Annotated in this window: 53 protein-coding genes (1 of these 53 running past the window's edge); 18 read left to right on the top strand and 35 right to left on the bottom strand. The window is 46.2% G+C overall.

The window, feature by feature from the left end; translation table 11 throughout:
• The 4 genes from IQ270_RS01715 to IQ270_RS01700 all read right to left on the bottom strand — a co-directional run.
• Positions 1-2,448: the 5' end (the start) of an ATP-binding sensor histidine kinase gene (locus tag IQ270_RS01715; RefSeq protein ID WP_193971349.1), read on the bottom strand. 3,018 nt of this gene lie to the left of the window's left edge; only the first 2,448 of its 5,466 coding nucleotides appear in the window; its start codon is at positions 2,446-2,448; its stop codon lies beyond the left edge, outside the window.
• A 367-nt stretch (positions 2,449-2,815) separates the two neighbouring features.
• A complete protein-coding gene (locus IQ270_RS01710) occupies positions 2,816-3,817 on the bottom strand; it encodes a hypothetical protein (protein WP_193971347.1) in 1,002 nt (333 codons plus the stop codon).
• Positions 3,818-4,127: 310 nt separating this feature from the next.
• Positions 4,128-5,633, bottom strand: coding sequence for a UDP-N-acetylmuramoyl-L-alanyl-D-glutamate--2,6-diaminopimelate ligase (locus tag IQ270_RS01705; RefSeq protein WP_193971345.1), 1,506 nt, complete (start codon positions 5,631-5,633; stop codon positions 4,128-4,130).
• Between the two features lie 169 nt (positions 5,634-5,802).
• On the bottom strand, positions 5,803-6,108 hold the full coding sequence (locus IQ270_RS01700; RefSeq protein ID WP_193971376.1) for a glutaredoxin family protein: 306 nt from the start codon (positions 6,106-6,108) through the stop codon (positions 5,803-5,805).
• A gap of 355 nt (positions 6,109-6,463) precedes the next feature.
• Here IQ270_RS01700 and IQ270_RS01695 point away from each other — a divergent pair, with 355 nt between their 5' ends.
• The 4 genes from IQ270_RS01695 to sbcD all read left to right on the top strand — a co-directional run bounded on the left by IQ270_RS01695 (position 6,464) and on the right by sbcD (position 10,423).
• The gene (locus IQ270_RS01695; RefSeq protein ID WP_193971344.1) at positions 6,464-7,738 is read left to right on the top strand and encodes an ATP-dependent DNA ligase; all 1,275 of its coding nucleotides are present in this window, start codon (positions 6,464-6,466) and stop codon (positions 7,736-7,738) included.
• A gap of 88 nt (positions 7,739-7,826) precedes the next feature.
• Positions 7,827-8,402 carry a Uma2 family endonuclease gene (locus IQ270_RS01690; protein WP_193971342.1) on the top strand — a complete coding sequence of 192 codons (576 nt, stop codon included), beginning with the start codon at positions 7,827-7,829 and terminating at the stop codon, positions 8,400-8,402.
• Positions 8,403-8,405: 3 nt separating this feature from the next.
• The gene (locus tag IQ270_RS01685; protein WP_193971340.1) at positions 8,406-9,050 is read left to right on the top strand and encodes an SMI1/KNR4 family protein; all 645 of its coding nucleotides are present in this window, start codon (positions 8,406-8,408) and stop codon (positions 9,048-9,050) included.
• A 119-nt stretch (positions 9,051-9,169) separates the two neighbouring features.
• Positions 9,170-10,423 carry an exonuclease subunit SbcD gene (sbcD, locus tag IQ270_RS01680; RefSeq protein ID WP_193971338.1) on the top strand — a complete coding sequence of 418 codons (1,254 nt, stop codon included), beginning with the start codon at positions 9,170-9,172 and terminating at the stop codon, positions 10,421-10,423.
• Positions 10,424-10,541: 118 nt separating this feature from the next.
• Here sbcD and fmt read toward each other — a convergent pair whose 3' ends face one another.
• The gene (fmt, locus tag IQ270_RS01675) at positions 10,542-11,552 is read right to left on the bottom strand and encodes a methionyl-tRNA formyltransferase (protein ID WP_193971336.1); all 1,011 of its coding nucleotides are present in this window, start codon (positions 11,550-11,552) and stop codon (positions 10,542-10,544) included.
• Between the two features lie 493 nt (positions 11,553-12,045).
• Here fmt and IQ270_RS01670 point away from each other — a divergent pair, with 493 nt between their 5' ends.
• Complete coding sequence (locus IQ270_RS01670) at positions 12,046-13,218, top strand: TRC40/GET3/ArsA family transport-energizing ATPase (protein WP_193971334.1); 1,173 nt, start codon at positions 12,046-12,048, stop codon at positions 13,216-13,218.
• Positions 13,219-13,326: 108 nt separating this feature from the next.
• Here IQ270_RS01670 and IQ270_RS01665 read toward each other — a convergent pair whose 3' ends face one another.
• The 8 genes from IQ270_RS01665 to IQ270_RS01630 all read right to left on the bottom strand — a co-directional run bounded on the left by IQ270_RS01665 (position 13,327) and on the right by IQ270_RS01630 (position 22,099).
• Positions 13,327-13,620, bottom strand: coding sequence for a hypothetical protein (locus IQ270_RS01665; protein ID WP_193971333.1), 294 nt, complete (start codon positions 13,618-13,620; stop codon positions 13,327-13,329).
• Between the two features lie 112 nt (positions 13,621-13,732).
• Positions 13,733-14,314, bottom strand: coding sequence for a transglutaminase family protein (locus tag IQ270_RS01660; protein WP_368670071.1), 582 nt, complete (start codon positions 14,312-14,314; stop codon positions 13,733-13,735).
• A gap of 161 nt (positions 14,315-14,475) precedes the next feature.
• Positions 14,476-14,769 carry a BrnA antitoxin family protein gene (locus IQ270_RS01655; protein ID WP_228055996.1) on the bottom strand — a complete coding sequence of 98 codons (294 nt, stop codon included), beginning with the start codon at positions 14,767-14,769 and terminating at the stop codon, positions 14,476-14,478.
• A gap of 56 nt (positions 14,770-14,825) precedes the next feature.
• A complete protein-coding gene (locus tag IQ270_RS01650) occupies positions 14,826-15,083 on the bottom strand; it encodes a BrnA antitoxin family protein (RefSeq protein ID WP_193971329.1) in 258 nt (85 codons plus the stop codon).
• A 2-nt stretch (positions 15,084-15,085) separates the two neighbouring features.
• Positions 15,086-15,352 (bottom strand): BrnT family toxin, encoded by a 267-nt coding sequence (locus IQ270_RS01645; protein WP_193971327.1) that lies wholly within the window; start codon positions 15,350-15,352, stop codon positions 15,086-15,088.
• A 90-nt stretch (positions 15,353-15,442) separates the two neighbouring features.
• Entirely contained in the window at positions 15,443-17,779 is a 2,337-nt protein-coding gene (locus IQ270_RS01640) for a DNA phosphorothioation-associated putative methyltransferase (protein ID WP_193971325.1), read from the bottom strand.
• 229 nt (positions 17,780-18,008) lie between these two features.
• A complete protein-coding gene (locus IQ270_RS01635) occupies positions 18,009-21,425 on the bottom strand; it encodes a response regulator (protein WP_193971322.1) in 3,417 nt (1,138 codons plus the stop codon).
• Positions 21,426-21,670: 245 nt separating this feature from the next.
• Complete coding sequence (locus IQ270_RS01630) at positions 21,671-22,099, bottom strand: response regulator (protein WP_193971320.1); 429 nt, start codon at positions 22,097-22,099, stop codon at positions 21,671-21,673.
• 371 nt (positions 22,100-22,470) lie between these two features.
• Here IQ270_RS01630 and purC point away from each other — a divergent pair, with 371 nt between their 5' ends.
• Both purC and IQ270_RS01620 read left to right on the top strand, forming a co-directional pair.
• Positions 22,471-23,199: a phosphoribosylaminoimidazolesuccinocarboxamide synthase gene (gene purC / locus IQ270_RS01625; RefSeq protein WP_193971317.1), complete on the top strand. Its 729-nt coding sequence runs from the start codon at positions 22,471-22,473 to the stop codon at positions 23,197-23,199.
• 165 nt (positions 23,200-23,364) lie between these two features.
• Positions 23,365-25,797, top strand: a complete 2,433-nt coding sequence (locus IQ270_RS01620) for a BamA/TamA family outer membrane protein (protein ID WP_193971315.1) — start codon at positions 23,365-23,367, stop codon at positions 25,795-25,797.
• Positions 25,798-25,988: 191 nt separating this feature from the next.
• Here IQ270_RS01620 and IQ270_RS01615 read toward each other — a convergent pair whose 3' ends face one another.
• The 8 genes from IQ270_RS01615 to IQ270_RS01580 all read right to left on the bottom strand — a co-directional run bounded on the left by IQ270_RS01615 (position 25,989) and on the right by IQ270_RS01580 (position 32,273).
• Positions 25,989-27,074 (bottom strand): RNA-directed DNA polymerase, encoded by a 1,086-nt coding sequence (locus IQ270_RS01615; RefSeq protein WP_193971313.1) that lies wholly within the window; start codon positions 27,072-27,074, stop codon positions 25,989-25,991.
• Between the two features lie 265 nt (positions 27,075-27,339).
• Positions 27,340-27,732: a diversity-generating retroelement protein Avd gene (gene avd, locus IQ270_RS01610; RefSeq protein WP_228055995.1), complete on the bottom strand. Its 393-nt coding sequence runs from the start codon at positions 27,730-27,732 to the stop codon at positions 27,340-27,342.
• 222 nt (positions 27,733-27,954) lie between these two features.
• Entirely contained in the window at positions 27,955-29,070 is a 1,116-nt protein-coding gene (locus IQ270_RS01605; protein WP_339384192.1) for an SUMF1/EgtB/PvdO family nonheme iron enzyme, read from the bottom strand.
• A gap of 6 nt (positions 29,071-29,076) precedes the next feature.
• Positions 29,077-29,493 carry a hypothetical protein gene (locus tag IQ270_RS01600; RefSeq protein WP_193971311.1) on the bottom strand — a complete coding sequence of 139 codons (417 nt, stop codon included), beginning with the start codon at positions 29,491-29,493 and terminating at the stop codon, positions 29,077-29,079.
• A 39-nt stretch (positions 29,494-29,532) separates the two neighbouring features.
• Positions 29,533-30,219 carry a hypothetical protein gene (locus tag IQ270_RS01595; protein WP_193971309.1) on the bottom strand — a complete coding sequence of 229 codons (687 nt, stop codon included), beginning with the start codon at positions 30,217-30,219 and terminating at the stop codon, positions 29,533-29,535.
• Complete coding sequence (locus tag IQ270_RS01590) at positions 30,152-30,427, bottom strand: hypothetical protein (RefSeq protein ID WP_193971307.1); 276 nt, start codon at positions 30,425-30,427, stop codon at positions 30,152-30,154. Before IQ270_RS01590 ends, IQ270_RS01595 begins: the two co-directional genes overlap by 68 nt.
• A 66-nt stretch (positions 30,428-30,493) precedes the next feature.
• A complete protein-coding gene (locus IQ270_RS01585) occupies positions 30,494-30,901 on the bottom strand; it encodes a hypothetical protein (RefSeq protein WP_193971305.1) in 408 nt (135 codons plus the stop codon).
• A 370-nt stretch (positions 30,902-31,271) separates the two neighbouring features.
• A complete protein-coding gene (locus IQ270_RS01580) occupies positions 31,272-32,273 on the bottom strand; it encodes a hypothetical protein (RefSeq protein WP_193971303.1) in 1,002 nt (333 codons plus the stop codon).
• Between the two features lie 29 nt (positions 32,274-32,302).
• Between IQ270_RS01580 and IQ270_RS01575 the strand changes: the two genes are divergently transcribed.
• Complete coding sequence (locus IQ270_RS01575; RefSeq protein WP_193971301.1) at positions 32,303-33,244, top strand: M23 family metallopeptidase; 942 nt, start codon at positions 32,303-32,305, stop codon at positions 33,242-33,244.
• A gap of 212 nt (positions 33,245-33,456) precedes the next feature.
• Positions 33,457-33,993: a late competence development ComFB family protein gene (locus IQ270_RS01570; protein WP_193971299.1), complete on the top strand. Its 537-nt coding sequence runs from the start codon at positions 33,457-33,459 to the stop codon at positions 33,991-33,993.
• 302 nt (positions 33,994-34,295) lie between these two features.
• Here IQ270_RS01570 and psb29 read toward each other — a convergent pair whose 3' ends face one another.
• Positions 34,296-35,009 (bottom strand): photosystem II biogenesis protein Psp29, encoded by a 714-nt coding sequence (gene psb29, locus IQ270_RS01565; RefSeq protein ID WP_193971368.1) that lies wholly within the window; start codon positions 35,007-35,009, stop codon positions 34,296-34,298.
• Between the two features lie 481 nt (positions 35,010-35,490).
• Between psb29 and IQ270_RS01560 the strand changes: the two genes are divergently transcribed.
• Positions 35,491-36,129, top strand: a complete 639-nt coding sequence (locus IQ270_RS01560; RefSeq protein ID WP_193971297.1) for a chromophore lyase CpcT/CpeT — start codon at positions 35,491-35,493, stop codon at positions 36,127-36,129.
• Positions 36,130-36,277: 148 nt separating this feature from the next.
• On the opposite strand, the gene IQ270_RS01555 is transcribed toward IQ270_RS01560, so the two are convergent.
• Both IQ270_RS01555 and hemF read right to left on the bottom strand, forming a co-directional pair.
• Positions 36,278-36,640: an STAS domain-containing protein gene (locus IQ270_RS01555; protein WP_106149243.1), complete on the bottom strand. Its 363-nt coding sequence runs from the start codon at positions 36,638-36,640 to the stop codon at positions 36,278-36,280.
• A gap of 60 nt (positions 36,641-36,700) precedes the next feature.
• Positions 36,701-37,744 carry an oxygen-dependent coproporphyrinogen oxidase gene (gene hemF, locus IQ270_RS01550; protein ID WP_193971295.1) on the bottom strand — a complete coding sequence of 348 codons (1,044 nt, stop codon included), beginning with the start codon at positions 37,742-37,744 and terminating at the stop codon, positions 36,701-36,703.
• A 190-nt stretch (positions 37,745-37,934) separates the two neighbouring features.
• Between hemF and IQ270_RS01545 the strand changes: the two genes are divergently transcribed.
• Positions 37,935-39,005, top strand: a complete 1,071-nt coding sequence (locus IQ270_RS01545; RefSeq protein ID WP_193971293.1) for an Mrp/NBP35 family ATP-binding protein — start codon at positions 37,935-37,937, stop codon at positions 39,003-39,005.
• On the opposite strand, the gene IQ270_RS31735 is transcribed toward IQ270_RS01545, so the two are convergent.
• Entirely contained in the window at positions 39,002-39,124 is a 123-nt protein-coding gene (locus IQ270_RS31735; RefSeq protein WP_255532346.1) for a hypothetical protein, read from the bottom strand. The two genes, IQ270_RS01545 and IQ270_RS31735, sit on opposite strands and share 4 nt — an antisense overlap.
• A gap of 76 nt (positions 39,125-39,200) precedes the next feature.
• On the opposite strand from IQ270_RS31735, the gene IQ270_RS01540 reads away from it, so the two are divergent.
• The 3 genes from IQ270_RS01540 to IQ270_RS01530 all read left to right on the top strand — a co-directional run bounded on the left by IQ270_RS01540 (position 39,201) and on the right by IQ270_RS01530 (position 40,984).
• Complete coding sequence (locus tag IQ270_RS01540) at positions 39,201-39,392, top strand: NAD(P)H dehydrogenase subunit NdhS (protein ID WP_193971290.1); 192 nt, start codon at positions 39,201-39,203, stop codon at positions 39,390-39,392.
• A gap of 335 nt (positions 39,393-39,727) precedes the next feature.
• Positions 39,728-40,396: an HAS-barrel domain-containing protein gene (locus tag IQ270_RS01535; protein ID WP_193971288.1), complete on the top strand. Its 669-nt coding sequence runs from the start codon at positions 39,728-39,730 to the stop codon at positions 40,394-40,396.
• A 285-nt stretch (positions 40,397-40,681) separates the two neighbouring features.
• Entirely contained in the window at positions 40,682-40,984 is a 303-nt protein-coding gene (locus tag IQ270_RS01530; RefSeq protein ID WP_193971286.1) for a Rieske (2Fe-2S) protein, read from the top strand.
• A 337-nt stretch (positions 40,985-41,321) separates the two neighbouring features.
• On the opposite strand, the gene IQ270_RS01525 is transcribed toward IQ270_RS01530, so the two are convergent.
• Both IQ270_RS01525 and xrtO read right to left on the bottom strand, forming a co-directional pair.
• Positions 41,322-44,267: a TIGR02921 family PEP-CTERM protein gene (locus IQ270_RS01525; protein WP_193971284.1), complete on the bottom strand. Its 2,946-nt coding sequence runs from the start codon at positions 44,265-44,267 to the stop codon at positions 41,322-41,324.
• Positions 44,242-45,810, bottom strand: coding sequence for an exosortase O (gene xrtO / locus IQ270_RS01520; RefSeq protein ID WP_193971282.1), 1,569 nt, complete (start codon positions 45,808-45,810; stop codon positions 44,242-44,244). Before xrtO ends, IQ270_RS01525 begins: the two co-directional genes overlap by 26 nt.
• Positions 45,811-45,933: 123 nt before the next feature.
• Here xrtO and smpB point away from each other — a divergent pair, with 123 nt between their 5' ends.
• The 3 genes from smpB (at position 45,934) to IQ270_RS31730 (ending at position 47,987) form a co-directional block, all read left to right on the top strand.
• The gene (gene smpB / locus IQ270_RS01515; protein WP_193971280.1) at positions 45,934-46,401 is read left to right on the top strand and encodes an SsrA-binding protein SmpB; all 468 of its coding nucleotides are present in this window, start codon (positions 45,934-45,936) and stop codon (positions 46,399-46,401) included.
• A gap of 633 nt (positions 46,402-47,034) precedes the next feature.
• Complete coding sequence (locus tag IQ270_RS01510) at positions 47,035-47,760, top strand: tetratricopeptide repeat protein (RefSeq protein WP_193971278.1); 726 nt, start codon at positions 47,035-47,037, stop codon at positions 47,758-47,760.
• Positions 47,757-47,987, top strand: coding sequence for an Osc7112_2153 family protein (locus IQ270_RS31730; protein ID WP_255532345.1), 231 nt, complete (start codon positions 47,757-47,759; stop codon positions 47,985-47,987). The genes IQ270_RS01510 and IQ270_RS31730 overlap by 4 nt, the downstream gene beginning before the upstream one ends.
• Before the next feature lie 388 nt (positions 47,988-48,375).
• Here the strand turns inward: IQ270_RS31730 and IQ270_RS01505 are convergent, their stop codons facing one another.
• From IQ270_RS01505 to IQ270_RS01475, 7 genes are all read right to left on the bottom strand, one after another.
• Positions 48,376-49,812, bottom strand: a complete 1,437-nt coding sequence (locus IQ270_RS01505) for an IctB family putative bicarbonate transporter (RefSeq protein ID WP_193971366.1) — start codon at positions 49,810-49,812, stop codon at positions 48,376-48,378.
• A gap of 155 nt (positions 49,813-49,967) precedes the next feature.
• A complete protein-coding gene (locus tag IQ270_RS01500) occupies positions 49,968-50,861 on the bottom strand; it encodes a sensor histidine kinase KdpD (protein ID WP_193971276.1) in 894 nt (297 codons plus the stop codon).
• Between the two features lie 366 nt (positions 50,862-51,227).
• Positions 51,228-52,667 (bottom strand): 1-acyl-sn-glycerol-3-phosphate acyltransferase, encoded by a 1,440-nt coding sequence (locus IQ270_RS01495; protein WP_193971274.1) that lies wholly within the window; start codon positions 52,665-52,667, stop codon positions 51,228-51,230.
• A 311-nt stretch (positions 52,668-52,978) separates the two neighbouring features.
• The gene (locus tag IQ270_RS01490) at positions 52,979-54,985 is read right to left on the bottom strand and encodes a ribonuclease R family protein (protein WP_193971272.1); all 2,007 of its coding nucleotides are present in this window, start codon (positions 54,983-54,985) and stop codon (positions 52,979-52,981) included.
• 300 nt (positions 54,986-55,285) lie between these two features.
• The gene (gene rpsR / locus IQ270_RS01485) at positions 55,286-55,501 is read right to left on the bottom strand and encodes a 30S ribosomal protein S18 (RefSeq protein WP_006631377.1); all 216 of its coding nucleotides are present in this window, start codon (positions 55,499-55,501) and stop codon (positions 55,286-55,288) included.
• 150 nt (positions 55,502-55,651) lie between these two features.
• Positions 55,652-55,840 (bottom strand): 50S ribosomal protein L33, encoded by a 189-nt coding sequence (rpmG, locus tag IQ270_RS01480; protein WP_015175916.1) that lies wholly within the window; start codon positions 55,838-55,840, stop codon positions 55,652-55,654.
• 38 nt (positions 55,841-55,878) lie between these two features.
• A complete protein-coding gene (locus tag IQ270_RS01475; RefSeq protein ID WP_193971270.1) occupies positions 55,879-56,412 on the bottom strand; it encodes an RDD family protein in 534 nt (177 codons plus the stop codon).
• Positions 56,413-56,529: 117 nt separating this feature from the next.
• On the opposite strand from IQ270_RS01475, the gene IQ270_RS01470 reads away from it, so the two are divergent.
• A complete protein-coding gene (locus tag IQ270_RS01470; RefSeq protein WP_339384190.1) occupies positions 56,530-57,264 on the top strand; it encodes an SGNH/GDSL hydrolase family protein in 735 nt (244 codons plus the stop codon).
• 113 nt (positions 57,265-57,377) lie between these two features.
• On the opposite strand, the gene IQ270_RS01465 is transcribed toward IQ270_RS01470, so the two are convergent.
• Positions 57,378-57,671: DUF4436 family protein (locus IQ270_RS01465; protein ID WP_193971268.1), on the bottom strand; the 294-nt coding region annotated here is incomplete at its 5' end.

Below are 57,671 nucleotides of genomic sequence, written 5' to 3'. Positions count from 1 at the left end.
TTCTGCTTCTGCTGTTTCGAGACAAACAGCCAGGGTCAAATCGTACTGAGTTTGCCAACTATCAGATTCGAGTAATGCCCAACTAATATTTAAATATCTGGCAGCATCTGCATATGCTGTAGCAGCTTTTGCTTTTTTTCCTGCTAGTAGATTGAGTGAAACGAGATGATTTAATTGCTCTGAATTTGTGATTATTTCAACACCGATATTGAGCTGATTAACAATATCAAAAATATTGTCTTTCTGGGTTGATTGAGGTGTTTTTGTCAACAAAAGCTGACCAATTTTTAAATGTGTGGCTTTTTTCTGTGATTCTGGAATCAGGGAATAGGCAGCTTGCTGAATCCGATCGTGTAAAAATCGATATCTTACGGATTCATGAGTAGTATCGGCAGTCTGAACTGTTCCCAAATAAAACTTATAAACTTCATTTTGGGGTAGAATCAGCGCTTCTTGCAAGGCTTTCCATAGGTGAGTGGCAGCCTCGGCTTCTGTTTGCTCTGAAACGATCGCCAAAGTAGACAAATCAAAAGAGTTGCCAATACAAGCTGCTAGTTGGAGGATAGTTTGGGTCGCTGTTGGTAGTTTCTGTAACTGCAATGCCATGAATTCCACGACATCATCGGTCAATGCAGCCGATCGCACTTTGGCGATATCGCATTCCCAATGTCCTAATTGAGTATCAAAGTTAATGAGGCAATCTTGATGCAGAGCTTTCAGAAATTGGGTGGCAAAAAAGGGATTACCTTGGGTTTTTTGAAATACCAAATCCGTGAGTGGTTGCGCTAATGCAGTCGAGCAATTCAGCGTATTGGCTACCAACTGATTCAGGCTGGAATGACTCAGGGGTTGTAACGTAATTGTATTAACTATCGAGTCGCTTTGGGCGATCGCTTCCAAAGTCAGCATCAACGGGTGCGCTGCAAACACTTCGTTATCCCGATAAGCACCTATCACTAACAAGTAGCCTGCTGTTGATTCAACCATCAAAAGTTGCAGCAACTTGAGAGATGCCGCATCGGCCCATTGCAAATCGTCCAAAAATATTACCAGAGGATGCTCTTGGGTTGTAAAAACTTGGATAAACTTTTGAAATAGTAAGTTGAAGCGATTCTGAGCAGATGTTCCCGACAGTTCCACCGCTGGCGGCTGAGGACTAATAATCCGTTCTAATTCGGGAATGACTTCAATAATGACTTGTCCATTTTCACCAACAGCTTCCAGAATCTGCGTTTTCCAAACCTGCAACTGAGCATCACTTTCGCTCAGCAATTGTCCCATTAAATCTCGAAATGCTTGCACAAAAGCACAGAAGGGAATATTGCGGTTAAATTGGTCGAATTTGCCTTTGATGAAATAGCCGCGCGCTCCGACAATCGGTTTGTGGACTTCGTTGACAACGGCGGTTTTTCCAATGCCGGAAAAACCCGCGACTAGCATCATTTCTACTTCCCTGTGTCCCCCCTTGGTAAGGGGGGATGAAAGGGGGTTCGCTACGCGGTCAAAGGCCTTGAGTAGGGTTTCTACTTCCGTTTGGCGACCGTATAATTTTTCAGGAATGGTAAAGCGATCGCTCATATCTCGTTCTCCCAATTCAAACAAAACGATGTTTCCTGTTTTTTGCCACTGAGACAGACATTTTTCTAGGTCATGCTTTAATCCGAATGCGCTCTGATAGCGGTCTTCAGCATTCTTCGCCATCAATTTGCTGACAATTGCCGAGAGTACCGCCGGGATTTCTGGATTAATTTCATACAGTGATGGCGGTTGTTTGGCAAGATGGGAGTGTACCAATTCCATCGGATCGTGAGATTGAAACGGCAACTCTCCTGCTAGCAATTCGTAAAAAGTAACGCCCAAAGAATAAAAATCTGTGCGGTAATCAACGCCGCGATTCATTCTGCCGGTTTGTTCGGGAGATATATAGCTGAGTGTTCCTTCCAATAAGTTGGGACTGATCAGGGTTTGAGTTTCCCTGGGCAGCAATGATGCAATACTGAAGTCAATGATTTTGACTTGTTTTGTTTGGGGATTGATGAGAATGTTGTCTGGTTTGATGTCTTTGTGAATAATGCGATCGCGGCCAAGTCGATCTAATATGTTGCAAAGGTCGATCGCAATCAATAAAAATTCAACCAAAGACGGCACTGTTTCCCCTTCCCTCGTCCATTCCTTGAGGGAAATTCCTCCAAAGTCTTCGACGATCAACGCATAGCCATTCTGGTACGCTTCCAGGCTGTAGGTTTGAATGATTCCGGGTAAATTGAGGTTTTTGGCGATCGCGTACTGATTGCGAAACTGCACGAGTTCGTTGAAGCTGGGATGCTCGTTCCGCAAGATTTTGATGGCGACGGGTGTGTCGTCGCAGATCCGAGTTCCGCGATACACGAGGGTGCGAGTGCCTGAATAAATGCGATCGAGAATTTGATAACCAGTTAGTTCTATCATAGCGATAGCTCTTTTTTGTTAAAGTATTTTGTCCGATTTTTTTAAATGTAATTTTCGGGTCAAGTAGATGCACCCAGTGGCTCGATCGTGTTTACAAGCCTGGACTCCTAATGATATCAAATTCGGTAGCATCGCAATTAATATTACTCACAGCCAGGACACGGCATTGCCATATCCTCTATATCACAATACGGTTCACTTAACATATTTATGCCCAGGAGATCCCTTGCAGTATCCCCCTGGTTGTAGGGGGAATTCGATCCGATTCTTGTCCCCTCCTTTTTAAGGGGATGCCAGGGCGATCGTCTTAAGTAAACCGTATTGCTTTATATCATTCCGTTGTCATCGTAATCAAGCTCATTCATTCTCAAGCATTGGGGAAAACTTCGGCTGAAAACATACGACGCAAAATCTCATAGAAAGGTTCACAATACCTGGCTTGTTCAGGTGTTAGACAAGCACAAATTTCCTTGCGTAGTAAGTGAGTCATTTGGCTAACAAGTTCCCAACTCACATTTAGTTTCGGGTAAATCATCACGCACAGTGGAAACAGTTCCGTCTCTAGGGCGTGGAGATTGCCTTCCAGGAGACAAACCCACATATAAACTTGAAACATCTCGACATCGCGGATGCTAGATGTGCGGATATGTGGGCTGTTGAGGGGGCCAGAATGACAACGATAGCGTGGATATAATTGATTTACGCGATCGACCACCCGTTCAGAAATCTTGGTCATCATCGGCATCAGCACCCGTACAGATTGCAGCGCTACCGAATCGGCTGGATGGTTCCCCGCCGCACTGTAAGCTCGTTGTAGTGGCATATACAGATGATCGTCGAGAATCTTGACGTAGTTACCAAAGTTTTCTTGTTCGCTGTCGGGAAGCAACTCCATCAACTGCATTCCTGTGTAGTGATACTGCATGGCCACAAAGCCAATGACGCGGGGGTCAATTGCTGTGACTTGCTTGCGGACTTCGCCGAGCACCGGGCTGACTTTGTTGACAATACTGTAGGATGGCTGTTGATGAGCGTAGGCTTCGATCGCAGATTTGTAGACTTTATGGATGCCACCAGAAATCTGCCAGGGATCGACAAGTTCGCTATCAATTCCGTGCATAACTAACTCTTTCGCTAGCAGGTTGTCGGTTTTAGTCCAAGATTTTGCACTCACCGAACGCAGCGAATCCAACATGGTTTTTGCCATTCCAGTGCGCCGTCTTTCCGCAAAGCGATCGTCACTAGCAGCTCCTGGAGAAGTGCCTTTCACCTGCTGCATATATTTTTGAGCAAAGGAAACAGATAAGTCTACCGAAGGTGACAGAGGATCGAATGATGTGGAGCTAACCAAATACGGATAATTAGTCATGGGTTCAATGTTCGCAGCGCTATAGGTTAATAATGATATTTTGTTTGTTACAGATGTAATCGATCTTGTCTGATGATAGTAATGCCAATACCTGATTGAATGTGATCTGGAATTGGATATTGAGTGATTTAGATCATAACAATTGCTATTTTTTTAAATGTCTTTTACACAATTATAATAGTGCTAGTCGAATTTTATATAAGTATAATTACTGATATTTTTATATTGTTTTTGTTAAGTATTATTTGCTAGTTATTGATTGCTGAACTCGGACTTTTTTAAGAAGTCCGGGTTCAGGATATTTGGTGAACTAACTGTTAACTTTGTTGATTCTTACTTTCAAGGCATCTCGTGCTTGTTCTCGATCGTCAAAATGAACTTTTTCGGTGCCCAAAATCTGATAATCTTCGTGTCCTTTTCCGGCAATTAGCACGCCATCTCCGGGTTTAGCATTGATGATAGCAGTGTGAATGGCTGCGGCGCGATCGCCCATGACGACAGGCTTTACGGTGGCGGGGATACCTGCGAGAACATCTTCCAAAATGCGATCGGGATTTTCAGTGCGCGGATTGTCCGAAGTAACCACAGCAACATCGGCCAATTCTGCCGCGATTTTACCCATGATCGGGCGTTTTGTGCGATCGCGATCGCCCCCGCAACCAAACACGCAAATCATCCGCCCCGGAATAAACGGCCGCGAAGCCTTCAACAAGTTCTCCAAACTGTCAGGAGTGTGCGCGTAATCCACAATCACGCTAATATCTTGATCGGGACTAATTTGCACCCGTTCCATCCGTCCCGGAACTCCCGGAAACTGAGATAATTTCTCCACAATTGCCGACAAATCTAAACCCAATTCTAAAACAGCGCCGACAGCAGCCAACATATTTGATAAATTGAACTGACCGACTAAAGGCAAAACAAAAGCTGTTTCGCCCTTGGGACTGTGCAGGATTCCCTTAACTCCGTCGGGCTGATATTGTAAATCGGAAGCATACAAATCCGCCTTTTTGTCGCTAGTGCTGTAACTCCATATTTTATCTGATTTGAGGGTTTCAACTATCCGCCGCCCGTAGGAATCGTCAATATTAACTACCGCGCGATTTTTGAGATAATCTTGACTGAACAGCAGAGATTTTGCCTCAAAATAATCTTCCATATCGCGGTGATAATCGAGATGGTCTTGAGTCAAGTTTGTAAACACGCCAACTTCAAAAGTACAGCCCAAAACTCGCTGCTGTGCCAAAGCGTGGGAACTGACTTCCATCACGCCGTATTTGCATCCGGCGGCTACAGCTTCTGCTAGTTGTTTTTGCAGGTCAAGCGCAAAAGGTGTGGTGTAAAGTGCAGTTTGTTGAAAACCGGGCCAGCGAGTGTAAAGCGTGCCAAAAATCGCGGCAGACAACTGCATTTGATTGAGCAAAAATTCGATTAAATGAGTTGTTGTAGTTTTGCCGTTGGTACCGGTTACGCCGACAAGTTTTAATTTGTTAGCTGGATTGCCGTAAAATGCAGTTGCTATTTGACCGCAAACTCGAGCCATATCCGCTGCTGGGATGACGCAGTTTCCACCGTCTGGGGAAGGTGTTTTTTCGGCTGCTGGGGTGGAAATTATGGCGGCAATTGCACCGGATGTCATCGCCATCGGCCAAAAATCTCCGCCATCTACGCGACTTCCCGGCATTCCCAAAAACAAATCCCCCGCCCCGCAAGCGTGAGAATTAGTCGATAAACCCTTGACTTCCGCATCGAGGGCCGGATGTTGGGCGTCAAAGGAGATGTCGGGAAGTGCTGCTAATAATTCTCTCAATTTCATCGAAAAAACTCCTCACTTGGATGTTTTGAATATGACTTACGCAATTATTTTAGCCAGTCTGGGTGCGGCTTTGCAGTGCTTGGCGGTGCGCGCCCCACACAGCTATTCTGTGTGCGGCCTGCACGCCGAGGCCAGGATTAAAACCTGAGTTTTTGCATAAATCGTATTATTATTGTGACGGATCGATTTGCATATATTTCTGTAACATTTGCTTTAATTGGGTGACTGTGCAGCGGGGCGAAGGACGGGGTAACAGTTGTTCGGAGGAAAATGCAGGTTCGACACCAGAATTTTTGGGCTGGGGGTGGACTTTAAACAAAACTGGAACTTCGTACTGATAAGCTTCAAACCAATCGTCGCGTTGGGTAATGTCTCGGACTTCGAGTTCAAATTTGAGGCTTTCAATCTGTTCTAGTTTTTCTTGCAACCCTTCGCACAAGTGGCATCCGGGCTTGCTGTACAAAATCAATCGCATCATTAGAGTAAGATTAAATTCGCTCTTAAATTATCGAAAGGGCGATCGCAAGTTGGCGAACCCAACGCGAGCAAGACACAACTCGCGACTTTATTGGTCGCAATGTGCGATCGAAGTTATCTTAGCATTGGCGGCGAACAGATTACCGCCATTGAAAATCAAAACACCACTACAAGCCTATCGTTTTCTTTCTTCTCTTTCTCTGTGCCCTCTGCGCCTCTGCGGTTAAAAAATAAATCTACTGCACAAATGAAAGAGTTAAATTTATTCAAACCTCCTAATTATCAACTTAACCTTGACTAATAAATCAAGCTTGAGTATAGTATATTAAGTAGCCCTACAAAAAGGAGGCAGTATGGACTGCACCGAATACGCAGAAGCAAAGCGAAAAGCAGCTAAAAAAATTAGCGCCGATATTCGAGAACGCTGGAACAATCGCATTGTTCAGCGGGAATTGCACTTGATGGGTGAAGCGGGGGCGGTGCAGTATTTGGCTGATTACGGGCGCGGCATCGGTACGGCAAAAGTTATTGGTTTTGCACTGTGCGCGGAGTCGGAAGGATACCCGGAAATGGCGGTGGGGTTTTGGAAAAGAGCGTTTGAGTTGGAAACTGGAGAAAAGCCGACTGAAAACACTGCCAAAAATTCTAGTAGCAATGTGGCTGCTGCGGCAAAATCAAAGGCTGCTACCAAAATAGAAACACTCAACAATCCCGTGGTTTCTGAATTGCCGCCACATTTGCAGCCGGGAAGGATTGTGACGATGCAGCCTGTTGACGCGCCCAGCGATCGTTCTTATTATATTGAAAATCCCGATTATTGGGGACAGCCAAAACGGGACGGGAACCGAGTTGTGGTTGTGGCGACACCAGATAAAGTGTACTACCAATCGCGATCGACTAACCTGCGACAACAAGCATCAATTGCGATCGATCGCGCATTAACAGACACAGCCGCTCAAATTGGCACCTTTGTTTTAGACGGTGAACTGTATTACAAAAGCTGTACCGGCAGCGAACACCGCACGGGAGCGCAAGCTGCTTCAATTAATATTGAAATGGGTTTCCCGACAACCCAGCCAACCGCAGTTTATGCGATTTTTAAATGTTTGTTTTCCCACGGCAAAGACTTGACTGGGTTGGCGGAATCGGAACGAATTGCAGCCGGAGTTGCAGTTGGTGAATTGCTGGCAAGTTTATCTTCAGAATTTGAAATTGTACCGACATTTCGCACCGCCGCCGAAAAACTTTTATTAGCAAATCAGCAGGAATCTGAAAACAGAGAAGGCGAAGTTTGGATTTTGCACAACTGCTGTTATGTGGGCGGGAAAGATGTTAAAAGATTTGCGATAGTAAGAACTAAATACTGTCAGGAATACGATTTGTTGATTGTCGGGTTGACACCGACTAAAGTTGCGGGGCGGCCCTTTAGTGCGATCGAAGTCGCGCCAGAAATTGGGGGCGAATTACTGCCGATAGGAACAGTGGGAACGGGCTTTAGCAGCGAAGAAATGCAGGAAATTGCCCGACTCTATGAGGCTAACCCTCGGGGAGTTAAAATTAAAGTGCGATCGCAGGGATTGACGGAAAGCGGCAAACTGTGGCACGCGCGATTTCTAGAAATTTGTTAAATTTGTAGGGAAACCGCAGTGCGGTTTCCCACCCAGGTATGCGATTATTAACCAATAGTGTCAAATCAAAATATTGGAGGAAACATCAATGTTTGTTAGCAAAAATAATTTCTACATCTCCCCAGAAGAGTACCTAGAAGGCGAACGAGTAAGCCCCATCAAACACGAGTACAGACGCGGACACGTTTATGCAATGACAGGTGCAAAAAAGCCCCATATTATTATTTCTAGCAACTTAATCATGCTGCTAGGGACGCATCTTCGCAATTCGCCATGCTTAGTTCTCACATCAGATATAAAAGTCCGATTGGAAGAGGCAAATTGCTATTATTACCCCGATATAGCAGTTACTTGCGATGAAAGAGAGATAAATTCCACCGAGGATTTTATCCTGTATCCGTCTTTGATTGTGGAAGTCTTGTCGCCTTCAACCGCATCTTTTGACAGGGGCGATAAATTTGCCGATTACCAAACTGCATCGAGTTTGCAGGAATACGTGCTCATCAATCAATCTGAAATCAAAATTGAATGTTTTAGACTCAATGCTGAGGGAAATTGGGTTTCTCAAACTTACGGACAACGAGATGAGTTAGAGTTGACAAGTATAGATTTTCGCTGCCCGATCGCCCAAAATTATCAAAAAGTCCCCGGCATGATATTATGATCTATGAAACAACTTTTTCAGCCACGCAATCCTCTGGTTCGTACCTTCGCCCAAAGCTTAAAACGCTACTGTCCCGACGCGCAAAATTTGCTCAATTCGGGTGCAATTGAAACGGAGATTGACTTATTTAAAAATCGTTACCAACAATCCCTTCCCGAAACTTTTTATGATTTTTATCGCTGGTATAATGGTTCGGCTTACGAGAGTTCAGAAAATAAGTGGCTGTTGCCTTTTGAACACGGCAGGAGTATTTTATCTTTGGCATCTATTGTGAAGGAGAAAAAATTTTGGGACACCCAGAGTCAAGTTTATTTTCAAGAATGGCAGCCCGGAGAATATTGGAACAAAGCATGGATTCCGTTTATGAAAGTAGATGATTTGTGGCTGCGGGTTGTGGATACCAAAGGCTGTTTTGACGGCACTCCCGGACAAATTATCAGTTTTGAATGCAAAAACGAACCTTTGAGAAGCATTGAATGCGATTCCTTTGATAAGTGGCTGGAAACTGTTATTGCAAAAATTGAGTTAGAATGTTTGTTTAAAGAGTTTCATGAAATCGGGTTGGAGGAAGAAAAGGCAATTTTTGCGATCGATAAACGCATCAATCCCAATCGACACAGCGTCGAATTAGAACCTAGAAATACATAAAATACTTGGTAAACAAGGACTGAAGTCCTCACTACAAACCTCAATTACAACTCACAAAGAAAAGAAACAAGGACTGAAGTCCTCACTACAAACCTCAATTACAACTCACAAAGAAAACAATGATTAAAATTCTTCACCTTTCAGACATTCACATGGGAAGCGGCTTTTCCCACGGGCGCGTCAACCCAGAAACAGGTTTAAACACGCGCTTGGAAGACTTCGCAAACACGCTGAGCAAATGTATGGACAGAGCGATTTCTGAACCCGTAGATTTAGTCATATTCGGGGGCGACGCTTTCCCCGATTCAACGCCACCACCGTTTGTAAAAGAGGCTTTTGCGCGTCAATTCAGCCGCTTGGTTGACGCGCAAATTCCGACGGTTTTGCTAGTAGGAAATCACGACCAACATTCCCAGGGACAGGGCGGCGCGAGTTTGGGGATTTACCGGACTTTGGGTATACCTAAGTTTATTGTGGGCGATCGCCTGGAAACTCACCTCATACACACCCGCAACGGCGCAGTACAGGTGGTTACACTGCCTTGGTTGACGCGATCGACCTTAATGACGCGATCGGAGACTGAAAGCCTTTCTATGGGCGATGTTAACCAATTATTAACCGAAAAATTGACGATCGCCCTAGAAGGAGAAATTCGCCGCCTCAACCCCGAAATCCCCACCGTACTTTTAGCACACTTAATGGCAGATAAAGCAAGTCTGGGCGCGGAACGTTTTTTAGCAGTTGGTAAAGGTTTTAACATACCCGTTTCCATGCTAACCCGCCCTTGTTTCGACTACGTAGCCCTCGGCCACGTTCACAAACACCAAAATCTGAATTTATCCAACAATCCGCCCGTAATTTATCCCGGAAGCATCGAACGAGTTGATTTTAGCGAAGAGAAAGAAGACAAAGGTTTTGTGTTAATTAATTTAGAACGAGGGAAAGCTGAGTGGGAATTTTGCGCGTTACCCGTGCGAGTGTTTCTGACGATTAAGGTAAAGGTGTCTGAATCCGAAAACCCGCAAGCTGAATTGGTTAAAGCCATTGGGAAGAAGCAAATCCAAGATGCTGTGGTGAGATTAGTTTACCAATTGCGATCGGAACAATTAGACTTAATTGATAACGCCGAATTACACGCACTTCTCGGCGCAGCCCACAGCTACACAATTCAGCCGGAATTAGTCAGTCAGCTAGCAAGGCCGAGGTTGCCCGAATTGAATGCTAATAATAGTATAGAACCCTTAGAAGCTTTGAAAACTTATTTAGCAAGTCGCGAAGATTTGAAAGATATTACTGACAGTATGCTAGAAGCCGCGCAAGATTTGTTGGGCGGGAAAGAGGAAGTTTTGGGGGAAGTTTTGGTCGAATTTTAGGTAATATCCAGTATGTAAATTCTCCTTACCACACAATCTCAAAAACCGGGTTTCTTCCTATATTTTTCCTACTCAACCCAAATAATTCGCAGAAACCCGGTTTTTCCCTACCACTCATTTATTTAACTTCAACCATCCCAAAAACCTCACCCGCCGCCAACCGAGTTCCATTCGCAAAATCCACTCCAGACTGCACCTTTTTCCCCGCCAACTGCACCTCCCGCAATAATAGCAAACCATCACCAGTTTGGACGATCGCCCCCAAGCCCTTCACAACCCTGACAACCTCCCCATTTGCGCCCGACAACTGATCCAAAACAGGCCAATCGCGTTCCAAAACCCTCAACTCCGGCGGTAATTGCAGCCAATATTCCGGCCCCACGGGTACAGTTGCGATCACTTTGAGGGAATTACCGCGAAAAGTCGTCACACAATCCGGGAAAAAGCCCCTAACTTGATTATGAAGGGCGATCGCACTTTGCGACCAATCCAGCACAAAATCCGCCGTTTTAATCATCGGCGCGTAACTCGCCTCAGCATCATCTTGAACAACAGCTTCAACCTTCCCATCCCTCAATTTTATCAAAGTTTCTACCAACAAATTCGCCCCAATTTCCGCCAGCCGATCGCCCAAAGAATCAGCATTATCCAACAGCGAAATACCAGCAAAACTCTTCAACAACATCGCCCCAGTATCCATCCCAGCATCCATCAGCATAGTAGTAATACCCGTTGTCTTTTCCCCATCAAAAAGACAGCGCTGAATCGGTGCCGCACCGCGATACTTCGGCAAAATTGAGCCGTGAACATTAACGCAAGCCAAACTAGGAATATCCAGAATTTCTTGAGAAAGAATCTGGCCGTAAGCCACCACAACAAAAACATCCGCCTCCGCTTCCCGCAGCTTAGCAATAGTTTCCGCATCCTTCTTAATGCGGCGCGGCCCGAAAACCGGGAGACTGTGATTTACCGCCACATCTTTTATAGGTGAAGGCATCAATTTATTGCCTCTTCCCCGGCGCTTGTCCGGCTGAGTCACCACACCCACCACCTCAAACTCTGGGTGACTCAGCAAACTGGACAAAGTAGGAACAGCAAAGTCAGGAGTGCCAAAAAAGACAATTTTCATATATTTTCAGTTAAGTACAACAGCCCCAAAAAACTATCATATCTTATAGAGGCAGCAGTTGTGCCAACGCAATCGTTATCTTTTTAACCATCTAAAATCTTACATTATGATGTTTATGGTATTTTTATATTCGACCCTATTGCTGTTAGCAACTCCTGCAACGATTGGTATAACCTGTTAAGTGCGAGATCCCTTTTGAGTCAACAATCAAAACAAAACGGGTTTCTGCTTCGAGATTGTTGTCTCCAACTAGATATTGATAGAAACCCGGTTTCTGTGACAAAGTACGAGATCCCTTTTGTGCGATCGACCCCTACTCAACCTAACTCCTTGCCACACTTATTGATGTTGACATCGCACCGATTTCGTGCATCCACGACAATTTGCTGTGTCCGGCGGGCGATCGACCAAATTAATGCCCACATTAAATTAATCTTTGTTACAATCCGTTACAATATCAAGGTAAAGAACTTTCAGGCGAGCTAAACAATCAATGCGCTTAATATTAATGACCGGAAAAGGCGGTGTCGGCAAAACCTCCGTAGCCGCCGCGACGGGGCTGCGATGTGCCGAATTGGGATACAAAACCCTAGTGCTGAGCACAGATCCCGCCCACTCCCTAGCCGACAGCTTCGACATGGAACTCGGGCACGATTCGCGACTGGTGAAACCCAATTTGTGGGGAGCAGAATTAGACGCTCTCAGGGAATTAGAAGGCAATTGGGGAGCAGTTAAGCGCTACATTAGTGAAGTTTTGAGAGCCCAGGGACTTGAGGGCGTACAAGCTGAAGAACTAGCCATTTTGCCAGGAATGGACGAAATATTCGGTTTGGTGCGGATGAAACGGCATTACGACGAGGGAATATATGATGTTTTAATTATCGATTCTGCTCCCACGGGTACAGCATTGCGGCTCTTGAGTTTGCCAGAAGTTGGCGGCTGGTACATGAGAAAATTTTACAAGCCATTGCAAGGCATATCAGCCGCCCTCAGACCTTTAGTTGAACCGATTTTTAGACCAATTGCCGGCTTTTCTTTGCCGAACAAAGAGGTGATGGATGCACCTTACGAATTTTACGAACAAATCGAAGCTTTGGAAAAGATTTTAACTGACAATACCGTAACTTCAGTAAGGTTAGTTACCAATCCCGAAAAAATGGTAATCAAAGAATCTCTGCGCGCTCACGCCTATTTGAGCTTGTACAATGTTGCCACAGATTTAATTGTCGCCAATCGAATTATTCCCGAAGAAGTAACCGATCCATTTTTCAAGCGCTGGAAAGAAAGCCAGCAGCAGTACAAGCAGGAAATTCACGATAATTTTAGACCGCTGCCCGTAAAAGAAATTCCGCTTTATTCTGAAGAAATGTGCGGCTTGCCAGCATTGGAACGCTTGAAAGAAACGCTTTACAAAGACGAAGACCCCAGTCAAATATATTACAAAGAAAATACAATTAGGATTGTTCAGGAAAACAATCAATATGTTCTAGAACTGTATTTGCCGGGAATTGCTAAGGATCAGATTCAGTTGAGCAAAACGGGAGATGAATTGAATGTTCGGATTGGGAATCACCGCCGCAATATGGTGTTGCCGCAAGCTTTAGCCGCGCTGCAACCTTCCGGGGCGAAGATGGAGGATGATTATTTGAAGATTAAGTTTGCTTAAGGAGACTTACCAAAAAAACCCGGTTTCTCCCTTGAGATGTTGAGGTATAAACCGGGTTTTTGACCCAACGTGCAGGTATCGCCTTGTTGTAGTGCTGGCCAGACAAAATTAACAGGACTCAGCATGAATGACTTCGTTTAATGCCTCATCAATCACTGCATCGCTGACACCTCGACGCTTCAAACTTGCTACCAAGGCTGTCACTGTATCGCTTTCAAATCGTTCTAAATCAACGCGCAAACCTTGACCAATATAAGCACGAATTAATGGCTGATAACCCGAAAAACCCAACAATGGTGCAACTTTTTTTAAATCTTCCACAACATCTTCGGGCATACGGATTGTTACGCTAGTCATTGGACGGTTGCGGTTTAATCGCTGCTTTAATGCTTCAACTTTCATACTGTGCCCTCTCCTGACGAGTTGCTTTACGTGCTGAAATAATCCGAATGACATTCTCTTCACCGCGAACAATTCAAAACGCGGCGCCTGCCAAAGCAGGATTCGATGTGTATCATAGCAGACCATAACTATTCGCGGACTCCAACGAAATGTCTGGGAGATTGCGAAGCATATCGTCCCATGTATTCTGTCCTTGCAATACTTCTATAACGACTGGAAGCGGCTCTGAGAATATGGCTGGAAAATCTGCCTCTTCAGGAAACTGAATCTTAAACGCTAACTGTTCTTGAGGTGGAGTGAATTGAGCGTTGACTCCTTCTTTGTTACCTCTGGCATCAACCCGATACCAACCAACTTCAGGTAAATGAATGGCATTGAAACCGTGCAATGAGTAAGGCGCACCTTTATCATCAATACTCAACCGCTGGTAACAAAGACCTGCCGGAATATCATTTGCTCTTAGTAACGCTGCTAACAAGTGACTTTTCGCATAGCAATAACCTGTTTTGTGCTGAAGAACATCTGAAGCTCGACAGGTAACAGGACTCATTTGATAGTCATAACTGTGACGAATTTCATCTCTAACCCACTCAAAACACGCTTTGGCGATCGCCCTTGGTGTCTGATGTCCCGATGCGATTTGTTTAGCACATCCCCTAATTTCGGGATGCTGGCAATCAATAACTTCACTCACTTTCAAGTATTCTTGCATATCAACCGCTAGGAATGCTACAGCCTGAATTGTAAACGCTTATCAACAAAGTTTTCGCAGGTAATTTTAGATCGATCGCCCTCGCTTACCCTGACTAAAATCATACTCTGTTTCCATAACTTTCCTCATCGTACTGCCGAGCGTTATGCTGGCTTTGCTACGAATGCAGGATAGGTTTTGTGTGCATCTGCATAAATCCTAAGTGCTACAGACATTTGCTGTTGTGCAGTTTCTCCTTGTGCCTGAAACCAAGCAAATGTTTCAGGATCTACTTGAACTGGCAGAGTAATAGCCGACTGAGGCATTCGTAATTGCGCTCTAGAAAAGAACTCCTCCGATAGTGGTGGAATATCGGAAGTATTGATGTCTTCATCGCTCATTGCGTCGATTCTAGCCCAGTCGGTTTTTGAGGTATTGTTCATAGCGTCTGCGTTCATAAGACAGTGACTTTCGCCCTGGAGATACCGTGTCGTATTAGCTATCTGTAAGCACTTCACTTTTCAATCCGCTGAAGTTCTTCTCGTACAACTCTTCGCAAAGTTTCTTCCAAAGGCTCAGAACTCTGCTGGATATGTTGACGCAGCGCTTCATTAATCAAGGTTTGGTAATTCCCTCCATCTGCTAAATGAACTTGCTCGCGAAACCACGCTAAAACCTCATCATCTAACCAGATTGCGATCCGAGTTTTATCAGGTAATGTTGGATCGATCGCCCCTCGCTTACCCTGACTAAAATCATACTCTGTTTCCATGACTATTCCTCCTCGTACTGCTGTCGCTCTTGCCTAGTCGCTTTGCGGGCCGAAATAAGTCGAATTTCATCACCCCGCAATGTGTAAACAACAACCAAAACTCTGGCAAAGCCATCCATGCCAATCGTAACGAATCGTTCTTCATCAAAACGCTCATCTTGAATTGTAATTGCCAGATCATCTGAGAAAACCGATACTGCATCAGCAAAGTCGATACCATGTTTGCGAAGATTGGCTGCTGCTTTCTCTGGATTCCATTGGTAAGCCATCTCAATTATAGTATGCACATCTGTACATACTACCAGGAAGAAAACACTTGTCACCTGTTCTCGTCCTACCAATGACCTTAGAACACCGTCCTATCTTAAAGATATAACTTCCCCTCCCTCTTCTTTCCCATCCTCTGTGTTCTCTGCGCCCTCTGCGGTTCCTTCACTCTTTCCCGCATTAACCTCAATTTTTTTATGCTGGCGTTCCGACGCATTTGTTTTCAACATTTTCAACTTTTCCGGGTCAGCATCCGATCGCCAAAACAAGCGATGGCCCTTAATTCTGACACAATTTTCCTCCAAACACTGCACCCATTCCCACTGCTTGAATCCACCCGACTTATCAAAAATCCCCAACTTTTCCTCTTGGCGACTGAGTTTGGCAAACTTTTCGTAATGGGGATAATTAGGACTAACAAAAGCTTCTTTTTTAACTAAAATTGGTGGATTGGACAAATCAGAATAGTCTTCATAGCTGACAGAAAGATCGCGCAAATGTATGTGCATAGCCGTGTGGAGGGCTGGATGCGGGTTAATGTCAAAATCGGGATAAAATAAATAGGAAATTTGAGGTTTGCGAGCGTAAAACTTGATAATTGTCGCGCCATCAAGCCGGCCAATTGTGCGGTTAGCGCAGCCTTCGTAGAGTCGCAGCAAAGGGTCAAGTTCTTCTAAAACCGAGAAGTGAACAGAAAGAGAACCGGGCTGTTTGTAGCCGATCGCGCTATCCTCGCAGCAATCCGCCACAAGATCAGCTTTGCCCAAACTGTACAGCATTAAATCTGCCAAAGTGCAAGCTTTTTGATAACTGTCAAACAAACCTTTGATGTCGTTGCGGATTTGAGCCGGAAGCCGTCGCATCGAAGGACGCACCGCGTCGCTATCCTGTAGGGAATCGCCCAAACGGTTGAGAGCGAGATATACTAGCAAATCCTGGCGGCGCTTGTCGGCGATTTTCTCCCAATCATCCGCATCCGTTGCTTGCAAAATCACCCTCCAAGCGCGGTTAAAACTGTGAAATTCCGCCTTGATTGGCGATTCTTCAGCTAATTCGCCTTTAACAGGAAGGCGGCCCCGATCGCTCACAAAAGCCATTAAAGGAGCCAGCATTTCCTCGTAATCCTCAAAACGCTTGACTTGCGATCGCACTCTGGGAGTCGCTAAGCGCGATCGAAACCGAGAAGCCCGAAAACCCTCACCCTCCGCCGCATCCCGAAACACAAAATAGATTCCCAAAGCCACAGGAATCGCATCAACATTCAAAACTTGATCGATATAAACCTTCAACTCTTCCTGTTCGTAATACTTCTGAAAAGTATTCCGAGAAGTAATCACCCCATCCCCATAAGCAATTTGACCTTTATCACCATCATCAATCAAAACCTGAGCCGCCACCACCAGTAAATTCTTAGTTAATTCCCAAGCATTCAGCAAAGCTTCTCGCCTTTCTCCCAAAGATTCAATCACATTAATTACATAACCAATATTCACAATATCTGCCTGAATTCGCGGAGTATCCGGCTGATAGTACGGGTCCCAACCCGCAGCAACATAACCCTCTAGGGAAATATGTTTAACATCCCCGCCATAGCCACAACCGTAATCAAAAAAAGTCATCCCATCCACAAACAAATCCGACTCCAAAACCAGACGCAAAGGTTTAGATAAAGAATTGCGTACCATTGCAGCTTTGTGCCGCTCAATCTTGGGAATTGATAACTCGCTATTCTCCTGTTTCAAACACTCGACAACAGCATGATCGTGGATTTCAACACCGCAATATCCCAAATATTTAAGCCAACCCTCGCGAGTCCCGATAACGCTAGTATTGTCAAGCAGTCCCCATCCTTCCTCGCAGCGAGTCAGTCGAGCAAACTTCTCGTAATTGGGATAATCCGGTGTCACAAAAGTTTCTTTGCGGTGTAAAACTGGTGGATTTTCGCTGTTGCTGTAATCGAAATATTTAACTTCGCCTGTTTCTAGATTAATTTGAATGCTAGTTTGTAAAGCAGGGTGAGCGTCTGTATCGAAATCGGGGTAAAAAAGATAAGATATTTTAGGTTGATTGAGGGAAAACTTAACTAAAGTTGCTTCATCAATGTTTTCGAGATTGTGTCTGGCACAGTTTTCGTAAATTGCGAGGACAGGGTTTAGCGCTGACAAGGCAGAAACGTGAATGTAAAAAGCTGTCGGTAATTTTTTCCCAATTTTGCTTTCCCGACAGCAGCGAGCCACTTTTTCCACAATACAATTTACCGCCACTCCCCCGTTCTCAGGCAGAGATTGGTAATACGCATCCAGAGGCTCGGTCTCTTGTTCGTGCAATAAAATTTGTTTACTAAAAGCCATCAAAGGTGTTAGCAGTTCTCCATCATTTTCTAATGGTTTGGTATCTAAAATATGGTTTTTACTGATATCGTAGGTCATAGCTAAATTATTTTATTTTTTTTTACCGCAGAGAACGCAGAGGACACAGAGTGAAGAAAGAAAGAATTTATTTGTTAGATCAATTCCGGTTGTACCGTCAGGTGATTGTTGACTGTTGACTGTTGACTCGATTTTATTATTCGGATGCAACCGGAAACTGTATTAGTCCACTAGGAGTGGACTTCGTTTTTGTAGGCGCGATTTTAATCGCCGACGAGCGACTAACATATTAACCAAACATTCGAGTTTCTACAAATTCTTGAACCCGGGCTAAATGACTGGACAAACTCACTAATATTTTTTGAACCACCTCAATAGTTGACAATTGGGCCGCTGGGGGTTGATATTGAAAGCTTCGCGCATGATTCTCTAATTGTGCTGCTAAATCCGACATCTGAGCAACTCCTACATTTGCAGCAGTTCCTTTGAGACGGTGTGCTTGATATTCCACAGTTGACCAATCTTTAGCTTCTACGGCTATTTTGGCTGCTGCCACATCGGCTTGCGCGTTTCCTACAAATGCTTGCAAAAGTCGATCGGGCAATTTAATATTAACCCGTCCGAGTTGCTCTAATCTGTTTTTGTCGAACAGTCCGTCACAGTCTCCGTGTTCCCAGGTTTGAAGCGCGATCGCCCTTGGTGCCGGCACAGCGGCCACCTCTACTTTTTGGGAGGTTTGTGTATAATATGTTATTGCTGTTTCCGGTTCTGCCAAATTAATACTTTGAACTCCATACTTATTTTTAAAATGAGCGTTTTGGGTTTCATACTTTTGCAGCGCCGCCGCCAAATCATCTAAATCTACAGGTTTGCTGAGATAATCGTCCATCCCCGCCGCCAGACACTTTTCTCGTTCTCCCGGCATCGCGTGAGCTGTTAAAGCAAGCACAAAAGTATGCCGATCGCCCGTTTCTTGTTCCCTCAACTTTCGCGCAGTTTCGTAACCGTCAAGTACAGGCATTTGACAGTCCATCAGCACTAAATCATAGCTGTTTTGGGCCAGCAAATTCAGCGCTTCTTGACCGTTGGCGGCGCAGTCAGCATGATAGCCTAAAGCTGCCAACTGTTCGACTATAACTTGTTGATTGATTGGGTGGTCTTCCGCCAGCAAAATTCTCAGCGGTGACGGCGAATTGGTAGTAACATATTTAGTATTAACTGCTGGGAAATTGCAAGTATTAGCAGCCTCCAAGCTGTCAAACTCTCCCCTTTCCTGAATCGGGTTAAGCAAAGCTTCAAGCAGGCGGTTCGGCAGCACCGGCTCGATCAAATAGCCGCTAAAACCCAAACTGCAAAGCGCTTCAGCTTTCGGCTGTTCCCGCAAAGCAGTCATGGCGATTAAGGAGCCAACTGTTGAGAGCGATCGCACTTTCAAACCAAATTCCTCGGCATCCAAATCCGGCATTTGCAAATCCACAAGCAGCGCATCGCAGGATTTTTGCCCCCAGGCCGAATCCTGAGAAATCCCGCCCCGAGCATTTTGCAACCAAGTCAAAGCAGCAGCAGCAGTTTCTGCCTCGTCGCAGCGAGCACCCCACCTTTGAGCGAGCGATCGCACCGCCGCCCTCCTCAAAGCGTTTGCAGAGCAGACTAACAGCTTCTTGCCCACAAGTTCGGGAAATTGAGGCTCAACTTGCAACTGTTTTTCCAAAGGTACAGCAAACCAAAAAGTCGAACCTTTGCCGAGAAAACTGCGAACCCCGATCGAGCCGCCCATCATCTCCACTAACTGCTTGCAAATCGCCAAACCCAAACCCGTGCCGCCGTAAGGTCTAGTAGGAGAAGCGTCTACCTGAGAAAAAGATTGAAATAGCTTTGTCTGCCCTTCTGGCGAAATTCCAATGCCTGTATCGCGCACCGAAAATAGCAAACTTGCCGCTTCTGTGCCGTCTGCAACTCGATCGCCCCGCTTCACACTCACGTGAACGAACACTTGACCGCGATCGGTAAATTTTATGGCATTTCCCGTCAAATTCAGCAAAATTTGCTTCAACCTGCCTGAGTCCCCTACCAACTTTATCGGCACGGCACTTTCAACTAAAATATTCAATTCAATATCTTTTTCCTCTGCCAAAGGCGCTACCATTTCTATTACGGATTCGAGGCAGCTATCTAAATCAAAATCAGCCTTTTCCAGTCGCATTTCTCCAGCTTCAATCTTAGAGGAATCGAGGATATCATTAATCACGCTCAGCAAGTGTTCGGCGCTGCGGTAAATAGTTTGAGCGCACTCCCGCGGTTTCGGTTCCAGAGGAGCGCGCAGCAGCAATTGAGCCATGCCCAAAACCCCGTTCATCGGAGTGCGAATTTCGTGACTCATGTTCGCCAAAAATTGCGACTTTTCCCGGCTCGCTTCTAGGGCAGTTTCTCGCGCTTCCACCAACTCATTAATCTTGTCCGCTACCATCACCATTCCCGCTACTTCCCCGTCGGGATTGTACCAAGGGTGAGCTGCCCAGCGCAAATACAACACCGATCCGTCTGCTCGTTCCCAAGCATCTTCGCTGATAGAAACTATGTCGCCTTTGAGCACTTCTTCATACATTACTTTCCAGCGATCCGGCGTATCTGGAAACACTTCGTAATGACTGATATTTGTCAGGGTTTGCCACTCCAAATTAAATTGAGTCAGCCATTTGTGAGAGTTAGCTAAATAGCGCATTTGGGTATCGAACATCGCCATTGCTACCGGCACGCGGGTAATAATTTGTTTGAGTTGCTGCATTTCTATTTCTAGAGCATCTTCCGCTTGTTTACGCTCGGTAATGTCGCTAATTATGCCGGCCATCCGCAGTGCTTTTCCTTGGGAATTTCGCTGAGCTTTTCCTTGAGAAGTGCAGTAGCGGTAAGCACCGGATGAGTGCAGCAGCCGGAATTCTACATTGTAGTCAATTTCTTGCTCTAAGTGAGCAGCGATCGCCCGAATGATGCCGTCCTTGTCCTCTGGGTGCAGGCGGCTGTAGAGAGCATCCATAGTGCTGCCAAATCGAGCTCGCGACAAACCGATAATTTCCAAAAGGCGATCGTTCCAATAAACCTCATTTTTACTTAAATCCCAATCCCAAATTCCGTCATTCACTCCCTCCAAAACTAACCTGTACCGTTCCTCGCTTTCCTTGAGTTTTTGACTCGTATGAAAGGCCTGAGATTCGGCGCGGTAAACGCGAAGGGCATTGAACAAACTGCGCGACAAACTTTCGGAAGACATCTTGCCTTTAGCGATATAATCAGAAGCTCCAGCCTTCATCAATTCCACCGCAATTTGTTCGTCCCCTTGACCTGTGAGTACAATTAAGGGGATTTTTAACCCTGTTTTTCGGATCTTTTTCACCAAACTCAGTCCGTCTCCGTCCGGCAAGCCGTAGTCGAGGAATACGCAGTCAAATTTGCAGTCAAATATCTGATTTGATACCAGCAAATTTTCTGTTTCCTCAACCTGGCTTAAAGGTTGAAAATTATCTTGTGTGGAGAGTTTCTCGGTCGCAGTGCTATAATTTTTGCCGATCGAGAGTTGGGCCAGGGCATCGGCGCAATCTTCTGCTTCGGTAACTTCTACCCAAACGCCAGCGGACTTGAGGGAGCGTTTTACCGTCATCCGATCGACTTCATCGTCATCGACTATCAAAATTTTAATAAGTTTGTCCATAATAACCGAATTGGGAATTAATCCGAAAAAGCGACCTACAAAAAGCGATCGGCATCATCTCTGTCGGAAAGCAGCCCTGCTCGAAATAGGAGACAGGAGACAGGAGACAGGAGGAAAGAGGAAGAAAGAAGCAGTCAAAAGAAGTGTTTTTACTCTGATGAGATTCTCACAACCGAGCGAACAAATACACCACTAAAAAAGATTTTTTCAAAGCTTTTTTATCAGCTTGTCAATTTTTTCATGACTTAGGGTATTTCGCTCAGCATCCAGTATTTGTTGAGGGTAGCCATAACTTCCACAAAATTAGAAAAAGTGACTGGTTTCAGAATATAGCCAGCTACATTCAAATTATAAGCTTCTACTTTATCTCTATCTTCATTAGAAGTTGTGAGAACAATCACCGGAATCGACCTCAATTTTTCATCCTGCCGCAATTCTCGTAAAAACTCAATGCCGTTCATTCTCGGCATATTCAAGTCCAGCAAAATCAAGCGGCGCGCTTGAGGCATTGCAGACTCTATTTTTTCTTGGCGCAATATTGCCAGAGCTTCTAATCCGTTTGCAGCGATGTATAGGGGATTGAGGATGTTACTTTTTTTGAAAGCTCGCCGGACGTTCATTACATCTACCTCGTCATCTTCTACCAAGAGAATATGAATTTTTTTGTCTTCCATAAATCAGCCTTTTTATAGATGTTTTTTGACTGCCACTGACCCCCTGGAGGTTTAGTCGATCGGGGCATTGAAGGTTTGGGATTTGAGATTTACTTGCAGCTTGAACTTTGTTCTAAAATTGGGAGAGTTCCGCGACAGCAGCAGGCGGGGCGTTACGGGTTTTTGGGCCCTGGGAATAGCGAACAAGTGGAGGTCTCATCTATATTGTGCTTTGTTAACAATCATTTATGGCAAGACCGATCGCACTATCTACCCGCAGGGGTACTCGCCTGTCAGGGGGGCGAGCGGGGCTGCCGAGAACGAAAAACTCGCCAATAATTGCCTCAGACAGCTACTGTAAAATGTGAAACTCATCTACATTATTAATCGCCATGTCATCCGGACGCAAACTCTACGAAGGCAAAGCCAAAATCCTCTATTCCACCGAAGACAGCGAAATTTTGCTGACCCACTTCAAAGACGACGCGACAGCCTTTAATGCTCAAAAACGCGGCAGCATTGCCGGCAAAGGCGAAATCAACAATGCGGTATCAGCCCACCTGTTTCGGATGCTAGAAGCTAAAGGCATAGCAACCCACTTTATAGACACGCCAGCGCCCAACGAAATGCGAGTCTGCCGCGTCCGAATCTTGCCATTAGAAGTTGTAGTCAGAAACATCGCCGCCGGCAGTTTGTGCAAACAAACCGGAATCGCGATCGGTACAATTGTCAATCCGGCTTTAGTTGAATTTTATTACAAAAACGATGATTTGGGAGACCCGCTGCTGACCCGCGACCGACTGCTGTTAATGCAGCTAGCCACCCCGGAACAAGTAGACCAACTAGAAATCGCCGCCCGCGAAATTAACGAAATACTTAAAGAATTCTTTACTCAGTGCGGCATCACCCTGGTAGACTTCAAATTAGAATTCGGCATCGACCAACATCAAAATCTGATTCTCGCCGACGAAATCAGTCCTGATACTTGCCGCCTGTGGGACAACACAGAAACCGACCCGGACGCGCGCGTTATGGACAAAGACCGATTCCGCCGCGACTTGGGATCGGTAGAAACTGCTTACCAGCAAGTTCTGCAGCGGGTTCTAGCTCAGAAGGTCTAGAGCACTTAACAATGCGCTACAATTGCACAGTTTGTCACGGACATTGAACATTCAGGAGTCAACAGTTAGCAGTAAGCGACAAATTCAACCGACTCAATAACTGATGACTGATGACTAATGACTGATGACTAATGTGGTGTGTGGATTCCAAAAAAGTGAACAAAAATGCGCTTATCTGCTGTATTGGTGGCAGTTTTTACTGTCTCAGCAACATTCGGATTATCAAATTCGGCCAGCGGTCAAACATCCTACTCTGAATCAGCAGAGGATACTTTGGCCAAGGGAACCGCGGCCGGGTCGATCGAATTACCCGATCGCCCCGTTCCAGAATTAACCCAAAATCCTCCTCAAAACCGCTTTCGAGCTAAAAGCAGCAAAGCGGAAGCCCTAAAAATAGTGGCGGCCCCTGCCAGAGGAGAAGACGACCGCGAACCGCCAAACCGAGTCACAGACTCGCCCTCTCCGGTTTCGCCCCAGCTTCAACTCAAACCCGAGCTAGCATCCAACCCATCCCCCGCATCTAGCAGTCAAAACGCCCTGCAAGAGGTACAACCAGACAGCCAGCTCCCCCCTTCGGAAGTGGCAACAACGCCCGCCCCGATCGCAGCAGAGCTGGGGAAACCACAGGAATCAGGGGCGATCGACCAAAACCTGCAAGTTTCTCCGAGACCGACCTCAGACGCATCCGGGGCGATCGGGCAAAACGCCCAAATTCCCAGACCGGCCCCCACCAGAGCGCCGGCAAACACAGTTCCCACATTGCCCCCCGGCCCGGCAGCACCGCAGCCCAGACAAACCCCAGCACCCGCCGGGGCGGCCGAACCGCAAGTGCTAGTTGCCGAAGTTACCGTCAGCGGGGCGACAGGAGACCTAGAAAGCGAGATTTACCGAGTCATCAGCACCCAACCGGGACGCACCACCAACCGCAGCCAACTGCAACAAGACATCAACGCCATTTTTGCCACGGGCTTTTTCAGAAACGTGCGGGCAGTACCGGAAGACACCCCGTTAGGCGTGCGAGTGACTTTTATCGTGCAGCCCAATCCAGTGCTGCAGAAAGTGACAATCACCGGCCAGCAAGTGCTGCCCCAAACCGTAGTTGACCAAAGCTTCGGCGACCAGTACGGCAAAATTCTCAACCTCCGCCGCTTTGAGGAGGGAGTCAAAAAAATTAATGCGTGGTATCAGGAAAACGGCTACGTTTTGGGCCAAATCACTGATGCGCCGCAAGTAGCAGAGGACGGCACTGTCACCTTGCAAGTGGCAGAAGGTCAGATCGAATCCGTTGATGTCCGCTTTCTGAACAAGGAGGGAGAGTCAACAGACCCCACGGGTCAGCCGATTCGAGGCAACACCCGCCGCTTTGTCGTCACTCGCGAAGTAGAACTCAAGCCCGGAGATATCTTTAACCGCACTAAGGCGGAAAGGGATTTGAGGCGGGTGTTTGGTTTGGGGATTTTTGAAGACGTGCGGCTTGCTTTGGAACCGGGAACGACTGACCCCCGCAAGGCAAGGGTAATTGTCAACGTCATTGAGAAAAATACTGGTTCTCTGGCGGCTGGTGCGGGTTTGAGTTCCGCTACGGGTTTGTTCGGTACGGTGAGTTACCAGCAGCAAAACTTGTTCGGTAGGAACCAAAAATTGGGGGCTGAAATACAAATCGGGGAACGCCAAACGCTGTTTGATCTGAGTTTTACCGATCCTTGGATTGCTGGCGATCCTTACCGGACTTCTTATACGATTAATGCTTTTAGAAGACGATCGATCAGCGTGATTTTTGACGGGGGAGAACGGGAAGTCAGATTGCCCAACAACGATCGACCCCGCATCGTCCGCACCGGTGCCGGGATCAATTTCACCCGTCCCCTGTCGCGCAATCCTTTTGCCGATTCTGAATGGATTGCTTCCCTAGGCTTGCAGTACCAGCGAGTGTCAATTACCGATCGCAAAGGCAGGCGCGAATCCGAGGACGAACTCGGCAATCAGCTAAGTTTTAGCAATTCCGGCACCGACGACTTGACAACGATCCAAGCAGGTGCTGTGCGCGATCGGCGCAACGATCCCCTGCGACCAACTAGCGGTTCCCTGCTCAGATTTGGCATGGAACAATCGATTCCTGTAGGTTCTGGCAGCATCCTGTTCAACCGCCTGCGCGCCAGCTACAACTTTTACCTGCCAGTCAAGTACACCAACTTTTCCCCCGGCCCTCAAACCCTGGCATTTAGTTTTAAAGGCGGCACCGTATTCGGAGATTTGCCTCCCTACGAAGCTTTTGCCTTGGGCGGCGCAAACTCTGTCCGGGGATACGACGAAGGCGACATGGGGGCCGGCCGCAGTTTCCTAGAAGCCAGCGTTGAGTACCGTTTCCCAATTATTTCGTTTATCGGCGGAGCGCTATTTTTGGATGCCGGCACCGACTTGGGTACGGGCAAAGATGTCCCCGGCGATCCGGCCGGTGTACGCAGAAAGCCCGGTAGCGGTTACGGTTACGGCCTCGGCGTGCGGATTCAATCTCCCCTCGGGCCGATCCGGATCGATTACGGTATCAACGACAGCGGCGACAATCAAATTCACTTTGGGATTGGCGAGCGATTTTAATTGGGAATTGGGAATTGGGAATTGGGAATTGGGAATTGGGAATTGGGAATTGGGAATTGGGAATTGGGAATTGGGAATTGGGAATTGGGAATTGGGAATTAGTCCTCGTGCGAGAATTCAGAAACCGGTTTTTTTTCCAAATATTTGCTTCAAACCTTTGATATCGAGGAAAAACCCGGTTTCTTTAGTCATTATCCTATACCCTCACCCAACCTAGAAAAGCTATAATTTTTCAACCCACAAATCGACATTGTTTGTCTTAAATTCCAAGTGTCCCCATGTTCCAAATGCGCCACCCAACTTTGAAGCGATCGAGACAATTGTACTAACTCTATTTCACCATTCGCGTACTCTCTTTGCAAGCGCCTCAACCGACGACGGCCCCTACGCAAACTTTCTTGTCTCACACGGATATTTTCGGGAAACACCCGAAACCCCACAAAAGTTGCTCCCTGTTTTGTCTCGAATAACTGACTTTTAATCGGATAAATTTTCACCCGTAACTTAACCAAAGATTCCTCTACTGCCAATCTAGCATCTTGCAATAGCAAACCGTCATCGCTAAACAAGGCAAAATCATCCACATAACGGACATATTTAGAAATTTTTAGCTGTTCGAGAACAAAATGGTCAAAACCATTGAGATAAACACTCGCAAAAAACTGACTCGACCAATTGCCGATTGGTAAACCCCTACGTCTCGACAGTGGCGATAGTAAATCATCTCCTGGGAAATATTCTACCACAGATTGCTGCGGGTTGCTATTGTCAATAATTGTATCAATCAACCACAATGTATCGGCACATTTAATTTTACGCCGCACCAGCAGCTTTAAAATTTGATGGTCAATGCTGGGGAAATATTTTTTGATATCGCACTGGAGAATGTAGCGACTAGAACGGGCAAAATCCGTGAATTTCCTTAAAGCGCGGTGAGTTCCAAAACCAATGCGATTTGCATAGGAATTGTGAATGAAAGTGCGATCGAAAATGGGAACTACGATATTGCACAAAGCATGGTGAACCACTCTATCTCGATAAGGTGCGGCCGATATCATCCGCCGTTTCGGTTCGACAATTTCAAAAGTTTTATAAGGGCCTGGTCGATAAGTTTTTGATTCTAGTTCTTCTTTCAGTTTAAACAGTTCTCGTTCTAGATTATAATTGAAAGCAAGGACATTGGGGCGAAATCTTTTGCCTTGTTGTGCTAGCTTGGCGGCTGACAGCAAGTTGCCAAAATATACAATTTTTTGCCAAAGATTACCATGACATTTCATGGCTTTATATCAATTGCTTTAATGTTTGCTGCAAATGCTAGATCCCCCCTAGCCCCCCTTAATAAGGGGGGGACAAGAATCTTCTCAAAGTCCCCCTTAAAAACGAGATTTAGGGACTCTTCTCAAAGTCCCCCTTTTTAAGGGGGATTTAGGGGGATCTAAGATTTGTGGCATTTTTTTAAGAGGGATTTAGGGGTTCTTCTCAAAGTCCCCCTTTTTAAGGGGGATTTAGGGGGATCTAAGATTTATGCCATTATTTTTCATATTATTTCTTTGGTCGCTGCTGTTTAATCCAGCCACCAAGTTCCGCGCCGATTTCATTGAATAATTTTCCTACATATTCGTAACGTTCTGTTGACATGAAATTAAAATCTACTAGCAATCTGGTTTGATGGCGCAAGATATCTAGTTTAGCATTTAAAGTTGTCAGCAGGGATAGTTTCTCCGAGGCATAACGGGCGATAATTAAACCTTCAATAAAATCGTACATTCCCTCAATTATTCTATTGCCTAGCGTAAAATTGTAATCTCTTGGCAGTCTGTTTAAAATGGGAACATACCATTTAATCACGTCATATGTTTTTTGAATAATCGGCAATTCATTCATTAAAATCTCAACCCGCGCAGGCGGGTTTTGTTCGTGTAGACGCGGTTTCAACCGCCGAGTATTTTAATAATTGTAAATCAAAAAACTTGTAAATCGGGAAACTGTTCGGAATTCCTACCAAGCTCCCCGATTCGGTTTTATATTCGGATAAAATTGCTTTCATCACGGGAACAGGTCTGGACTCTTCTTACACGCCTAACAAATTCCCATCTGCTAGTTCTGATAGCGAAGAGTCCTTGCGGGAGACTACAGCACAGAACCAAAAACCGGAGACTACGCGGCAACCAGAGCAACGCGAAAACTGATGTTCCTGTTACGATTGCCCGCCGAAAGCCTGCTACGATAGGCACTGCGGCAATCGACCGCATCGCCGCGACCGGAACCGCCACGCTGCACCCGGTTATTATCTCCGCCAGTTTCCCAAGAACTTCCGTCAGTCGGCGCGTCACTATAATTACCATGCCATTTATCGCTGCACCATTCCCAAACATTCCCGTGCATATCGTATAAACCAAACGCATTCTGCGGAAAACTCCCGACATCCGTTGTTTGTCCGCGATAAAGTCCGTTCGGCGCAGAACCGTAGGGATTATTGCCGTCATAATTAACTAAATCTGGCGTAATCGTGTCACCAAAATAGAAAGGTGTTGTCGTTCCCGCGCGACAAGCATATTCCCATTCGGCTTCCGCAGGTAAACGATAAATTTTGCCTGTTTTTTCAGAAAGTTTCTGGCAGAATTCCACAGCCTCATCCCAACTTACTTGTTCTACAGGACGTTTCGCACCTTTGAGATTAGATGGGTTATTTCCCATCACCGCTTGGTACTGTTCTTGGGTAATCGGATATTTTCCCAGATAAAAAGGTTGAACAGTCACTTGATGCACTGGTTGTTCCGAACTATTTTCCGATGAACCCATCTGGAAGCTACCACCAGGGATATAAACCATTTCCAAATTTACCCCATTGCCCAAATCAGCAACTTTCTGATAAGATTTGCCCGGTTGGCGGCTAACTTCTTGGCCTCGATTGTTAACAGTAACAATCTCGAACTGAAATTCTTTCCCCTTAGCTTCTTCCTCGGCGCGACGTTTTTGTTCTTCTACTAATTTCCACTGACGTTCTGCTTCCGCCCGACGCTGCTGTTTTTCTTCTTCTTCTCGCCGCAGCCGTTTTTTCTCATCCCAAACACCTTGAGCCACATCGCGGTTGTGTGCGACACCCTGCAAATTCGGATTGAGATTTAAGGCTTGATTGTAATCAGCAATTGCCGACTCGTATTCTCCCAACTTATAATAAGCATTGCCTCGATTGTTCCAACCATCAGGATTGTTGGGGTCGAGCCGCAAATATTGAGTGTAATCTTCAATTGCAGCTCGATACTGCTCCAATTTAGCCTAAGCTAATCCCCGATTGAAATTAGCCTTAGCAAAATTAGCGTTAAGTTGGAGGACTTGATTAAAATCCACAATTGCCGCTGCAGAGTTTTCCTGTTTGCAGCGCCCAATCGCTCGTTTGTAACAAGATTTAATGACGCTAAATTGGCGAGTTTTGCCAACAGCCACCAAACATTCATTGAGTTTTTTCACATATTCCAAATCATCGATGGTCAAAGCCGCATCGAGGGCATCCAAAATTTCCTTGTTTCCTTCTGGTACCAATAAACCGCGCAATTTCAGCCAAGCTTTCACCGACTCAAAAATTTGTGTCGCCGCCCAACGCTTATCCGGCAAATACAGCAAACCTTCAGCTAAATCTAACTTCAGTTCAGGAATCCATGCCGATTCTGATTCGCCAATAATATCGTACAACATGGCGTAGAAATTAATCGCTATTTCTACTAATTGTGCCTGTTACTCCGAGGGCATATCTTGCAACAAATCAGGTAGTAACTGAGGCAATGGAGGCCGCTGCCGCACGTCTGAGGAGACGTGCAGAAAAAAGTATTCATCCGCCAGCAATCCGGCAATTAAACAGTGACAAATACCAATAAATTGCTGAAATTTTTCATGATCTTTTTTGTGGATGCTGTAGGGACGCGGGCTGTCGGTGGGGTCAATTCCCATTGCTTCGCACATCCGTTCATTGTCAATAATTTCGAGGTTGTGCAAGAAACTATTAACAGCCTCATTACCTAAAACTTTATCAAATTTTTCAGCGCTATTACCCTGAGAATTGTCGGATTGTCGCTGAGCTTGCCACTGCCATGCCCGCTCTTTAGCAAAATCAAAAAGTACCTCGCGCCAAGGTAGCATGGGAATGGGGGATTTGTAGCGATAAGTTGCCCAATTCAAACCCCAATAACCAAAGTTGAGGTTGAAAATATCGCCTTCAGCAACGGATTCTAAAATTAATGTTGGCTCGGTTTTCAAGCCGTTAAACATGGTTTTTGTGGCTGCTTGGCTGTGAAAGAATTTGCTCGTCCAAGCACCAGATAAAAATTCGATTGGTCTTCCTTGAGTTGAATATTTTTCAAAGAATTGTTGCAGGTAAATTCCCAGAATTTTTTTCCATATCTGGAAAGCCTTTGGCGCTATCATTACTATCGCCGGAACGGTCGAATTGCAGGCTGGGAGGTGAGAGAAAAACTCGCAGGGGTATGGGATTTTGAGCGGGATTGGAGTTGACAATATCTTGGGCAATTAACCAGATGGGAGAGTTGTTTTGTCTTTTCTGTTCTTGAATAGCTTCGATGCTACTTTGTCGGTCATAAATTCGGAGTTCGCGGGCTAGTTGAGCAGCGAACATTTTTAGTTGCAATTGCAGTTCTTTTTGCTGTTCGATGCACCATTTTTGGAGTTCGGATCTAAATATTTATAGTTGGATTTGGTGTGCGCGATTTAGTTTGCCTTCGTTGGCTTGAAAGTCGCGGTTGAGTTTGGCAAGTTGTTCTTGTATTTGACGGTTGAGGAGTCCTTCTTGGGTTTGGGATTCGCGGTTGAGTCTTGCTATTTCTGATTGTAAGGAGCGGTTTAAGTTGCCTTCTTCGGGTTGAAAAGTGAGGTTGGCTTGTCTTTGAAATTCTTGTAATTTAAGTTCTTGTATGCGGAGTTTTTGTCGGCTTGCTTCGATTTCTTTGTTGGTTTGTATCGTTATGTCTGTGTTTCTGGCTTGGGTTTCGGAAATACGGTCTGCGTTATAAATTGTGGGCATGAATACAGCTTTAGCGAAATCGCCAATTTGGGCTAGCAATCCTTTTTTTTCTGGTAGTGCTTTGGTCATTTTTGTGTTCCTTTGGGTAGGTGAATTGGGAGTTATTTGCGTGGTGAAAGAAACCGGGTTTTTTTGAGATTTATGGTTTTCTCCATAGATTTTGCGAAAAACCCGGTTTCTGGAGATTCGGGTGGGGTTGAAGAAACCGGGTTTTTTTGAGATTTATGGTTTTCTCCATAGATTTTGCGAAAAACCCGGTTTCTGGAGATTCGGGAGGCAGAGCCTCTAGATATGAGTTCCCAGGCAGAGCCTGGGAACCAGTTAACCAGTTACCAGTTAGCTAGTTAGAAGGGAGTTAAGTTTTTTCTATAAAAGATATTGTTCCGATTCCAATTGTTGAAATATTTTGTAACTACCGCAAACTACTTGAAGACAAAGATTAGTAAGTGCCGCCGCGAACGGCAAATAACATATGGGCTGCACCTTCTAAATCGGTATCGGCTCTACCGACTTCTTTGCCATTTTCTCGATAAATGTGTCCTGATTCTACTCGTCCTACGGAAGTGTCATCAGCCCAACGATAAATGTGTCCGTCTTTACCGAGATATCCAATATGGTCATAGGCTGAGTTGTAAAAGTCTCGCCCGTTGACATGACCTACTATTTGTGTGGTTCCGTCGAGTTTGTGCAGGTGTACGCCGCCGGTGCGGTCTATGTGAATAAATGGGCAGTCTCCAGAACTAGAATGGGATGAGTTAAGGACGTGCGGTGCTGCATTTATGTGGTTGTCGTGATGATTTGTGGCTGATGTAAATCCGGTTTCGGAATTTGGCTGGTGAGTATTTTGGTGGTAAGTGTCGTCGCTGTGAGTCCAGTTTGTTTGGTGATGTTGCTGGTTGATATTGTGGGAATTATTAGTCCAATCGCTGTGAGTTGCTGAAGTTTCTGTTACAAATCCGTTTTCGGGATTTTGCCACTGATTATCCACGTTGTGAATATCGTGGCTGTGAGTCCAGTCGCTTTGGGGATGTTGCTGGCTGAAATTGTGGGAATTATCAGTCCAATCGCTGTGGGAGATGTCTGATGTTGCTGGGTGGTTGAGGTTGTGGTCGTTGAGGTGTAAGTTGTTGTGAGAATGTTCGATGTTGTTTGGTTGATGGGGGTCGATGCCCAAGGATTGCATGAAATTGTCTAACGGGGAGTTGCTGTCAGAGGTGTGATTCATGGGTTTGAGGAAGGCTGGGGAATTTTCTCTGTTTTGACAAATTATTTTGTACTTTTCCGGAGAGGGCGATCGTACTTTTTTGTAGTGATAAGCTGCTACGCATCTTGCATTGTATTTTGGGGCGGGCACGACACCCCACAGGAAACTTGATGTGATGTGGTCAAATTTAGATGCGCCTGAGCTTAGCACCCTAGATTTAGCTACTTTGTGTAACATTAGGTAGACAAAAACTAAGGATATCGGTGATGACAACGACTGTGAATCGAGGTAACTGCGGGGAAGGTATGGAAATAGTGGCGGGTGTAATATTGCGGTGGCGGCAGTTGAAAGAAAATCAGCTAATCGCTACTTTCAGCGGGGTCACTGTTGCGGGGTTTCTGAGTTTTGCCCTGCCAGTGCAAGCTTTGCAGGTAGTTGTCACCCCCCAAAATCCGCAACTTGGAGATACGCTGTCAGTAATGATTCAGGTTGACGGTAACAGGGGGGAAACTCCAACGGTTTCTGTACAGCAGAAAAATTACCCTGCTTTTCCGATCGGCAATAGTCGCTTTCGGGCCCTGCTACCGACGACACCAGTGGAGAAACCCGGTGCCCGCGTTGTTCAAGTCTCGGGTGACGGACAAGTGCAGAAGTTGAACGTGGAAGTGCGCGATCGCAATTTTCCGACTCAATCTATCTGGCTACCTCCGGGTAAAGACTCCGAAGGTACTGATGCTGAATTCGATCGCGTAGACGCCTTTAAAGCACTGGTGACAACCCAAAAATTTTGGAACGGCAAATTGTTGCGCCCCAACTCGGGCGAAATTACTACTATTTACGGGGTGCGCCGGTATTATAATGGGGTATTTGCTAAAGACTACTACCACCGTGGCGTCGATTACGCCGGTGCTTACGGTTCGCCTGTAGTTGCACCTGCTGCTGGTCGGGTATCTCTGGTGGGACGCGAATCTCAAGGGTTTAAAATCCACGGAAATGTGGTTGGGATCGACCACGGTCAAGGGGTAGCAAGTATTTTGATGCACTTGAGCCGGATTGATGTCAAGGAAGGCGATTTGGTGCAAGCAGGTCAAGTAATTGGTGCTTTGGGGTCAACTGGGGCTTCGACGGGCCCTCACCTGCACTGGGGGCTTTACGTGCACGGGCAGGCGATCGATCCGGTACCTTGGAGGCTTCAGGGTGTTGAATAAGAATTTTTACTGGTTTTGACGAATTTAACAGTCAATTATGGGGTAAGTTTGTGGCTGGGGTACACAAATAACTGTTCTGGGTTATCAGTATTGAGTTAGGATTTATATCAAAATTCTCAACTCAATCCTCAAAACTCGAATCTCTAGACGCCAGCAATCGCGTCTTTAAAAAACAAAACTGTATTGATGATGCCGTTGAGCGGGAAGCATATATGAGTATTGAAAAAATTGTTGAGCAGGCTTTGCAAGACGGCTATTTAACGCCGTCTATGGAGGCTGAGGTTGGACGGATCTGCAATACGGCTTCGGAATTGTCGATCGAAGAGTACATGGCTCTCGATCGTCTCATGGGGTCGTTGTTGACCGGAGAAGTTGTGGTTCTGCCGCGCAAACAGTTCATCAACGTGATGGAAGAGTTGGTGCTGAGCGATGCGATCGCTAGGGTGGCCGATATTGAGGCGACGAGCGACTTGAGTCTGGATGTGGGAGATATTGCTGCTTATGCTTTAAATAGGCTGCCGCCCCTGTACGCTACGACGGAAGAGGGAGCTCATTTTCAAAGGGCTAGGGCTAAAGAGCAACTTCACGATTTGATTTCCAAAGAAGTCAACGCAGCCATCGCCCGTAACTTGGACAGGCCAGACACCCCAAACCCCACAGCTTTGGGCAAGTCTTCTGGAAACGAAGTTCTTTCGCAGCTAAGCACTTGGCTGCAAGCTAACGCCACTAATTTTGAGCCGCAGCCGTAGTACCGCCCCAACGGCTTTCTTAGGTGGTTAAGTCGATCCCGCTCTCTCGATCGGAAAGCGGGATTTCTAGTTGTTGAGCCACCAAGATTCAACTTTGATATTATGTCCGGTCAATTACCTGTAAAAACGGTTCGATCGTGGTTAACCGAGGGGACAGGAGGTCGCAAGGCAGAAGGCATCTGTCAGAATTCAAGAACAAAAAACTTATATTTAAGAGTTTTATTTGTTATTAAAAACTAAAAAATCTTTTTTCTGGTTTTTTAACCCTGAACAAAGCCTTATAGCCTTCGTCCTTCAAGCGATTAATTGTTACTCTCAGAAGCGTCTGCCGAGGGGCTGGCGGTAACTTTTATCTCTCGCTTCGACCGTTTTTTGCGTTCCGCTTCGATCACATCTTGAAGCACTATTCGCGCTTGGACCATTTTTTCCAAATTGCTGCGGTACAAATCTAAATCTTTGCTAACTTTTTCTTCAGGCAGGTGCAATGCCACACAGATTTTGGCGATCGCGTCGTTTCGCGTTTCTTGGTCTTTTACCATGTCGGGGTCAGATTTTTCTAACAGCGAGAACAAGCCGATCGCGAACAAGCGGCTGTACTTAAATTGAGCGTTGCTGGCGATCGCCCCTAGGGACGCTTGCAAATCTCCTGTATCTTCAAAGCTGGTGGAGCGATCGATCCACGAGAGCAACTCTGTCGGGGAAAGTCGAGCAGCCAAGCTTTCCAAGCGGTGAGCGTCTTGTTTGTAGCGCTCAGGGTCTTCTTCTAGGGACTTGCACAAAGCGTTAAAAATCGAAAGTCTGTCTGCTTCAGGGGCGTACCCGAGCATGAATCGATCGAAAGCTGTCACCACGCCCAAAGCATAAATCGGGTCGTATTGAAAATCGGCATTCGCCGAAAGCAAGTGCATTTCTACCATCAACTCTTCCACCACTCGACGGTAAATTGAGTTGATCGGTCGAGTGTGAATCGTATAGAAACTTCGCTTAGTATCTGAAACAGTACGGTTATTGTTCACCTGAGTCTTATAGATAAATAATTTTGCCGCAGCCCGCGCGCGGCGTGAGTAAAGTCGGGGGAGTCGATTGGCGATCGGGCTGACAAATATTGCCAGTTTTTTAGTTGTGCCGCCCATACAGCGAGGCAAAATTTTATTGAGAAGATTTTACGCGCGATCGGCAGCAACAAATAATCTGTCGCACTACCAGGGCAAAACCCAAGTATCTTTACAATCATAGCTCTTGTGGGATCGCTGACTAATCTAATCTTCTGAGTTTCCCAGCCCAATCTCGCAACTCTTACCACAATAAGTTTTTAGTGTCAAGCCAAAATCCACTAAATTTCAGTTAAAACTGTTTATTCTGGGGAAATTCCCTCGCATCCGGCTTAAAAAAGGGGACGAGAGAGCAAATTCTTGTTCCCTCTTTTTTTAAGGGGGCGCCCGGGGAGCGGTCTGGTGTGAACCCTAGGAAGCTAAAACCATCAACAATCAAACGAACATGACAATTTCTTCTGAATTAATAGCTTTAGCCCATTACATGGCGGGCGACTTTGACAACCGGGAACAAGCGCTCTTCAACCCGGCTTGGTACGTCCACCTTCGTTTGTGGCAAAGACCCCTGCCGTCGGCTCTATTTTCCGAGCCCAGCATTGCCCTGTTTGCCGAACAAGCCAACATTCTGGAGTTAGACAAGCCCTACCGCCCTCGCATCGTGCAACTGAGGCACGTAAAGACAGCGCCGGGACTTATAGAAGCTCAGTATTATATGTTCAAGGATATTGCAGCCGTCAAAGGAGCAGGTAGCAACCGGGACTTGCTGGCAAAAGTAACCAGGGAGCAAATCGAACTCCTCCCGGGCTGCACCCTCTCCGTTGCGGTGCAAAATTTCGGCTCAAACCGCTATCGTTTTCGGGCATCTCTGCCCCAGGGCACTCGCTGCAGCTTTGCCTACGGCGGGCAAAATTACCAAGTAGACTTGGGATTTGAAGCTGCTGACGAGGAATTTCTCAGCTACGACAAAGGAATAAGCCCCACGACAGGCAAGGCTATCTGGGGAGCTTTAATGGGCCCTTTTAGATTTGTCAAGCGTCAGGATTTTGCTGCTGAGGTATTGGCCAATACGCGGTCGAGCGGATAAGACGGCGGTATCAACCGCCCTGCAATTCAAACTTTCGTCCGAACGAGGGAGGAACCCAAGAAGAACGGGTAATTTTTACCGCCCGCTCTTCAACCCGCTCCGGCACGTGAATGTTTGTTTAAACCGAAACCGATGCCAGCAGGAACGCTCAACTGGCGCGCGGCACCCCCTCTAGAGCTTCTTCTTCCGTTTCAAAGATTTCAAACACAGAATCCATCATGGTGACTTCAAACACCAGTTTGGCTTCTGGATGAACATTGCAAATGCGGAAGCTTCCCTTGACTTTATCCGCATCGCGCATACCTGCTACCAACGAGGTCAGGCCAGAGCTATCGATAAAGTTTACCTGACCAAGATTCACTACGACATGGCGACTGAGTTTGGAAATACATTCTTGCAACTTGAGGCGGAATTGCCAAGCTGTCGTGATGTCCAAGCGTCCTGTCGGTGCTAAGACGATAACTGTTGTACCGTCAGATAGCGTGTGGGTTTTTTGATCAATATGAATCACTGACCCTTCCCTCAAATTTATTACTATTTATCGCGGTGGTTACTTTCTCAGTAGTTTAACTCAGGTCGGTGACTGCTGAGGCATCCAATTCGCCCAATCTTGCGGTTTTAAGAACTTCGAGTAGAGTTCGGCTTCTGGAGAGTTGGGTTCTGGCTCGTAGCAGTATTCCCAGCGTACCAGAGGTGGCAGGGACATGAGAATCGATTCGGTGCGTCCGTTGGTTTGTAAACCAAAGGTTGTGCCTCGATCGTACACTAAGTTAAATTCAACGTAACGGCCGCGGCGGTAAAGTTGGAAATCGCGCTGGCGATCGCCGTATTCTTTCGATCGGTGCTTTTCAACAATTGGGGTGTAAGCCGGCAAAAATGCCCGCCCGCAGTCCTGTACGAAGGCGAACAGCGACTCCCAGCTTCGGCGATCGGGGTTTCCGGCATTCTTGCTGTATTCAGCAGCTTTTCCTTTGACATTTTGGTCGCGGTAAAGCGGGCCTTGACCGTTTTGGTAATCAAAAAACAGGCCGCCGACGCCCCGAGTTTCTTGGCGGTGAGGCAGGTAAAAATATTCATCGCACCAGAGTTTAAATGTCTGGTAATAGTCCGAGTGGTGTTTGTCGCAAGCTGCTTTCAGAGTTTTGTGAAAATGAGCTGCATCCTCAGCCAACGGGTAATAAGGAGTCAAATCGACACCGCCGCCAAACCACCAAATCGGCCCTGCCTCGAAATAGCGGTAATTCAGGTGAACCGTAGGCAAGTAGGGATTGCGGGGGTGCAGCACCATCGAAGTTCCGGTGGCGTAAAAATCGTGACCGGCTGCTTCTGGGTGCTTGGCAAGAATCAAAGCTGGCAAACTTTCGCCCCAAACTTGGGAAAAATTCACTCCGCCTTGTTCAAACACATTACCTTCGCGCATAACGCGAGAACGTCCGCCCCCGCCTTCGGAGCGTTCCCAAGAGTCCTCCTTAAATTTGCCTTCGCCGTCGAGCTGTTCGAGGGCTTGACAAATTTCGTCTTGTAGGGATTTCATAAATTGGCTGACTCTAGCTCTAGAGTCAGCGGGCGGCAAAAACGTGGAAGAGTTGGTTTTAAGTGTGGTAGAAACTGTCATAAGAATTTCTGCTGTCAGATTTGAGTCTTAGATGGGCGATGATTCCCAAATCCAGTCGTCATGTCATTATGCCACCGCAGGTCTGCAAATGATCGCAATGAAGATACATTAAAAAATAGCAACAAAAATATACTTTAACCTGCGAGCGAAAATTCGCAAACCCAATTGCAGAGCTATGGTGGAGAAAACAATGCCAAATACACTCGATATTAGTTCAGTCTTAGAAATCCTGCGACCTGTCCAAGACCCCGAACTGCAAAAAAGTTTGGTGGAATTGAACATGATTCGTAACATTAAAATTGACGGCGGTGTCGTCAGTTTTACTTTAGTGCTGACAACGCCTGCTTGCCCGCTGCGAGAGTTTATTGTCGAAGATTGCCAAAAAGCGGTCAAACAGTTGCCAGGAGTGGAAAAAGTGACTGTGGATGTGACAGCCGAGACTCCCCAGCAGAAGGGAGTGGTCGATCGCCAAGGCATTGAAGGCGTTAAAAATATTATCGCAATTTCCAGCGGCAAAGGCGGCGTCGGCAAAAGCACGGTAGCGGTAAATGTGGCCGTAGCGCTGGCGCAAACCGGCGCTAAGGTGGGTTTGCTGGATGCGGATATATATGGGCCCAACGACCCGAATATGTTGGGTTTGGGAGATGCGAAAGTGATGGTTAAGGACGGAAAAAGCGGGGAAATCCTGGAACCGGCCTTTAATTACGGCGTCAAATTAGTGTCGATGGCGTTTTTGATTGAGAAAGACCAGCCTGTAATTTGGCGCGGCCCGATGTTGAACGGAATCATCCGGCAGTTCCTTTATCAGGCGAATTGGGGCGATTTAGATTATCTGATTGTCGATATGCCTCCGGGTACTGGAGACGCGCAGTTGACGATGGCGCAAGCGGTGCCGATGGCTGGTGTGGTAATTGTGACTACGCCGCAGACGGTGGCTTTGTTGGACTCCCGCAAGGGGTTGAAGATGTTCCAGCAGTTGGGAGTGTCGGTGTTGGGAATTGTGGAAAATATGAGCTATTTTGTACCGCCGGATATGCCCGACAAGCAATATGATATTTTCGGTTCCGGCGGCGGGGAAAGAACGGCTGCTGAGTTGGGAGTGCCACTGTTAGGCCGCATTCCGCTGGAAATTCCGTTGCGCGAAGGTGGCGATTCGGGCGTGCCAATTGTCGTGGGACAACCGGGTTCTGCTTCGGCGAGGGAGTTGCGGGCGATCGCCGGCCGGATTGCCGGTAAGGTTTCTGTAGCAGCCTTAGCTTAACTCACATCTTGGATTGTCGAGTCGATCGGCTTTTGATGGGCGGGCCCGACACCCCACAAGAAACCTGTGAGTGTTTGTGGAACAGGCATCTTGGCTGTGAGTGTTTGTGGAACAGGCATCTTGCCTGTTTTAGAATCAGGTATCGCGAAAAAACGGTAAGCTATAAAGACGAGCAAACATCACATTCAAACAATTATGATTTTTCCAGGTTCGGCAGTTCGAGTTAAAGATAAGGGCGAGATTTACTACGGCTTTCAAGGACTTGTTCAGCGAGTTACCGACGGGAAAGTCGCGGTACTTTTTGAAGGGGGCAATTGGGACAAGCTGATCGCGTTCCGGCTGTCGCAGTTGGAACTTGTGGATGCTACGGCCGGTCGGGCGAAGTAGTCATTGGTCATTAGTCATTAGTTATTGGTCTGAAGAGAATTGGGAATTGGCCCGCGCAGGGCATTGGAACTAACAAATGACTAATGACTAAGCTGTCGCACATTTGAATTGCATATTCAGGGCGGGCAGGATGCCCACCCCACAAGAGTTTTATTTTTTATTGACATATAATTTAAATGCAGAACAACAAATAACAAATAACAAACAACAAATAACAAACAACAAATAACAAATAACAAACAACAAATAACAAACAACAAATAACAAATAACAAATAACAAATAACAAACAACAAATAACAAATAACAAATAACAAATAACAAATAACTAAAACTATGCGTTTACCTTTACCTCAATTTGCTACAAAAGAGCGCCATCCCGATCGCATTGCTGAGGTAATCGAGACGGCAACTTCGGAGTTTATGGCTCAATGTTTGGAACCGGATGACTTGAGTTTTCCGGTGATGCCGCCTTTTGGGAGTTGGGTGAAGGCCGAGGATGAAGAGTCGAAAAATCAAATCTACGGCGTGGTTTATTACGCGACGACTAGCCCGATCGACTCGGTACACAGAGCTCGGGCTTTGGGTTTGTCGCTGGAGGAGTTGCGGGAAGAACAACCGCAGATTTTTGCGATGCTCAAAACCGAGTTTCGAGTGGCGATTGTCGGGTTTGAGGCGCCCCCGGAAAGGTTGAACGGCCACGGCCCGTCGAGGGGTACAATTTATCAGTATTTGCCGCCGCGCCCGCCACAAATTCACCAGGCGGTTTACCGCTGCGAACCGGATGAGGTGATTGATTTTACGGTGCAGTTGGATTTTTTGAGGACGCTGCTGGGAGTGACGAATGCGCCTGTGGATGCGCTGACGGCTGCGACGATTCGGGAGATTTATCAGTTGCGAATGCGCGATCGAACTTGGTTGGTGGAAGCGGGCAGGAGTTTGAGTGTTTTGCTTAAGGATGATTACGACAGATTGCGGGTGATATTGAGTCAGATTCATCCGTAGGGGGAAGGTTAAGAATCAGAATAATAAACAGTGACATAGCCGTCGCTCCCGCTGCAACGAACCCAAAAGCCCGGTTAAGTTATGAGCATTCTCATGCGTTACCTGCGGCTGTAGGGGTTGATATAACATTCTTGGCGGCGTGAATTACCGCCAACAGCTTGTACAATTCAATTCAGACTTTTAGAGGTGTTGGCGCTAGAATTAGACGAGGAGCGCTCGTTGTTCAATATGCCCTTGGGCCGATCGCCAATTAGTCTGTCATAATTTATTTAACCAAAAAATTATATGTGGGTAGAGGTAACAGCGCTCAATCAAGTTCCCGAATCGGGTGTGTTGAAGGTAAAGGTTGACGAAACTTCAGTGATTTTGAACCGTCAAGGCATGAATGTCACTTGTTACCGCAATGCTTGCACGCATTTAGAATATCCGATCGACATGGGTAAGGTAAATAACGGTATCATTACCTGTCCTTTTCATAAATATCAGTACAAATTAGACACGGGTAAATGTTTGAATGCACCCAGCGATGCCCTGGAATCTTATCCGGTAAAGATTGAGGGCGATCGGGTTTTTGTGGAAATTGATTAGTTATTCGTTATTCCTTAAGTCCGACAGGGGTTGAAACCCCTGTCTCATAGCTAAAGTCGTCTCAAGACGACTGTAAATTAATATGTGATATCGTTTCCGCTTGCATCGGAATGATTTAACCGCAGAGTACACAGAGTACACAGAGGGAAAGAATATATATCTGAATCATTCCGATGCTACCGGATTTGATATGATATCAAGTCCGGCTTAAATACGCCTCACTCTGTTAGTCTGCGGAGGCAGACTTTGTTTTTGTAGTTTGACCTCGAATTCGTATGACGGGCGCTTCGCCACATACGAATTTGAGGTCAACAGGTTTCAACCGCCGAACCATCTTTCAAACTACCGTTTTCGATCGCCGCTGGCGGAGGAAAATCGCCAAAAGCCCGATCGCACCAAACCCCAAAAGCAGCCATTCTTCCGGTTCGGGAACCCCCGAAACATTCAAAGGATTGCTCGGTTTCGTCAACTCCTCCTTACCCGATTCTACCTCGCGTTCAAATCGATCGTTTTTACCTTCCGCCGCCTTTAGCTGCGCCCTTTGCGCGTCATTAATCAACACAATCATTGAAGAATAAGGCGTGACGATTTTAAAATTTTTAGCCAGCGAGTGCATCGCATCCAATTGAGTCAATTGATTGGAACTTTTCTGCTTGCTAAGTGCGGTTATCAACTGCCGCGCCGCTATCGGTTTAAAACCTTCATTTTCATCATTAGTTATTTTTGGAACTGCTGTCGCCGCCTTCGGAGTTTTGGTATAACTCCAAGCATAACCATCAACAACACTAACTACAGATTTCCCCGACGCTGCCTTCGTCGCCACTCGCTGCATCGCCTCTTTGATATCAGTAGAAACTCCGCCGCCGCTATCTTGAATCACCTTTAAAGTAGCGTCGTCATAGCCAGGGGGCAAACCTCCTAAATGCACAGTCCATAAAGGTGCAGCTAGCGAAACGCTGGTTTTGCGATCGTCCGATAACTCGTAACTGTGGCGATCGCTCACCAAGAATACAGTATCATAAGTGCGATCGGCGCGCAACTGTGCAAACTGTTGCAGAATATCCTTAAGTTGGATTGTACCGTAAAACGTCAACTTTTCCACATCTAAACTGCGTAAATTTTCCACCAACTTCGGCGGCACACCCGCCGCACTCGACACATATAAATCCACATTGTTTGTGGCTAAACTATTCTTTTTTAACCAGTCAAAAGTCTCCTTGAGTTCTTTAGTTTCCGCCGCCATGCTCCGAGAAGTATCCAGCACCAAGGCCAATCTTTTTACTTGTGGCAAAAAGTAATTTATATCAATCAGGGGCTGAGCCAAAATACTATTTCCTCCCTGGAACTTAGCTAGATGCCGTATTATTTTGGGCTGTGCAACTGCGGGTACAAACGCTGGAAGCCAAGTTTCTTTTGCCTCTTTCCCATTGTAATTCACCTGTTTTCCCGCAATAGTGCGGCGAGTATTTCCATCCCAATAAATGTTTCGTTTTTCCGCTAAACTCGGCATCGCCCAACCCTGTGCTTGTCGCATCACTTTGTAAGTCAGCCACAGGTGCATTTCCGTTGGCCCATTAGTAGTCCCAAACTCTCGTTTAGCCGGAATTGGAAAAGCTCGCAAGCGGTATTGTTTCGGGCCAATTTGTTCGAGCAAAGCCGGATCTACCCTTTCTACTACCTGCTGGTTGTAAACTTGTTGTGCCGCACCTCTAGGCGACACAGTAAAAGCAAAACGCTTTTGCAAATCCCCAGTATCTCCCAGCCAAATTCCTGTAACTGCGGCGCTTTCCGGCAGCGAAAAGTAGTAGAATACTTCTTGCAAGTTCGGCGTTTGATTTTTGTAAACTTCGTAGAGTTGAACGTCAGCCCAATCGCCGTTTTCTTTGACTGTAACTTCTTGGGAATCCAACCATACTTTTTCCTGATTGACATTCAGCAAACCTGCTTTAGCTTCTTCGCGGTTTGAGGTTGACTGTACCGCGTGCTTTACTGCTTCTTTGTCACCTTTTTGGAGTTCCGTATCGAAGAATTCGCCGTAGAGTTTTTCAGCTTTATTAACATCAGAACTCAAGCCTTGATACAAAAACGGCGACATTAAAAAATTATAGCCGTCTTGCACGCTTTGAGCTGCTCCGTCAGGCAAATTCAAAGTAGATTTGTACATCGCGAAAATGTGGTTATTTTCTCCCACAGTGCTGATGTAGCGGTAAGGAGACAAATAAGCGTTAACTAAGCCCGATCGAATTTTATCAGACTTCGCTAATAAAGTTTGGCGCGCCGTCTCATTAGCTGCGGGAGTCTCCAGCAGTTTCAGTGCTTGAATTTGAGGTTGCTGCTGCAAAGCTGCGAAAATAGCCAGCCAAGCTGCTATCACTCCCAAGCTGCCCGCGATTGCTTGCTTTTTTCCGTATTGCGAAGCAAAACTATTTAATATTTTGCGTCCTGATTGGATGTATAAAAAGCCGTAAAGCGAAGGCATTACCACGAATAAGCTGGAGGTAAAACCAAATAAAATTACAGATAATGGCAGCCACCAAATTATTTCAAATGAACTGTACTTGAAAGATTCAATCAGCGGTGTCACCCAAGTAAAACTAAAAAATCCAGCTATACTAACAATTGCGACAGGTACAGCGTAAAACATCAGTAAAGTTGCTGCCCAAGTGCCAACTAGCAGCATTAAACTGTGAACTCCTAACTGTATCCAGGCACTTTGTTTTTTTCTGATCAATCCAGTCACGGGATGCTGTTTTGTCGAAGCATCTTGATAGGAATTATCTACAGTTTTTGACTGTACGGAAGTATTGTCGTCAAACAAACCATTTTCTGTTTGCGCCTGCGTAACTTGAGATATTGAACTATCTCGAATATTTTCTTTTTTCCCCAAATATCCGTACAGTAGTTCTACTAAAAAGCCTGCGATACAGAAGATTATTGTCCCAATAATTTGAGAGCTAGGTGGAGTCAGTTCGCGCAGCAAAAACAGCCTTATTAAGCAGAGCAAAAATAAGGGCGCTTCTACGCCGTAAAACAGGCGCATTAGCTGCAAGGGTTGCTTGCGAAAACGCTTGAATCCGATGATTGTAAATACTGTAGGTACTGCTATCAGTGCTGTTAGGGTTAAGGCAAATTCCAGGGGGATAATTCCGTCTACTGTGGCTTGGATTAACGGGATTGCCAGATAGGGCAAAATTCCTAGATAAACTATTGACAAAAATGTCAGGTTCCACAGCCAAAAAATTGACTGAAAAATGATGTTAAGTGCCTGCTTTAATTTTTTCATTGCTTGCTGTTTTTAAGCTATAATTAACGGTGTCGTGTACGTTTTTAGCAAAATTTTGGATTTCGTAACTTTCGGGGTTTACGGAATTGTCAAAAAGAATGGAAACTAACACCCAAGTGTGATTTTTTTGGGTGATGTCGCTGCGGATGCGCGCTAAGAAGTTATCGGTTGTTTGCTGGGAGGATTGCAGCCAGTAGGTTGCAGATAGTTGGTTGTCTTTTACAGATAGCCAGCGGGCTGCGATAGCAGGAGTTAGCTGTTTTCTTTCTATTCGATTGACGGGGATGCCGCTGGCTATAAAACAAAGTTCTGGTGCGTGGTAAGTCTGCCAGGATGTGCTGGCTACTGCGAGCATGGAACCGCGCAAGTTACCGGAGATAAATCTATGTTTTTCTGTTTTGGTGTCTGGGTAATTGCCGAAGAATTTTTGTTCGCTGGGATTCAGGGGGATTGCTTCGGATACGATTTGTTCGGGAAATTTGAGTGGGGCGATCGCTACTTTTTCGCTGTCTACATGATACAATTGGGAAATTGCTCCCAAAACAACTACTGCGGCAATTAATCCGAGTTTTAGTACAGGTTGATTTTTGAGTATTTCTGTATCCGATTGGGAGTCAAAATTAATTTGCTTGGGTTCCGAAATTTTTGGTATTTTTTGGAGCATCAACCAACTCAAGAAACAAGCGCCAACTAAACCGACTATTCCCAGGGGAACGTGCAGAATTTCGGCATAAATTGGCTGCTGAAAAACTTGGGCAACTAGCACTAATACGGCAACTCGCAAAGCGTTAGCAGAAACTAACATTATGAAGTTGACGGCGCATACTGCTAACCATTTAAAACTTAATTGACGGCTTTCTAACCAGGTAGCAGTTAGTAAAAATAGCGTCCCTACTAAGAGGGTTTTAATGCCGCTGCAAGGTACGTCTACCTGAGCGATGCCGTTTTCTAAGACGATGATATCGTAGGAAGAAATTGCCCCGATTTGGAAAGCCGAAAGCAATTTTTCTACTACTTGAGCTGTCATCGCTCGCGTCGGCAAACCCAATCCGTTATTAAGCTGAGTGCTGAATGGTAAGATACAAGCTAGGAGTCCGGCGATTGGCAAGTTTTTTCGCCAAAAGTTTGGCTCTACCAACAAGCCGCATAGCCCGTAGGTTGCGAGGACAAATAGTAGGATTGTAATTTGTTTGATATCAATTATGCACCCAAGGACGATCGAGCAAACATTCGCACCCAACATTAACAGCAGCGGATAGCGCCTCAAAACGAATTTTGGCGAAAATGCGGGCGGGCGAGATCCATTTCTGAGCGATCGCACTACTAATGCTACAATCAGAACACCAATTACTATCTTGTACAGTGTCGATATCTCAACAAACGAGGATAACAGCCACTTAACGGCAGAGATATTGGCAAAAAACCAAGTCAGCGACAGTAAAGAAGGAGCTAGCCAAACCAAATTAACCGCAGGATAAGGAGTAACAGATTCGGGAATTCTAGAATCTGGAATATTGGTGCGCTGCATGATACCGCTTGACATTCACGTTGGTGACATCTTAGCTCAGCAACATGGGTAATGCCGAGACCTGTAATTTAAGTTTTGTGAAGCTTTTATTTTATCTACAGAGAAGCTAGCGTTATAATGATTTTAGCGGAGGTAAAAATGAGCGAAAAAAGCCCGGGATACAAAATTGTTAGCGATAACCGACAAGCGCGCCATCTCTATGAAATTATAGAGACATATCAGGTGGGCATCGAGTTGAAGGGAACGGAAGTTAAATCTATTCGGGAAGGAAAAGCGAATTTGCGAGACGGATATGGCTTAGTTAGGAATGGCGAACTGTGGCTGATCAACGTTCATATTTCGCCTTGGAGAAGTGCTAGCAACTATTTTAATCACGAGCCGCGCCGCACCCGCAAATTGTTGATGCACAAGCAAGAAATCCGTAAACTAATCGGCAAAGTGGAAGAAAAAGGTTTGACTTTAGTGCCGTTAAAAATGTATTTGAAAGGCGGCTGGGTGAAACTTGATATCGGTTTGGGTAAAGGCAAAAAACTTTACGACAAGCGCGAAGATTTGAAGAAACGGGAAGACAAGCGGGATATGGAACGGGCGATCAAGCAATTTTAATGATTGGACGAATCTTCTCAAAGCCTGTCAAAAACAGGCTTTTCGACTTTGATCCACATCAGTTATTATTTATGTCTGTTAGTAATTAGTAGACTTGAGTTTCATAAATATTCGCTCTGTTAACCGCAGATTTCAGGCAGATAAACACTGATGGACGCAGATAATTCAATGTTATCTGCGTTTGATTTGAATTCAACTCAAGTCTAGCGATTAGTGATTAATCATTAGACTTGAATTGCTATTTATTCTGTTTATGTTATTGAAATACATCTGCGGTTTTGCCATCTATGGAAGATTTATGCAATAAGTCTATTGTCGATCGCCCCACAACTAAGTATTATTACTCACAACATCCGTAGCGGTCAAGGCTCTTTTTCCTTTCAGGCTTAGGGCTTCGGGCTTGGTTGTGACTTTGTTCTGAAAATATCCGGATAGCTTCTGGAGTCCCCTGAAGAATCAACCTATGCTCGAATACATCTAGGTAGTCGCAGCATTACGCAAGCATTCGGCTGTGGAGTTGTCTGTTCTTATGAGAAATGGGTTTAAGCCTGAGTCAATTCGTAAGATGATGATGTCCATGAAGGTGGCAATTGAATATGGCAAACAAAGTATGAATTAACTAAGAGTAAAAAAATGCCAAAAACGACACCATTAGCTAACATTTTTCAGGTCATGAAAGAGCCAGAAAAAAAGTATCGCCAGTCGAAGTGGGCGAGCTTCCTGCTCATCCTAACAGTAGGTTTTGCTGGCTGGCAATTTGGGTTGCCGGAACTCGCATCAATATTTAACAATAAAGGCTTGGAAAATTACAAAGCCAATCGATTGGCTGATACTCAACAAGCTTATGAGTTGGCGCTCGCGGTGGATCCCAAAAGCCGCACAGCTCTTTACAATTTGGGATGGCTTTGCGAGGAGGTGCAAGATTTAGAATGTGCCCGAGGAAAATATCTGCAAGCTGCCAAACTCGGTCTGCCTGCTGCTTACAGCAATCTGGCGAGATTATATATTCTTGATAAGAAAAACTATGCTGCTGCGGTTCACTTGCTGTGGCAAGGTTTGAAATTAGCTGAGGACGATCGAGTTAAATATTCTTTACTAAAAAACTTGGGATGGGCTCGGCTGAAACAGGGTCGATATTCAGAGGCATTGCAACATCTGGATGCAGCGATTAAGCTTGATAGTGAAAGACCTGCAACTTATTGTCTGAAAGCGCAAGTTCTGGAAGGGATGAAAAAAACGAAGGAAGCGCTACCGCAGTGGAAAATTTGTCTAAAGTATGCGGATTCCCAAGAATTCGATGAGGATATATGGATAGGAATGGCACGTCAACGATTAAAAGAGGAAAAAACAAATAAATGAAACGCACAGTTTTGCTGTCATCAACCATACTGGCAATCATTACGGTACTGGAGCTAAGTCAAGCCTCAAGAGCACAGCCTACTCCTGCGACTGTTAAATTTACAGTTAGTGAATCAGTCGAAACGCCGTTCAACTCGAATCAGTCAACGTGGCGCCGTTGCAGAGATAGAGATGGTGGAAATTATCCGTGTCCGAGATTCGTCATGCCTTCGCAGAGCGAAGAATAATAGTTATTTTCAAGGAATTTTGTAGGTGTGACACGAGCACTTTACATTTGCAGGTATGTAGTATGTAGTAGTTTTATGTAGGTGCGCGGGGCGCACCTTACTGTCGATCGTGGCTGCGTTTATCGGCTCTCTTGGCTATCGGGTGATTGATATATAGCCTTTCTGTGATCTCATATGAGGTACTATCCGGCATAGGGCATAGGGCATAGGGCTATCCTCACCACGCTTGAGAACCGATATCTATACCAATTTCATAAAATAGTGCTACAGTTAATGTGTCTGTTTTATGTATAGGACTTTGTAAAGCAGAACTCATATTTGTAGCACTATTTTATGAAATTAGTATTGGCCGGATTTGGTATCAGATGCTCTCTGCCAGCATTTGTGTCTACTCGCTTTCGGTCAAAGCTGAATCTTCCTGCTGCCGGTTGCTGTAAAAACTAGCAATAATCGCCACCATTAACCACCAGAGCATATTAACTTCTGGTCTGTACCAAACGGTATCGACAAAACCGTGGGCCATCATGCCGGTTAAAGTGGCGATCGCCCCAATCAGCCAAAACCCCTGATTCGATTTTAGATTGGGAGATTCTTGCTCTAAATTAGAGATATTAAATTGCGCGTCGCGCAATTTTTTGATCTGCAACAAACCTTGATTGACGGTGACTGTCAGCAGCCACAGGAAACACATTAAACCGATAAAGCCAGTTTCGACGGCAATTTCGAGCAGCACGGAATAAGCGCTCAAAGCAGTGAATTTCGGCTTCATATAAAGCGGATAAACTTTATTAAAGGCAGTGTTGCCGGGGCCAATTCCGAGAATTGGCCGATCGCGAATCATGTCAATCACCGCCGTCCAAACATTAATCCGAAAATTGTTGCTGCTGTCGCCGCGGCCGACAAACATACTCGAAACTCGATCGCGCAATGGTGCCACCAAAAGCACTCCTAAAATTAAGGCACCAGCCAAACCTCCCAACCCTAACGGCAGCGCCCAAGTGCGCCAGAACCGAGGCATCGAAGGGTTGTACCAGTACCAAAGCAGCACTAAAAACACAACAAGCAGAGCCACAAAACCGATCCAAGCACCCCGGCTGTCGGTGTAGCGCAAGCACGCGCAATTCACCACCAGCATTGTCAGGGCTAAAAGTTTTGTTCCCCATCCTTTCCACACAAAAAGTGCGGCGGCGCTCAAGGCAATTGCTGGCAGCAAATAGGAACCGAGCAAGTTTGGGTTGCCCAAAAAGCTGTAAACTCGCGTGACATCAGCTTGAGTTGATGTCGGATCGTTCCAAGTAGCTAATGGCGGCACTTTATCGATCCACTGCCGCACGCCGTAGAAACTGACCACTAGAGCGACATTTAAATATACTGCAATTAACCAGGATCGCCACCGGGAATCTCGCAAGATCCGCGCCATTAGCGCAAAAAATAGCAAATACAGGGTGAGTTTGCTCCAACCGATAAAAGCGGCGACTTTCACCGGCGACATGGCGGTGGCGACGGTAGCAATGCCCCAGTACAAAAGTACCAGCAAGTGAATGGGTGTGAGGGCGATCGCGCGATCGTCAGAAACAGTCAGCAGCACCCAAAATGCAGCACCAGCCGCCATCAACACCCCCACCAAGGCATTGTTCACAAACGGGCCCATACTGAACGTCAAGGTCAGCAAGACAAAACCCAGGGGTTCTGCCCACTGCATGAGCCAGCTACTCTGCCGCCAATTCCGCGCATTGCCGATCGCCAAATTCAATAAATAACTGCCACTTTGCCACTGAGAGAGCGGCAAATTTGCCAGAGTTAACTGTTGCCAAACTGAATTCATTTTTATTTTAGATTTGTAATTAGTCATTAGTCATTAGTCATTAGGGAATTGTTAACTGTTAACTGTTAACTGTTGACTGTTGACTGTTGCCAACTAACAACTAACAACTAACAACTAACAACTAACAACTGCCAACTAACAACTACAAACTGACTTCATCCTTCCAACAAATCCGTAGCATTGGTGCAGGGGAGCCAGAGCACGTAGCGATATCCAGATTCCGGGGTGCCTTGAATCGAGAGTTGGCCGCCTTGAATTTCCACCAACTGGCAGCAAAGCAGCAGCCCCAACCGTTCTCTGGCCCCGTAACCAGCTAGCACCGGTGCGGTATCGGCAGCATTCTCGGCCACCAAAGTCGCCAACTCAGAAAACGCCAGCGTTAATCGCCGAACACCCTGTGTCTGTGGCGCGAGTTGCGGTTCGACTTGTGGGGGACAGGTTTCGGAGTTCGATCGCGAACCGCTATCGGCTCCCACCTTCAACAAGTAGTCGGAGTAGAGTGTAGCATGGGGCAAAGTTTCTCCCAACCAAGGATGAAAAACCCAAACTCCGATGTTGATACCATTTTCTTTCCGAGAAACGTGGACTCGAATCACGCTGCCTGCCCCAGCGGATTGAATAATGCTAAAAATTAAGTGGTGCAGCATTTGCTGAACTTTATCCTTATCGGCCAACCAGATGCGCGGCCCGGGCCCGATCGACAAATTAATTTCTTGCTCTCGCCTAGTTGCCGCCGGCGACAGGGTTGTGACAACTTGCTGACATAAACCTTCTATATCGACTGCGACTCGCTTCAAGGTGAAAGCGGATTCATCGAGTTCTGCGAGTTCCAAAATTTCTTCAACTAGCGATCGCAAAGACTGGCTGCTGTCTTGGATCACGTCGATATATTCTTTTTGCTTGCTCGTCAATGGGCCGTAAATTTCTTGGTTCAACACGCTCGCCATGCCGATGACAGAAGTGAGCGGGGTGAGTAATTCCTGTGCTAAATGATTCAGTAGTTTGACCTTGATTGAGTTAGTAAACAAATCAATCGGTTGGTTATTCATCGGTGATTTTTGTAGTTTTATTATGGCTCGTTGATTTTTAGTGGTTCATTATACCTCTTTCTCAGGTCTATAACAACTTATTGGCAGTTACAGACTTTAGTTAATTAATGACTGATGACGGTTAACTGTTGACTGTTGACTGTTGACTCGATTTTATGATTCCGATGCAACCGTCCACTATATCAGTTGTCAGTTGTCAGTTGCCAGTTGTCAGTTGCCAGTTGCCACCAATACAAATAACAAATAACAAATAACAAATAACAAACAACAAACAACAAACAACAAACAACAAATAACAAATAACAAACAACAAATAACAAATAACAAATAACAAATAACAAATAACAAATAACAAATAACAAATAACTAATTAATCATTGCTTCTAAAGCTGATTGCAAATCTTGAGTGAGTTCGGCAACTGCTAACCTGCGGCCCTTTTGATAGGCCTGCCAGCGATCGCCCACTGATATCGGTTCGCCCACGGTCATTTGCACCTGCTGTTTGCCCAAAGAAGGTCGCCCGAAAGGATTTCCCCTTTTGATGCGAGTCAGTACGTCCCACAGCAGTAAAGTTGTTTCTGCCAAACGTTCTGCAGTCAGCTTTTCTTGGACGTACCTGCCGGTGACGGAGACGAAACTTTCGACAAGTCTCATGTGCCACATCCGCAGACTTGCTTCTTCTGCGAGGCGATCGGCCAATCCTCTTTCTAAGGGACAAAGTGTTGCAATATCTTTGATATCTTCTCGATAAATATAGTCCCAGCCTGCTTGTTCCAGACGGCGGCAGCGGTCTATCAAACTACCTTTGGGCTTTAAGTTAAAGTATTGTTCTGCTACTTGCAAAGCCGCGTCTAACAGTGCGGTTAGTCGAGCTATCATCGCTTGATTGTCTGGATAGTTTCCTGTTGTTTCAGGCTGCGATAATACTGTTGAATCTAATATTTTTGATTGTAAGCTTACATGATAAAAACGGGTGTAAAACTCTTCCATTACTGACAGTAAATGGCTGCCCAGTCGAATCAGCCGCAGATATTGAAATTTTTGATTTTGGTCGGTTTCAGCAGAATTTTCTGCGTCTAAATTGGCGATATCGGTGCGTTCTAAGGCGGTCAGTCCGCAATCTATTTCTAATTGAGTTAAAAGTTTTTCTAGGGATTGCCAAGGTGGGTTGACATAGCTGTATTGAATGCCGATCGGCACAATTAAAACTTTTTCTGTTCGTCCGGCTTTGAGCAAATCTTCAACGCACCAAAAGCCCATTTGAGCGATTCCTGGTTCCAGGGGGCTAACTATTTCATTGTGACCGTTGGTGGCACCTTCTGGGGCGGCGGCGATCGGGAATTGGCTGTTGGTAAATAAATCGCGGGCCGATCGCAATCCGGCGCGATCGATCTTGCCGCGAACGATCGGAGTTCCACCGAGTCGAGAATACAGCCAACCGACTCCCGCACCGGCCCAGAGGGGAATGCCGCGATCGTAAATAAAGTGGGAATGTACGGGGAATTGCAGGGGAATGCCTTTTTGTCGCGCAGCTTGCGGAACGAGTTTCCAAATTAGCTGTCCCAAACAGTAGGGATCGTCTGAGTTGGGGTGGCGGAAGGCCAGCAGGAAGCGAACCTTTTGATTTTGAAATTGGTGAAATAGTTCGGCGAGGGTTTCGACGTTTTCGGCTTGAATGTGGCTGATATTCGTCCGAAATCGCAGCCAGCAGGGGAGTATTTGCTGAGTGCCCCGGACGACTAGGGGGTTGTAGGCTGGGGGTATGAATTCTAGGGGCGGCTGAACTTGGTGAATTGAGTTGGCCATTTTGTGATTTTAAATTTGAGATTTGAGTTAAGGTCCTGTGCGATCGATTGACCGCAATCAGATTTGTTCGCGCGTGCGGACTTTAGTCCGGAGCAGGAGAGCCGACTCAAGTCCGCAGGCGCGAACCAACGGTTTCTGTGATGGTAATCGACTCGACATGATATAAGACGGCGCTTGCAACCGCCCCTAGAGAAACAAAACCCACTTCAATGAGATTGCTAACTTAAGCTTATTGCTCGATCGCCACCAGCGCATAACTCCTCTGGCTAAGATTTTGGCAATCCAAAATCTCAATTCTCAATTCTCAAATCCTATTGTGCCGCTTCAAAAATCATTTCTTGGAAGTTAATCACGTCCGATCGCGGATCGCAGTGTGTGACTTTGACTTCTAGCCGATCGCCAATTTCGACCGATCGACCAAATCGCATCGCCAATTCTAAACCCAACTCTTCCAACAAAATCAATCCGAGATTGCTGTCTTCCCTCAACCAGCGCAGCATCAAAGCTTCCCAAACTGCATCCGGGTTGCGCCGCAAATATTCCAATCCCCAATAGCGGTTAGTTTGGCGTTCGACGGTAGAGGCTTCTCTGACTGCGGTACCGAGACACATCACAATATCCTGTATTTCTTGGGCACAAAAAGGTAGCGGTTCGCCCCGCAGGTGCGCTTTGATTTGGAAGTGAGTCAGCAAGTCGGTATAGCGGCGGATAGGAGAGGTAACTTGAGTGTACAGTTCCAAACCCAAGCCTGCGTGCCGTCCGGGAGTCAGACCCATTTCGCTGCGGGGCATACAGCGGCGCACGGCGCAAGCGCGGGCGGGGCCTGCGGGTACGGCCAGCAGTTCTTCCTCTGGGGGGAGTTCGGGCTGGGGCTGATAGCGGTAGGGAATTGGTACGCTGTGAGTTTGACCGTAGCGGGCGGCTAGTTCGCCGGCTAAAATCATCATTTCGGCTACAAGCATCCGGGCTGTGGAGTTGTCGATGACGTGGATGTTGATGTCGTCGCCGCTGACTTTGATGACGGATTCGGGCATGAAAATGTTGATTGCGCCTTGGGCTTCGCGCCATTTTTGTCGCAGTTTTGCAGCAGAGGCGATCGCCTCGATTTCCGGTTCTGCTTCGATTCCCAACTCCAGCATTTCGTCTACATCATCGTAGGTTAAGCGGTAGGTTGGTTCGATCTTGCTGATCTGAATGCTGTAATCGCAAGCTGCGCCGGTTTCGTCTAGGGTGACACTAAAGCTGAGGGCGCTGCACTCTTTACCTTGAATTAAACTCATCGGCCCGGTTGCCAATGCTGGGGGAAACATCGGGATCATGCCCGTGGGCAGATAAACTGTAGTCGTGCGCTTTCTGGCTTCGAGGTCGAGTTCGTCTCCCGGGGAAAGCAAGCGGGTGGGATCGGCGATGTGTATCCACAGTCGCTGTTGGCCGTTTTCGAGAAATTCTAAGCTGAGGCCGTCGTCGATTTCGGTGGTGCTTTCGTCGTCGATCGTGTAAACCTTGAGGTGAGTTAAATCTAGACGATTTGTGTCCGAGTCGGTTGGGGGATTTTCTAGACAGCTTTGGGCCACTTCTAATACCTTTGCGGAGAATTGTAGGGGAATTTGGCTGCGCCGCAAAAACAGGTTTTCGTGGGTACTCCACAGGCCGAGATCGACTAGGAGTTGAAATGCTGCTTCGGGGTTTTCGGAACGTTCTAAGCTGGCTAAAGTTTCTAATGCCGGGGTGCGGTGCGTTGCTTCTTCTCCGAGGAGGGAAAAGCGTTCTAGGGCGTCGAGGCGAGTTCGATCGCTAGTTGCCCAATCTACCTTTTCCCCAGCCAGCCGCTGTTTGACTCGATCCCAAAATCCTTGAGATTCTTGGTGTCGGTGCTGTTCTACTTCTTGCTGGTGTTTGATTTCTGCTACTTGGGCGGCCGATCGCGGTTCGTAGCGATCGCCCTTTTGCTTGAAATACAGTTTGTCTGTTGACAGCAAACAATAAGCTGCATAACATTGCGCCGGAGTGCGATCGGAAAATAGCAGCATCGCTAGGGCTTCTGGATCTGTATTTTCTCCGTCATCCACTAGAAGTTCCCAAGCTACTTCTAGGCTTGACGGATCTGAGTAAGCTTCTACTTCTTTAAGAAATTTGGAAATGTCGGAGGGTTTGTAAGTTTCTCCGGCTGTTTCGTAGCTAATTTGTTTGGGCGGTATGCTGTGCGGTTGACCGTTTTCGTCTACCACTACCCAGTTTTTCTTGCCGTCGGGGCGATCGGCAACTGCCAGACGGCGGTCGCCGTGCACTCTAAATTCTACTAATGTTCCCTTCTCCACTTGCCAGTTGTTTAATTTTTATATTGGAAACTTTTACCGCTATTTTTCTGCTTGCGATCGGGGGATTTTAGATTTTGGATGTTTACATTTTTGACATCTATTGTTAAAACTTACATCTAAAAAGTTGTGCTTTTTGTGCTTTAATTTTTAACTTTTTAGACTTTGATTAAGACTTACGCACCAGCGACTCAATACCAAATATTGCGAGTTATTAGCTACCATCGCTTGCCACAAAAAGACGTTGTTTTCGCGTAAGTCCTATTTTTGTCCAAAATCTAAAATCTAAAATCCAAAATCCAGTTAGCCTTCTTGGTTTACGAAGGGCATCAAAGCTACAATTCTTGCTCTTTTGATGCTGCGAGTCAGGTCGCGCTGTTGTTTTGCCGTCAAACCGGTAATCCGGCGGGGCAAGATTTTACCGCGTTCTGTGACGTATTTTTTGAGCAAATCGACATCTTTATAGTCGATCGGGTCTCCTGGTTTGATTGGCGAAACGCGCCGGCGAAAGTAAGTCATGGTTCTTTGGTAATTGGTAGTTGGGCATTGGCCAAACAGGGCATTGGCCAAACAGGGCATTGGTTACTGGTTATTGGTTATTGGTTATTGGTAGCTCATCACAAATAACAAATAACAAATAACAAATAACAAATGACTAATGACTAATGACTACTTGATCTCTTTGTGGGCAGTGTGCTTGTTGCAGTGGGGGCAGAACTTTTTGAGTTCGAGCCGCGCCGTCGTGTTGCGACGGTTCTTGGTGGTGGTGTACCGAGACACGCCTTTCGAGCGTTTGCTCGCGTTTGTTCGGCACTCAGTACACTCTAGAGTAATTATGATCCGGACGCCTTTAGCCATAATTCTAAATAAATTTCGACTAATTTAAACACAATTTGTTATCTTCTCACATTGGTCTGCACTTGGTCAAGCAATCTTCTAACTTTGATGTCGAGGGAGTAGCCGCGCTTGGTTCCGATGACGATCGTCTTACCGAGTCGATCGTGGAAAGCTTGAGGAAACCGGGCGGTGTCAACGAAGGCCATGCAGCAGTCGATCGCCAGCGGCAGCATCAACAGCAAGACGGCGGCGTTGGTAGATGTCAGTCCCCCAACCCCTGCGAAGGCTAGGGCGGCGCAAATGCCCAGCAATCCCTCGCGCTTGCAGAGTTCTTGCACTCCGGGAACCCGTTGGTATCTGCTATCGGCAATTTTCATGTCCAACGCCCAGCGCCCGAGACTTTGACCTTGGTTTTTCCTGACGGTGGGTACGCGCAGGATCATCCACAGCAGAACAAAAAAGATGGTTTGGACGATCGGATTATTGCCCAGAAGCAAACTGGGCAGCCAAACTGCGATCGCATCGATGCAGAAAGCAGCAGCGCGACGACCGATCGATACTTTGGGAAGGAGGGGAACTAGATCGGAACTCATGGGCCAAAAGGGCGATCGCCCCGTCCCAAAACCCCGAAACAGCAAGTCTTAATCAGACTAGCCCTCGCCGTAATTGCTGCTGTTATAATCTTCAACATTCCTCACTCTTTAATTCCCGTGTTTACAGAACCCGTATCCCAAGCAACGCCGCCGCCAGAAATCCAGAACCTGCTCGCCGGCAAGCGCAAAATTGTGACAGTGGGCGACAGCATCACCGAAGCCGGGAAATACCCCGGAGGTTACGTTTGGCTGCTGCAACGCTACCTGAATGCCCTTTATCCCGATCGCCAAATCGAAGTCATCAACGCCGGCATCTCCGGCAACAAAGCAACTGATATGCAAGCGCGTTTTCAGAAAGATGCGATCGACAAACATCCAGATTTAGTCACCATTAACGCCGGAGTCAACGACGTTTGGCACGCCTTCTTCGACTTCAAAAACCTGCAATTTAATCCGCAAGGGAACTTAGCAGCAGGAGTATCTCTCGCCGAATATATAGATAAAATAACCCAAATGGTACTAGCATCCAAAGCCGCCGGAATTCGAGTCGTGCTGCTTTCTCCTACTCCAATTCGCGAGATTCTCGACGGTCCAGAAAATCGTCGATTGCGAGAATATGTGGCCGCGATGCGAGAAATTGCCCTGCAAAATCATTGCTTGTTTATCGATATAAATGCCCCTTTTCGGGAAGTAATCGGCACCTATCAAAAACACGCCGGAAAAACTCTGAATTTGTTAGCCGCAGATGGCGTACACCCGAATCCGTCTGGGTATCGAATAATTGCTTTTACTATTTTACGAGGTTTGGGAGTGCCGGCGAAGGATATTGAGAATTTAGAAGTCAAAAATTGAAATTAGTCATTAGTCATTAGTCAGTAGTCAGTAGTTAGCGGTTAACTGTTGACTGTTAACCGTTAACAGCTAACAGCTAACCGTTAACAGTTAACAGCTAACAATTCCCGTTATCATTCAATTGGCGGATGATACCGCTTCAACCAACAGCTACCGATAATCACCAACGCCACCACCACAATAATTTCAGTCCAAAAAAACGAAAGGAAATCGCTGGCAGTTCCCACTGGCGGCACCCCCGGCTGAGCATTGCGAATAGCCGGAAAAGCAAACAGCATCACAGCAGTCCAACTCAGCATTCCCACTTCCGGCAACTTGCCAGATTGCATGACTTTTAGTGCTAGCAACAGTGCCATAATTGACAGCACCCACATAATCACAATAATTACTAAAGCAAAGAATTTTAA

It is taken from the genome of Microcoleus sp. LEGE 07076 (assembly GCF_015207455.1).
Lineage (GTDB): Bacteria > Cyanobacteriota > Cyanobacteriia > Cyanobacteriales > Microcoleaceae > Microcoleus.
The sequence above is the reverse complement of the archived record's forward strand: the minus strand, read 5'-3'. Positions and strand labels throughout refer to the sequence as shown.

Excerpts from the sequence above, each read along its gene's own strand:
- IQ270_RS01710 (WP_193971347.1), bottom strand. The coding sequence starts at position 3,817 with ATGACTAATTATCCGTATTTGGTTAGCTCCACATCATTCGATCCTCTG.
- IQ270_RS01705 (WP_193971345.1), bottom strand. The coding sequence starts at position 5,633 with ATGAAATTGAGAGAATTATTAGCAGCACTTCCCGACATCTCCTTTGAC.
- IQ270_RS01700 (WP_193971376.1), bottom strand. The coding sequence starts at position 6,108 with ATGCGATTGATTTTGTACAGCAAGCCCGGATGCCACTTGTGCGAAGGG.
- IQ270_RS01695 (WP_193971344.1), top strand. The coding sequence starts at position 6,464 with ATGGACTGCACCGAATACGCAGAAGCAAAGCGAAAAGCAGCTAAAAAA.
- IQ270_RS01690 (WP_193971342.1), top strand. The coding sequence starts at position 7,827 with ATGTTTGTTAGCAAAAATAATTTCTACATCTCCCCAGAAGAGTACCTA.
- IQ270_RS01685 (WP_193971340.1), top strand. The coding sequence starts at position 8,406 with ATGAAACAACTTTTTCAGCCACGCAATCCTCTGGTTCGTACCTTCGCC.
- sbcD (WP_193971338.1), top strand. The coding sequence starts at position 9,170 with ATGATTAAAATTCTTCACCTTTCAGACATTCACATGGGAAGCGGCTTT.
- fmt (WP_193971336.1), bottom strand. The coding sequence starts at position 11,552 with ATGAAAATTGTCTTTTTTGGCACTCCTGACTTTGCTGTTCCTACTTTG.
- IQ270_RS01670 (WP_193971334.1), top strand. The coding sequence starts at position 12,046 with ATGCGCTTAATATTAATGACCGGAAAAGGCGGTGTCGGCAAAACCTCC.
- IQ270_RS01665 (WP_193971333.1), bottom strand. The coding sequence starts at position 13,620 with ATGAAAGTTGAAGCATTAAAGCAGCGATTAAACCGCAACCGTCCAATG.
- IQ270_RS01655 (WP_228055996.1), bottom strand. The coding sequence starts at position 14,769 with ATGAACGCAGACGCTATGAACAATACCTCAAAAACCGACTGGGCTAGA.
- IQ270_RS01650 (WP_193971329.1), bottom strand. The coding sequence starts at position 15,083 with ATGGAAACAGAGTATGATTTTAGTCAGGGTAAGCGAGGGGCGATCGAT.
- IQ270_RS01645 (WP_193971327.1), bottom strand. The coding sequence starts at position 15,352 with ATGGCTTACCAATGGAATCCAGAGAAAGCAGCAGCCAATCTTCGCAAA.
- IQ270_RS01640 (WP_193971325.1), bottom strand. The coding sequence starts at position 17,779 with ATGACCTACGATATCAGTAAAAACCATATTTTAGATACCAAACCATTA.
- IQ270_RS01635 (WP_193971322.1), bottom strand. The coding sequence starts at position 21,425 with ATGGACAAACTTATTAAAATTTTGATAGTCGATGACGATGAAGTCGAT.
- IQ270_RS01630 (WP_193971320.1), bottom strand. The coding sequence starts at position 22,099 with ATGGAAGACAAAAAAATTCATATTCTCTTGGTAGAAGATGACGAGGTA.
- purC (WP_193971317.1), top strand. The coding sequence starts at position 22,471 with ATGTCATCCGGACGCAAACTCTACGAAGGCAAAGCCAAAATCCTCTAT.
- IQ270_RS01620 (WP_193971315.1), top strand. The coding sequence starts at position 23,365 with ATGCGCTTATCTGCTGTATTGGTGGCAGTTTTTACTGTCTCAGCAACA.
- IQ270_RS01615 (WP_193971313.1), bottom strand. The coding sequence starts at position 27,074 with ATGAAATGTCATGGTAATCTTTGGCAAAAAATTGTATATTTTGGCAAC.
- IQ270_RS01600 (WP_193971311.1), bottom strand. The coding sequence starts at position 29,493 with ATGTTGTACGATATTATTGGCGAATCAGAATCGGCATGGATTCCTGAA.
- IQ270_RS01595 (WP_193971309.1), bottom strand. The coding sequence starts at position 30,219 with ATGATAGCGCCAAAGGCTTTCCAGATATGGAAAAAAATTCTGGGAATT.
- IQ270_RS01590 (WP_193971307.1), bottom strand. The coding sequence starts at position 30,427 with ATGTTCGCTGCTCAACTAGCCCGCGAACTCCGAATTTATGACCGACAA.
- IQ270_RS01585 (WP_193971305.1), bottom strand. The coding sequence starts at position 30,901 with ATGACCAAAGCACTACCAGAAAAAAAAGGATTGCTAGCCCAAATTGGC.
- IQ270_RS01580 (WP_193971303.1), bottom strand. The coding sequence starts at position 32,273 with ATGTTACACAAAGTAGCTAAATCTAGGGTGCTAAGCTCAGGCGCATCT.
- IQ270_RS01575 (WP_193971301.1), top strand. The coding sequence starts at position 32,303 with ATGACAACGACTGTGAATCGAGGTAACTGCGGGGAAGGTATGGAAATA.
- IQ270_RS01570 (WP_193971299.1), top strand. The coding sequence starts at position 33,457 with ATGAGTATTGAAAAAATTGTTGAGCAGGCTTTGCAAGACGGCTATTTA.
- IQ270_RS01560 (WP_193971297.1), top strand. The coding sequence starts at position 35,491 with ATGACAATTTCTTCTGAATTAATAGCTTTAGCCCATTACATGGCGGGC.
- hemF (WP_193971295.1), bottom strand. The coding sequence starts at position 37,744 with ATGACAGTTTCTACCACACTTAAAACCAACTCTTCCACGTTTTTGCCG.
- IQ270_RS01545 (WP_193971293.1), top strand. The coding sequence starts at position 37,935 with ATGCCAAATACACTCGATATTAGTTCAGTCTTAGAAATCCTGCGACCT.
- IQ270_RS31735 (WP_255532346.1), bottom strand. The coding sequence starts at position 39,124 with ATGCCTGTTCCACAAACACTCACAGCCAAGATGCCTGTTCCACAAACA.
- IQ270_RS01540 (WP_193971290.1), top strand. The coding sequence starts at position 39,201 with ATGATTTTTCCAGGTTCGGCAGTTCGAGTTAAAGATAAGGGCGAGATT.
- IQ270_RS01535 (WP_193971288.1), top strand. The coding sequence starts at position 39,728 with ATGCGTTTACCTTTACCTCAATTTGCTACAAAAGAGCGCCATCCCGAT.
- IQ270_RS01530 (WP_193971286.1), top strand. The coding sequence starts at position 40,682 with ATGTGGGTAGAGGTAACAGCGCTCAATCAAGTTCCCGAATCGGGTGTG.
- IQ270_RS01525 (WP_193971284.1), bottom strand. The coding sequence starts at position 44,267 with ATGAAAAAATTAAAGCAGGCACTTAACATCATTTTTCAGTCAATTTTT.
- xrtO (WP_193971282.1), bottom strand. The coding sequence starts at position 45,810 with ATGTCAAGCGGTATCATGCAGCGCACCAATATTCCAGATTCTAGAATT.
- smpB (WP_193971280.1), top strand. The coding sequence starts at position 45,934 with ATGAGCGAAAAAAGCCCGGGATACAAAATTGTTAGCGATAACCGACAA.
- IQ270_RS01510 (WP_193971278.1), top strand. The coding sequence starts at position 47,035 with ATGCCAAAAACGACACCATTAGCTAACATTTTTCAGGTCATGAAAGAG.
- IQ270_RS31730 (WP_255532345.1), top strand. The coding sequence starts at position 47,757 with ATGAAACGCACAGTTTTGCTGTCATCAACCATACTGGCAATCATTACG.
- IQ270_RS01505 (WP_193971366.1), bottom strand. The coding sequence starts at position 49,812 with ATGAATTCAGTTTGGCAACAGTTAACTCTGGCAAATTTGCCGCTCTCT.
- IQ270_RS01500 (WP_193971276.1), bottom strand. The coding sequence starts at position 50,861 with ATGAATAACCAACCGATTGATTTGTTTACTAACTCAATCAAGGTCAAA.
- IQ270_RS01495 (WP_193971274.1), bottom strand. The coding sequence starts at position 52,667 with ATGGCCAACTCAATTCACCAAGTTCAGCCGCCCCTAGAATTCATACCC.
- rpsR (WP_006631377.1), bottom strand. The coding sequence starts at position 55,501 with ATGACTTACTTTCGCCGGCGCGTTTCGCCAATCAAACCAGGAGACCCG.
- rpmG (WP_015175916.1), bottom strand. The coding sequence starts at position 55,840 with ATGGCTAAAGGCGTCCGGATCATAATTACTCTAGAGTGTACTGAGTGC.
- IQ270_RS01475 (WP_193971270.1), bottom strand. The coding sequence starts at position 56,412 with ATGAGTTCCGATCTAGTTCCCCTCCTTCCCAAAGTATCGATCGGTCGT.